We start from the raw sequence: 51,386 nt of genomic DNA on the forward strand, positions 1-51,386 counted from the left end.
GTCTCGATCGTCGATCAGGTCGGGCGCGAAGCGCTCCTGATTCGTCAGCGACCGGTCGAGGATCCAGCCGAGGTGCGCGTGCCAGAACCCGCGCGCCAGCGCGAGCGGCGACGTGCCGAACAACCAGGGCGAATGCGGATCTCCCGGCTGGTCGGAGAACGCGTGGTGGCGGCGGTGATCGGCGACCCAGTGCCGGATCGGCCCCTGGACGGCCATGCTCCCGGCGACCGCGAGTGCCACCCGCAGCGGACGTTTGGCCTTGAACGACCCGTGCGTGAAGTATCGGTGGTAGCCGACCGTCGTACCCAGGCACGTCACCACGTAGAAGATCACCGCCAAGGCGACGTCGACCCAGCTCAGGCCCCAGCCCCAGGCGAACGGCACCGCCGCGAGCAGGGCGACGAACGGCAGGACGACGAACGCGTAGACGGTCAGGTGGGCGGGCAGTGGTCGCCGCCCGGCGAGCAGGCTCTTCGGCACTTCCGGACCGTAACTCCGCCGCGGGGCTACCCGACGAATACGACACAGCTACGACGTGAAGTGCTACTTCCCGGCGCGGGCGCGATCCCCCGGCTCGCCGGGGCGGGCGCGGGCGCGATCAGGCTCCTCCCGTCGACGAGCAGGGGTCCTCGGTGCCGCATGATGTGGCTTCTCACCGGTCGTCACTAACGAGGTCGCCATGGAAATCGCGTACTGGATCGTCGCCGGCTTGCTGGCGGTGTTCTATCTCTATGCCGGTGGCCAGAAGGTGGTCCGGAGCCAGGACCAGCTCCGGCCGATGATGGGGTGGGTCGACCAGCTCGGGATGCCGCTGGTGCGGACGATCGGGGTGCTGGAGTTGCTCGGGGCGATCGGGCTGATTCTGCCGCCGCTGACCGGGATCGCGGCCTGGCTCGCGATCGCGGCGGCCGTGGGGTTGGCGCTGGTACAGGTGGGCGGCATCGTCACGCACGTGCGGCGGGGCGAGGCGAAACTGCTGCCGCTGAACGTGGTGCTGCTGGTGCTGGCCGCGGTGGCGGCGTGGCTGGGCACCGCGGTCGTGTGAGGCGACGCCGGGCGGCTGTGCCGGCGCCCGCCGATACAGCCGTCCGGCCGCTATAAAGAACCGTGGATTTAGCGGCTCGGGTTTCGCTGCGGGGCTTGGTCGACCTCTACGCGTTCGCGTGCGATCGGCGTGACGGCGACGGGTTCGCGGCGTTGTTCGCGCCGGACGCCTCGCTGGTGGTCCACTGGCCGGGCCGGACGCCCTCGGTGATCACCGAACTGGCACAGGTGCCGGTCCGGCTGGGCCGCTACGACCGGACGTTCCACTTCGTCGGGAACCACCTGGTGTCCGTCCTCAGGGGTGATGATGCCGCCGGGGACGCCTACTGCCTGGCCCACCACGTGACCGGCGCCGACGACAAGGTGATCGCGATCCACTACGAGGATCGGTATCGCCGGGTCGGCGACGACTGGCGCTTCGCGCGCCGGGACGTCCGGGTGCAGTGGATCGACGATCGGAAAATCGGGTCATGACCCGGCCGCAGCTGTCGATGGCGGTGCCGTCGTTCGCGGCGTCGGATCCGGGGTCGTGGCAGCACCTGTTCGACGCCGCGGTGGCGGCGGACGAGTCCGGGGTGGACCGGATCGTGCTCTCGGACCACGTGGTGTTCGGCGAATCGCTCTCGTCCTACGGCGATCCGTCCCTCGGCGGCATAACCGGCGGACGGCAGCCGACCGGACCCGACGGGCACTGGCTCGAACCGATGACGACGCTCTCGGTGCTGGCCGGCAAGACGTCCCGGGTGCGGCTGGGGACGAACATCCTGCTGGCGGCGCTGCGCCGGCCGGTCGTGCTGGCCAAGGCGGCCGCCACCCTGGACGTGCTGTCGGGCGGGCGCCTCGATCTGGGCGTCGGGGTCGGGTGGCAGCGGGAGGAGTACGACGCCGCCGGCCTGGACTTCTCGGCGCGCGGTGCGCTGCTCGACGAGACGATCGCCACCTGTCAGGAGCTGTGGCGTTCGCGAGTCGCGACCGTGCCGGGTTCCGGCGGCATCCACATGATGCCGAAACCCGTGGCGGCCGAAGGCGTGCCGATCTGGGTGAGCGGCCGGTTGTCGCCGCGGTTGATCCGGCGGCTGGCGCGGTACGGGAGCGGCTGGATCCCGTGGGACACGCCCGATCTTCCCCGGGCGATCGGCGCGATGCGGGAGGGCGTGGCCGCGGCGGGCGTCGATCCGCTGCGGATCGGGGTGGTGGGCGGTCTGCGCGGGGTCCGGGACGGGGCCGGCCGGCTCGACGTGGCCGCGACCGTGCAGCCGGTACCCGCGCTGATCGCGGCCGGGGTGACGGATTTCCGGCTCGCCGTGTCCCGGCTGCCGGTCGAGCGCGAGCCCAGGACCGAGGCGCTCGGCCCGCTGGTGTCCGCGTTCCGGGAGGCTTCGAGATCAAGTTGACGCTTGATCAAGTAAATGCTTGAGTAACCGGCATGGAACTCGACGCCGTCTTCACCGCGCTCAGCGACCGCACCCGGCGCGACATCGTCGTCCGCCTCAGCGCGGGCGACGCCACCGTGAAAGAGCTGGCCGAGCACTACGCGATGACGATGCAGGCGGTGTCGCAGCACGTCCAGGTGCTCGAGCGGTCCGGCCTGATCACCCGCGGGAGGCACCGGCAGACCCGGCCGTGCCGCCTCGAGCCGGCGGCGCTCGACGCCGTCGGCTCGTGGATCGACGACAGCCGCCGTACCTGGTCCGACCGCATGGACCGCCTGGAGACGCGCCTCGCCCACCTGCAGGACGAGCAGTGAGCGGGGACGAACTCGTCTACCGGAGAGTGTTCAAGGCGCACCGCGACCTGGTCTGGCGCTGCCTCACCGAACCCGCCGAACTCGCCCAGTTCTGGGGGCCGCGCGGCATGATCACCCCGCTCGACGGCATCGTCGTCGAACTCCGGCCCGGCGGCCGCTTCGAGACGCTGATGATCGGGCCGGGCGGTAGCCACCGGATGGTCGCGACGTTCACCGAGGTCGACCCGCCGTCGTTGCTCGCCTGGGTGGAGACGGCCGGCGGCATGCACACGACCAGCACGCTCACCGACCTCGGGGACGGCACCACCGAGGTCGTCATCCACCAACGGCACGTCCCCGACGCCCCGCGCGAACCGGAAGCCCGCGCCGGCTTCGCCACCTCCCTCGACGAGCTCGAGGAGCACCTCGAACGGATGGAGCGTTCATGAACTGGGTCGCGACGACCTACGACCGGCTCGCGTCGGTGTCTCCGGACGACTGGGACGCTCCGTCGCTGTGCGAGAAATGGCTGGTCCGCCACGTGATCGCGCACGTCACGATGCCGGTACGGCTGACCCCCGACCTGTTCGGAGCCGAGCTGGCCGCGGCCGACGGCGACTTCGGCGTGCTCTCCGACACGGTGGCCCTACGGGACGGAGCGCTACCGGTGGCCGAGCTCGTCGGTCAGCTCCGGTCCCCGGAGCTGCACGCCTGGCAGCCCCCCGGCGGTGGTGCGGCCGGCGCGCTGAGCCACGCCGTCATTCATTCTCTGGACGTCACGATCGCGCGGGATCTGCCCCCGGCGGCGCCGGTGCTGGCCCTTCGCGCGGTTCGCGACGGGCTGGCCGACGCCAACTGGTTCGGGCTGGACCTGGACGGCGTCCGGCTGGAGGACACCGACGACGAGTGGAGCCGGGGGACCGGCCGGGTCGTGCGCGCCGACACCGGCGCGTTGGTCGCGCTGCTGGGCGGCCGCACCCTGCCCGACGGCCGCACCCTGCGTCGCAGCTGACCTCCGCGCCAGAGAAACCGCAGCTCAAGTGGGGTAGAGCGGGCCCGGACCGGGTCGCTACACTGCGGGCCAGGTCATGGGCTTCGGGGTGGGGGGCCGATCGTTGCTCAGGCGCAAGCAATCCTCGCGAAGACCAGCCGGGCGCGACCCCTTGCCCCGGGAGCCGTCGGTCTACACGGTCCTGCAGCGCGTGAGCGTCGTGATCGGACTCCTGGCGTTACCGTCGCTGACGCGGTTCTGGGCCTGGCCCTGGGAGGTGCGGCTCCCGTTCGTGCTCGCGGTCGTGGCGCTGCTCGCGGCGACGACGTTCGATCTGCTGCCGCGCTGGTTCCGCCGCCGGACGGTCGTCGTGGCCGGCGTGCTGGCGGTCTCCGTCCTGGTGGCCGTCTTACCCGCGGCGCTGCGCCGCGAGGCCCCGCCGACGGCCGGCCGGGCCACGATCACCTCGCCGCGGCCCGGCTGGTCGGGAGAGCTCACGATCCGTTCGAGCGGTGATACCGCCGGGTTCGTGGCCACCGGCACGTGCACGGTTCCGAAAGGCTACGACGCGCTGATCGGCTTCCTCGCCGACGACGGATCGGGCTACTGGCTGGCCAGCGACCGGGTCCTGCGCGAGTGCGCGGGCGACAACGCCCGGCACCGGTGGACGGCCCCGCGCGTCGACCCCAGCGCGGGCCACGAGACGGGCGCGAAGCACCCGGCCACCCTGGTCGTCGCGATCCTGCGCCATGACCTGACCGTGGGGGCGCTGTCCGCCAGCGACCACGTCCAGGTGTCGACGTTTCCGGCGCTGGCCGCGTCGGTGGACGTCTTCGTGACTCGGGTCGAACGCCGATGACCGCGGCTCGCCGCCGAGAACGCGGCCACGAAGGCCGGTCTCGGCGGCGGCTGATCACCACGGCACCGGACCGGCGTCCTCGAAGAAGCCGCCGGTGGGGCCGTCGTCGGGCAGCGTGGCCAGGTGGATCGCGATCGCCGCTCCCTGCTCGGGCGTCCGGACGCCGCGGAAGCCGTTGAGATCGGTCGCGACGAAGCCCGGGCACCCGGCGTTGATCAGGATGTTCGTGTCCTTCAGCGCCTTCGCGTACTGCACCGTGATCCCGTTGAGAAACGTCTTCGACGGCGCGTAGGCCATGCTCAGCGGTCCGGTCTGTCCGTTGTCGAGCGACTGCCGGGTCAGCGACCCGACGCTGCTCGACAGGTTGACGATCCGGGGCGACGCCGAGCGGCGCAGCAGCGGCAGCAGCGCGTCGATGACCCGCATGACGCCGATGACGTTGGTCTCGACGACGGTCCGGATGACCGCGGGATCGGCTTTTGTGGGCTCCTGGTCGAATCCGCCGGTGATCCCGGCGTTGTTGACCAGTACGTCGAGGTGGCCTCGCTCCTCCAGCAGCGCGGCCGCGGCGGCCACGCTCGCGTCGTCGGTCACGTCGAGCGGCACGCCGAACGCGTCGACGCCGGCCGCGCGCAGTTTCTCGACGGCGGCCTCGCGGCGCTCGTCGTCCCGGGCGCCGACGCCGACGCTCCAGCCGAGTGCGCCCAGGCCCGCGGCGATCTCGTACCCGATGCCCTTGTTCGCGCCGGTGACCAGCGCGGTCGTCTTGTCGCTCATGCCTTCGATCGTGGCCTCGGCCCGGGGCGGGAGGCCAACACCGTCTGGGTGGTGATCGATACCCCAGCGGTATCGATCGGCGGGTAGCGTGGGGCGCATGGAGACGCGGGAGCTGCGGTACTTCGTCGCGGTGGCCGAGGAACTGCACTTCGGCCGGGCCGCGGAACGGCTGGGGATCGCGCAGCCGCCGCTGTCGCGGACGATCCAGCAGCTCGAGCGGCGCCTCGGCGTGCCGCTGTTCGAACGCACCAGCCGGGCCGTCGCGCTGACCGAGGCCGGGGCCGTCCTGCTCCGCGAGGGCCTGGCCGCCCTCGACGCGGTGGACGCCGCCGAGCGCCGGACCCGCCGGGCCGCTCCCGAGGCCCCGGCGCTGGTGCTCGCGTCGAAGGCCGGTGCCTCCAGCGAACTGCTCGGGAAGCTTCTCGACGCGTATGCCGCCGAACCCGGCGCGGTCACCGTCGACGTGCAGCTGTGCGGCATCGGCGAGCAGGAGAAGTACCTGCGCGACGGCCGGGCCGACGTCGCGCTGCTGCACCGGCCGTTCGACGACACGGTGGGGTTCGACTTCGAGGAACTGTCGACCGAGGGGCAGGTCGTGCTGGTGCCGTCGGGTCATCCGGCGGCGACGCGGTCGTCGATGCTGCTGGCCGAGGCCACGACGCTGCCCGGGTTGCCGTCCGCACGCTGGCCGCTGCGCGACGGGACGTATCCCGACGGTCCGGGACCCGAGGTGCACGAGCATCAGCAGCTGGTGCAGCTGATCGAGCTCGGCCGGGCGTCGGCGGTGATCCCGGAGTCGGCCCGGACGCGCGTCCGCGACGGCGTCACGGCGGTGCCGGTAGCCGACGCCCCGCGGGTGACGACCGTGATCGCCTGGCCCCCGCACAGCCGCTCGCGGGCGGTGGCCGACCTCGTGCGTGCCGCCACCCGGGGGTGAGCAAGCGGGTGATGCCGGCGAGGAACGCGTCCGCGGACGACTGGGCGGGCCGGACGGTCTCCGGCCCGTGCAGGCGCGATCGTCGCTGCCGACGGTGCGGCGGGGCGGCGCCGATTCGGCGGAACGATCCAGTATTCACCCGGTACCAACCGGAGGGCTCCGGATCGTGCACCGGGTACAGCGTTCGTCCGTAGTCGTTGACGCCCGGGAGGCGACGCCCGACAGTCGATTTCGCCCCCCGGAGACCGAATCGCGCGATCGCGTCGACGTGGCGGCCTTCTCGAATCGGAGGTCCCGCCATGCTTCGTCGTCTTTCCTTACCGATCGTCGCCGCGCTCGCGCTGGTCGCGCTCCACGCCGCGCCCGCCCAGGCCGCGCCCGACCAGTACGTCGCCCTCGGTGACTCCTACTCGGCCGGCAACGGCGCCGCCAGCAGCAACCTCAGCCTCGGCTGCGGCCGGAACACGTACGCCTACCCCTCGCTGGTGGCGGCTCAGCGTCCGAACACCGCTCTGACGTTCGTCGCCTGCCAGGGCGCGGTGACGACGGACGTCACCAACTCGCAGGCCGGGAGCCTGAGCGCCTCGACGAAGTACGTCACGATCACGATCGGCGGGAACGACATCGGGTTCGTCAGCCTGGTCGTCTCCTGCACGCTGGCCAACTGCGCGTCGACGATCGCCTCGGCCAACACCCAGATCACCGGCTCGCTGCCGGCGAAGCTCGACGCGACCTACGCCGCGATCCGCGGCCGTGCGCCGAACGCGACCGTCGTCGTGCTCGGCTACCCGAAACCGTTCGCCGGACGCACCTGCTCCGCCGCCCCCGGCGTCACTCTGGCCGAGGCGAACGGGCTCAACGCCCTCGTCGACAACCTCGACGACGTCATCCGGACGCGGGCCCGAGCCGCCGGCTTCACCTACGCCGATCCGAATTCGTCCTGGTCGGGACATGACGTCTGCGCGGCGACGCCGTACACGAACGGCTGGGTCGTGATCCCGGCGACCGACACCTACCACCCGACCAGGGCCGGTTACTCCGGTGGCTACGCGCCGCTGGTCAGGTCCATCATCGGCTGAACCGCCACCCGCACCGCGTACAGCGCCAGAGCGAGATCGACGAGGTCGCTGGGTTTGCCCAGCGACCTCGCGGTCAGTTCCTGCAGCCGCCGCAGCCGGTAGAGGACCGTGTTGCGGTGGCAGTACAGGGCGCGGGCGGTCGCGACCGCCGAGCCCTCGCAGCGCAGCCAGGCTTCGAGCGTGTCGAGCAGCGGCTCGCGGTGCCGGGCCGGAAGCGCGAGCACGGCTCCGAGCACCTCCCGGACCAGGTCGTCGGCCAGTTCGGGCTCGGCCAGCACCAGCGCGTGCGGCAGCCGCCGATCGAAGCGGGCGATCTCCGGGGCGTTTCCGCAGGTGCGGACCGCGAGTTCGGCGGTGCGCAGGCTCTTGCCGGCCTCGGTGAGCCGATCGACCCGCAGACCGATCCCCACCGCGTGCTGGGCCAGCGGCCGCAGCACGGTCTCCAGTACGTCGAGGGTCGCGTCGCCGAGCAGGACGAGCACCCGGTCGGTGTCGCGGCCCCGGCGCCAGGCGAAGCGCAGGCCTCCGTGGGTGGTGCGGCCGTAGGCGGTGACCAGCGAGCGCGGGGCCCCTGGCCGCTGTACCGCGACGACGTACCGTCCCCGGCCGGGCAGGTCGAGGACGTCGGCGGCGGCCTCGACGGCGGTGGCGTCGGCCGGGCGTCCGCTGAGGAGTACGTCGATGGCCGACGCGACGTGGGCGCGGCCGACCGGGAGCAGGCGTCCCTCGGCCTGGCGGTAGGCGGACGCGGCGGCGGTCGACTCCTGGTCGATGCCGCGCAGGACGCCGCCGACCTGATAGGCGAGCGTGCCGGCGGCGGCCGGACCGGCAGCCTGCAGCAGGCTCTCCCAGAGGACGCGGCCGGCGAGCCGGTAGAGGCGGAGCAGCGAGTCGAGCGGGAGGCCGCGCGCGGCCCAGAGCGTGCCGATCTCGTGGGCGACGCGCAGGTCGGGACGGTCGCCGTCGGGTCGTTCCAGGGTGGCGATGGCCGCCTCGAGGCCGGAGCGGCAGAGCCCGGAGAGCATCGTGCGGACCTCGGCGGCGAGGATCACGCCTTCGCGGCGGGCGAACTCCGCGACGAGCCGGTCGGTCAGCTCGGGAACCGTGGCCAGTAGCGACCGGGCGGCGGCGGCGATCACGGTGCGATCGGGGGAGTCCACATGTTCAGCGGCGACCACATCGATCACCTCCTGCCGGCCCTGGCACAGCCGGCTCCGGAGACACCACCGGCCGCCCGGCGACTCACTGTAACGCCATCGATACCCTCTGGCAATGTGGACGGTCAGGAGCCTCTGGGGTAACCGGCCGGGCGAGGCGAGTGGCCTGCGGATAGGCTCCGGCGCGTGACCGCCGGGATGCCACCTTCCTCGCCTGCCACTCGGCCGAGCGCCGGGTCCGAGTTCGTCTGGGGGCTGCGGCTGCTCGGGCGCGGGTTCGGGATGTACGGGAAGTACCCCGGGCTGCTGCTGCTCGGGCTGATCCCGGCGGTGATCGCGTTCGTCGTGATGCTGGCCGCGTTCATCCTGCTGCTGGTGTTCCTCGACGACATCGGCGACGGGATCACCGGGTGGTTCGCGTCGGGCTGGTCGAGCGACGCGCGGACCGCGGTGCGGATCTTGATCGAGGCCGCGATCGTGATCGGGGCGCTCTGGCTCGCGGTCGTGACCTACACCGCGCTGACGCTGATCATCGGAGACCCGTTCTACGAGAAGATCTCCGAGGAGATCGAGCGGCGGCTCGGCGCGGTGGACCACCCCGAACTGCCCTGGTACCGCACGTTGCCGCGCAACGCGGGCGACTCGATCCGGGTGATCGGGACGCAACTCGTGCTGGCGATCCCGGTGCTGCTCATCGGGCTGATCCCGTTCGTCGGGCAGGTGCTGGCGCCGATCCTGGGGCTGATCATCGGCGGGTGGTTGCTGACCACCGACCTGACCGGTATCCCGTTCAACCGGCGGGGGATCTTCCTGACCGAGCGGCGCACGATGCTGCGGAAGAACCGGGCACTGGCGCTCGGGTTCGGCATCCCGGTGGCGGCGCTGTCGCTGATCCCGTTCGCGAACATCATCGTGATCCCGGCCGCGATCGCGGGCGGGACACTGCTGACCCGGCGCGTCCACGGCCAGCCGATCGAGTAGCGACGTTCGCCAGGCGCTCCGACCGTGCCGACCCCGCCGACCCCGCCGAAGAGCTGATGGACGGCGTTCTCCGCGCGCGGCTGGACTCGTTGTACGCCGAGGGCGGGCGTCACGACGCGGGGGAGGCCGATCGCCTCCGGCGGCGGCGCAACCTGGAGCCGGAGACCGCGGAACTGCTGGCGATGCTCGTCCGGGTCGCGGCGGCCGAGCACGACGAGGTGGCCGAGTTCCTGGCCCTGGTCGGCGCCGACCCCGGGACGGAGCTGACCACGGTCGCGATCGGCAAGGGCCTGGCCCTGGCCTGGCTGCGGGACCGGGACCCGATCGCGGATCGCGGCTAGCCCGCACCGCCGGGACGGACGGCGAGGGCGTCCGTGAACTCGATCGCCCTCGCCGGCCGTTCTAGACGGTGGTCACCAGGCCGCCGTCGATCGTGAAATCGGCACCGGTGATGTTCGTGGCGCGGTCGCCGGCCAGGAACGCGACCAGGTCCGCGACCTCCTCCGGCCGGGTGAACCGGCCGGTGACCGAGTCTCCGGCCGCGGCCTTCGCGACCGCGGCCGGGTCGCCCCCGGTCTTGCCGGCGACGGTCGCGGCCACCCCGTGCTCCCCGAGCCAGAGGTCGGTGCCGACCGGACCAGGGCTGACCGTGTTGACCCGGATCCCGTGCGGCCCGAACTCCTTCGACACCGACTTCGAGAAGTTCGTCAGCGCGCCCTTGGCCGCGCTGTAGTCGATGACGAGCGGATCCGGCAGCGTCGCGTTCACCGAGCTCACCGTGACGATGCTGCCGCCGCCTCGGCTGAGCAGGTGCGGCACCGCTGCTCGCGTCATCCGGACGGCGGCCAGCAGGTCGAGGTTGAGCGTCGAGATCCAGTCGTCGTCGGTGACCGACAGGAACCCGCCCGTGCGCGGGCGCGCGCCACCGACGTTGTTGACGACGACGTCCAGCCCGCCGAACATCTCGACTGCGGCCTCGACGAGTGTGCCGGGCCCGTCCGGAGTGGACAGGTCGACGGCGACGTAGCGCACCCCGGGCCGGTCGGGGCCGGCCGCGCGGGAGCCGGCGACGACCTGGGCGCCCTCGGCGGCGAGTGCGGTCGCGATGGCCAGCCCGATGCCCTTGCTCGCGCCGGTCACCACCGCGGTCTTTCCGGACAGATTCAGGTCCATGGTTCAGAGACCGTACTGGTTCAGCCAGGTCAGCGCCGCGTCGGCCACCTCGCGCCAGCCGTGGTCGATCGTCAGCGAGTGGCCGCGGTCGGGGAACTCCAGGAGATCGGTGACCGCCTCGGAGTGCCGGTACTGCTTGGCCGTCGACCGGGTGACCGCCCCCGGGACGGTGTGGTCGCGGCCGCCGGTGATCAGCAGCAGCGGGCCGCGCGACTGGTTGCCGGTGTCCACCTCATCGCCTCGGCGTCGACGCGTACCCACCGGTCGTCGTCGTGGTACTCGGTGATCCAGTGGTCGAGGCCTTGGCCCGGCCGGAAGTACGTGGCGAACCCGCACCGGGCCCGCGCCGGAATGCCTCGGGAGCGCAGCAGCGCGCACGCGAGCACCGCGTAGTGGCGGCAGGTTCCCACCACCCGGGTGAGGGGCTCGCGGGTGGCCGAGAGCGGGGCCGGGTCGAGTTCGAGCAGGAGCGCGGCGATCGAGGCCGCGGGCCGGAGGTTCTTCTCCCCGAGCCGGTCGGCCGGCAGCCCGGAGGCCTCGGCGTCACCGGGCTGGACCACCAGCCCGTGCACCGGACGGCAGATGTCGACCGGAGAGGACGCGATCGGCTCCAGCGCCGCGGCCGGAACACCGTCGAGCGTCGTGAACGGACCGGGCGTGGCGTAGTCGATCGGCACCCGCCCGAGCTTAGGCCCGGCGGAGGACTGCCGCCCGAAACGGCGGCACGACTGACTGCCCGGACGACCCCGCTCGGACGTGCCGGCATACGGCGGATCTCGTTGTCGGCGCCCGGAAGCGGGGCAGCTGAGCCGGTGCCAGATCGCTACGATCGATGAGTCCATCACGCCGGATGTCCTGTCGGCTAGGACGCCGAGGGGAGCCGTCCGCGTGCACCCGTCGTCATGGGGGTGGGCTCAATGTCTCGGAGCGACTCGTTCGACCTCGGTGATCACATTTGCGTGCTCACTTCAACCGCTGAGCAGCGTTTGGCAACGATGCTCGCAGTGGCGGCAGACGGCCTCGCCGGCGGGCAGATGGTGATGGTCCTGAGCGTATCCCCGCCGCCGGCCGCTGTGGAGGAGGTACTGACCGAGCGGATCGACGGTGCGGCGGCAGGGTTGGACTCCGGGCAACTTCAGGTGCTGCCGGCCCGCGAGTTGTACCTGGCGGACCACCGCTTCAATCCGAGGGTCTTCGAAGCGATGGCCGGTGCCATCGACGGGGCTCTCGCCGCCGGATACTCGGGGCTACGGGTGGCCGCCGACATGACGTGGGCGGTGTCGCCGTCGGTCGACACCGCGGGCCTTGCGGACTACGAGGCCGCGGTCAACGCCTTGGCGTTGGACGGGCGCGCCTTCGGCGCGTGTCTCTACGAGCGGCGGGGCATGGATCCCGGGCTGATGCGATCAATTATCCAGTCGCACCCCGCGACCACCCGGCATCCGCCGGTAGCCCCTCAGCTACGGATGCGGCGTACGTACCGGCCCTATGGGATCGCGTTCCACGGGGAGGCCGACATCAGCAACCGGAACGCCGTGCAGTCGGCGCTGAACGCAACCCTCGACGCACGACCCGACAACTGCAGTGAGCTGGTCTTAGACGTGAGCGAGCTACATTTTGCCGACGTGTCCGTCGCAGCGGCGGTGAGCTCCTTGGCCACCCGCACGTCCGGACTGGTCCGGATCGTCGGATGTCACGGTGTCGTCGCCCTCCTGTTCCAGCACCTGGGGCTGAACGACACCTCCGGGGTGAAGGTCTCTCCGAGCGAGCCGTGCACCTGACCCCGAGCCGAGGGTCGGGCCTGGCCGCCGCCGGTGGAAGCGGCTCGACCTCGGGTCGAGGCTAAGCCTCGGCCGGCTCGTCCAGGGCCTGGCCCGCGGGACCGCTGTCTTCCGCGGAGCCCAGGTCGTCGGGCAGCTCGACGGCTTTTCCTTCCCAGCTCGTCGCGTTCCACCCGCCGGCGGGGGAGCCCTCGACGATCACGATTCCGGTGTTGCTCAGCGCGTGCTCGGCCGCGTACTCCACCGCGATGTTGGACGCCCGGGCCGCGACCCACATCCGGATCGCCGCGCCGTGACTGACCAGCGCGACGGTCTGTGCGCCGGTGCCCGCCGCCTCCTCGACGACCGCGTCGAAGCGGCCGAGCGCTTCGGTACCGCTCTCGCCGCCGGGCATACGCAGGGCGAGGTCGCCGGCCGTCCACGCGAACGTGGTCGTCAGATACGTCCGCACCGACGCCTGGTCGCCGAGCATCTCGAGGTCGCCCGCCTCGACTTCCCGAATGCCCGCGCGGATGCGCGGTTCGAGGCCGAACGCCTCGGCCAGCGGCGCCGCCGTGAGTTGCGTCCGAACGAGGGTGGAGACGTAGATGATCTCGATGGGTTCGCCCGACAGCTCGGCCGGTAGCGCGGCCGCCTGTTCGGAGCCGAGCTCCGTGAGACCTGGTCCGGGCGTTCCCGTATCGAGCAGCTGGGCGACGTTCGACGGGGTCTGGCCGTGGCGGATCAGGATCAGGCGCATGCGGTCCATTCTCCCAAACGGCTCTCCGGAGCCGATCGGTTGCGCCCGCGGTGCAAAAACCTCAGCGATGTCCCTTCCCCGCCGATCGGAACGGAGAACTGTCGGACGATCGGCGTAAGCCGATTGCGCGAGGTCGGAGCACGTATGACCAGCTCGTCGGAGTCGAACACAGGTGCGGGAGGCCGTCTCGGCGGTCTCGGAGTCGGGCAGAAGATTCTGCTCTCGGTCGCCATCGTCGCGGTCGTCGCGCTGGTCACCGGTGGACTGGCCTGGGCGCGCCTCGGCACGCTCGACAATCGGATCCAAGAGGTCAAGGACAACAACATCGCTCGGCTGAACGCGATGGTGGACATCGAGACCGGCCTCGCGAAGATGTACCGCGGGATCCTCAACATCTACGTGGCACCGACCGACACCACCACCGAACAGCAGGTCAAGAAGGGGCAGGAGACGGTCAGCACGGCGTTCGCCGAGTTCAAGGCGCACCCGAGCGGCGCGGCGGAGTGGAAGAAGCAGGTCTCCGACTTCGACGAGGCCTTCACGACCTACGTGGCCCTGGCGAACAACATCCTGTTCAAGGATCCGTTGCCGGCCGGGATCAACGCGCCCGCGAACACCGCCGCGCAGAGCGCCGAGTTCGCGCGGGTGGAGAAGGCGTTCACCACGACGATGGCGGCGCTGAACAACTTCGAGTCCGATCAGGCCACGACCGCGGCGAGCGGCGCGCACTCGTCGGCGAGTAGCGCCCGGACGCTCATCGCGATCGTGCTGGTCGTCGGATTGATCATCGCGGTGGCGATCGCCGTCGTCATCGGACGGGGCATCAGCCGGCGCCTGGGCCGGGTCGAGGACTCGCTCAACCGGGTCGCCGACGGTGACCTGACCCAGCACGCGCCGGTCGACTCCGGCGACGAGGTCGGCCGGATGGCGTCCGCGGTGAACCGGGCGATCGAGTCGATCCGCCAGACCGTGACGGCACTGTCGGACTCGGCGCGGACGCTGTCGGACTCCTCTCGTCAGCTCACCGCGTCGGCCGAGTCGATCTCCGGTACCGCGATGGACACGTCCGCGCAGACCAGCGTGCTGGCGTCGGCGTCGGAAGACGTCTCCCGCAGCGTGCAGACGGTCGCGGCGGGCACCGAGGAGATGGGTTCCGCGATCCGCGAGATCTCGCAGTCGGCGAACGACGCGGCGGGCGTCGCGTCGCAGGCCGTGGACGCCGCCGCGGCGACGAACGCGACGGTCGCCAAGCTCGGCGAGTCGTCGGTGGAGATCGGGAACGTGGTCAAGGTGATCACGAGCATCGCCGAGCAGACGAACCTGCTGGCGCTGAACGCCACGATCGAGGCCGCGCGGGCGGGCGAGGCGGGTAAGGGCTTCGCGGTCGTCGCGAACGAGGTCAAGGACCTCGCCCAGGAGACGGCGAAGGCGACCGAGGACATCTCGAAGCGGGTCGAGGCGATCCAGGCCGACACCGAGTCGGCCGTGGCGGCGATCTCGGAGATCTCCGGGATCATCGCCCAGATCAACGACTACCAGATGACGATCGCGTCCGCGGTGGAGGAGCAGACCGCGACCACGAACGAGATGAGCCGCTCGATCACGGAAGCGTCGACCGGGTCGACCAGCATCGCGGACAACATCGCGAGCGTGGCGGCGGCGGCGCAGACGACGACCTCGTCGGTCGCCGACACGCAGCGCTCGGCGGAGGAACTGTCTCGGATGTCGTCGGATCTGCAGACTCTGGTGTCGCGCTTCCGAATTTGATTACAGTGTTACACGTGACTCCGACGCTATACGACTGGGCCGGCGGCGCCGAGGCTTTCGAGCGCCTGATCAACGCGTTCTACGACCGGGTGGAGAAGGATCCGCTGCTCTCGCCGTTATTTCCCGGCGGGGTGTCGGAAGAGCACCGGGTGCACGTGATCGCCTGGTGGCGCGAGGTGTTCGGCGGGCCGCCGGAGTACTCCGGGCAGTACGGCGGCTACCACCACATGGTGAACAAACACGTGAACCTGGGGATCTCGCCCGATCAGCGGTTCCGGTTCGCGTCACTGATGAGCCTGGCGGCCGACGACGCCGGCCTCCCGGCCGATCCGGAGTTCCGGGCCGCGTTCGTCGGCTACGTCGAGTGGGGGACGCGGCTCGCGCTGGCGAACTCCGCGCCCGGTGCCGACGTCATGCAGGAGGCACCAGTTCCGAAGTGGGGCTGGGGAGTGGCGCCTCCCTACCAGCCGTGAATCGACGCAGCTCGGCGTAGGTACGTCGACGCGGGGTAGAGCGTCGCCATGGTGAAGCCGGTGGAGGACCAGGTCGTCGTCACGGGCGCCTCGTCGGTGGGGAGCATCCGTGCGGTGCCGCTGCAGGCGCCGTACAGCGCGAGCAAGTTCGCGCTGCTGGCGTTCTACGACGCGCTCCGGATCGAGCGGGCCAAATCGGTGTGCCGGTCTCGGTGACGACCGTGCTCCCGGCCGCGATCGACACCCCGCTCTACGACCACGGACGCAGCAAACTCGGCGTCCACCCGAAGCCGCCGCCGCCGGTCTACGCGCCCGACGTCGTCGCGGACGCGATCGTCACGGCGTGCGCACGGCCGCGGCGGGAGGTGCCGGTCGGCGACTCGGCGCTCGGGTTCTACGTCGCCCAGCGGGTGTCGCCCGCGCTGGCCGACGGGCTGGCCGACGGGCTGATGGCGGTACGGCGGCTCGCCCCGCACGTCGCAGGAGTACGCCCGGCCCGACAACGGGGTGGACAACCTCGACGGTCCGCCGGACGAGCCGGGCCTGGTGCGGGGCACCTACCCCGGGCCGGTGCTGCACCGCAGCGTGCTGACCGGCCTGGCCGCGCGGGTGCCGCGACCGGGAGAGCTGGTGACGTCGCCGTGCGCTACCTGCACGCCCGCCGGGTCCGGCCGGCCGGCGGACGTCCGGCGTGGGGTTCCTGGGACGCTGACCCGGCGGTCGCGGGGCCCGGCTGGCCGCTGGGCCCCGGCTGGCCGCTGGGCCCCGGCCGGCCGCTGGGCCCCGGCCGGCCGCTGGGCCCCGGCTGGCCGCTAGGCCCCGACCGCGCCGTCGACGCCCTCGCGGAGGAGGTCCGCGTGTCCGTTGTGGCGGCCGTACTCCAGCAGGACGTGGATCATCACCATCCGCAGCGACACGTCCTCGTCCCAGCGCGGCTGGTGCCCGACGTGATCCAGCGACGGGGCCGCCCGCTCGATCCGGCGGGAGTGCTCGATCTCGCTGATCCAGGCCGAGAACGCCTCGGAACGGTTCGAGCCGCTCGCGTCGTAGGCGGCCTGGAAGTCCATCTCGTCCGACCACACCAGCGGGATGCCCGGCTCCTCGAAGACCCGGCGGAACCACGTCCGCTCGACTTCGGCCAGGTGCCGCACGAGCCCCAGCAGCGAGAGCGTCGACGGCGGCATCGACTGCTCGCGCAGCTGCTCGTCGGTCAGGCCGGCGCATTTCATCGCGAGCGTCGCCCGGTGGTACTCGAGATACCCGCGCAGCGTCTCGCGCTCGCTCCCGGTCACCGGCGGTCCTACCCGTAGGTCGTCTTCCACGCCACTCCTCCCGCTCGCCCGCAGCACTCTAACCTCACACGGTGCGTGACACCGTCCGTAACGATCTTCGGCCGGACTGTCCGGCGGACGACTGGGTATGACCCCGCCGGGTGGCGCCGGTATCGGACCGGCGCCCGGCTGGGGGAGGACCCACGATGAAGCTGGGGCACCGCAAAGACGACGACCACGACGAGCGCGACCAGCTCGACGTCGATGCGGCCGCGACTACCCGCACCGGCGACGACACGCCCAACGATCTGAGCACGGTCCCGCCGGACGCCGGTCCCGACAGCCCCACCGCGCTGAAGGGCAAGGGCCTGTTCGCGGCGCTCAGACGCACGTTCAAGGAGTACTCCAGCGACAACCTGTCGGACTGGGCCGCCGCACTGACCTACTACGGGGTGCTCTCGATCTTCCCCGGCCTGCTGGTCATCGTGTCGCTGCTCGGCATGCTCAGCGACAACGGCCAGAAGACCGTCCAGGACGCGGTCAACGACCTCGCGCCGAACGCGGAGCTGCAGAAGCTCGTCGGTACGGTCCTCGACCAGGTCCAGGACCCGGGGGCCGCCGGACTCGCCGCGGTCGTCGGTATCCTCGCCGCGTTCTGGTCGGCCTCCGGCTACGTCGCCGCGTTCATGCGCGCGTCGAACGCCGTGTACGACGTCCCGGAGGGCCGGCCGATCTGGAAGACGCTGCCGATCCGGGTCGGCGTGACCGCGGTCGTCGGCGTGATGCTGATCGCCTCGGCCGCGATCGTCATCTTCACCGGTGACCTCGCCCGGGTCGTCGGCGACGCGCTCCACATCGGCTCGGCCGCGGTCACCACCTGGAACATCGCGAAGTGGCCGGTGCTGCTGATCCTGATCAGCCTGATGTTCGCGATCCTCTACTGGGCCTCCCCGAACGCCAAGACCGGCGGCTTCCGGTGGGTCAGCCCCGGCGGGCTGTTCGCCGTCGTCCTGTGGATCGTGGTGTCGGTCGTGTTCGCGCTGTACCTCGCGAACTTCGCCAACTACAACAAGACCTACGGGACGCTCGGCGGCGTCATCGCGTTCCTGGTCTGGATGTGGATCTCGAACCTCGCGATCCTGCTCGGCGCGGAACTGGACGCCGAACTCGAACGGGGCCGGGCCGCGGCCGCGGGCCACGACCCGACCGACGAGCCGTTCCTGGAGCTCCGGGACGACCGGAAGCTCAAGAAGGGGAGCGAACGAGGTCTCGGCGAGCACTGACGCGCGCCTGCAGCACCACTAGCCCGACGAGGACGAAGACGGCGGCGCCGACTACCGGTAACCCGGTGTCGGCGCCGCTGACGAACGCGGACGCCCGCCGGCGGGGCTCCGGCGGGCTCGGCCTGGGGTGGTTCCCGGTCGAGGCCGGGCTGCCCGACGTGGAGGTCGGGCAACTCCGGCACGCCCGCCTGGACGCCGATCCGGCGCACCGCTGGCTCCGCGGAACCGTCGCCGACGCCCTGCACTAGGCGGGGGCGGGGCCGTCGGCGGGGCGGGAGCCGCGGCTCCCGAGCCGAAACTTTTCCGCACCGTCCCGCGCACTCGGCCCTCCCGACATAGAGGGCATGCGTAACCTGCTGAACTTCCGGACCGCCTCCGCCCCGACCGCCCCGGTCGCCGCGCTCGCTGCCCTCGCCGCCGCCGTCGCGGTCACCGCAGGCATCGCTGCTCCTGTTGCCGCCGAGACGCACGCCGCTGACGTCGTCCGCACCGGCCAGAGCATCTCCTACAAGGGCATCTCGGTCCGCATCCCCGCCGCCGGCGAGGGCGTCCAGGCCGCCGCCCAGAGCACCTCCGGCGAGATCTCGCTGACCGTGAGCCGCTCCGCCGACGGCTCGGTCGTCGTCAAGACCGACGCCGAGCGCCACACCGCTCAGGCCGCGGCCCCCAGCACCGCCCGGGCCAACGCCGCGAAGACCTGCACCGACTCGGCCTACTCGCTGGCCGGCTGGAAGCTCAACGACTTCAAGTGGTTCTACAACCCGGCCGGTGCCCCGGCCGCGGTCGCCGCCACCGCCGGCTCAGCGATCAGCGCCGCCACCACCTCGCTCACCTCGGCCTGTGGCCAGAAGTCGATCGGCCTGGCCCCGGCCTACGTCGGCCAGACCGCGGCTGCTCCGCAGGTCGGTGCCGCCGGCAACTGCACCGGCAACGACGGTCGCAACGTCACCGGCTGGGTCGCCGGTTCGGGCCGCTGGCTCGGCATGACCTGCACCTACTTCAAGACGGTCAACGGCGTGAAGACCGCCACCGGCACCGACACCGCGCTCAACACCCAGTACAAGTTCTTCACCACGACGGCCAACTGCGACGGCGCGTACGACCTGCAGTCGGTTGTCCTGCACGAGCGTGGCCACTCGCTGGGTCTCGACCACGTCGACCAGACCGCCCACGCCAGCGCCGTCATGACCCCGGCCCTCTCGGCCTGCACCGCGGGCAAGCGCACCCTCGGCCTCGGCGACTACGCCGGCCTGAAGGCGATGTACGGCACGCGCTGAACCACCCCACGAACCACGGCGGTCCGCCGGCGCCCCTCGCGCCGACGGGCCGCCGTTTCTGTCTTCCCTCCGGGCTACTGTGCCTCTCACGGCGGTCGACCACCGCGTTCACCGGAAGGGCACGTACCTCGATGGCCAACCCGAAGACGGTCCGGTCCGCCCGCAGGCAGATGAGCCTCGACGACCGCAGGCGGGAGATCATCACCGCGGCGGCCGGGCTGTTCGACCGCGACGGCTACAGCCGGACGTCGATGGACGACATCGCGAAGACGGTCGGCATCGCCAAGCCGACGCTCTACCACTACTTCCGCAGCAAGGAAGAGATCCTCAGCTCGATCCACGAGGAGTTCATCGACCTCCTGCTGGCGAAGGAGGAGCGGCGGCGGCGGGCCGGGCTGCCGCCCGAGCAGATGCTGCTGGAAGTGATGGTCGACATCCTCGAACTCATGGAGACCCACCACGGTCACCTGCGCGTCTTCTTCGAGCACCACCGCGAACTTCCGGACGCCGCCCGGCCGGGCATGCGCGCGAAGCGTGACCGCTACGAGGAGGCCGTCACCCGCACGATCGAGGCCGGCGTCACCAGCGGCGTGTTCCGCGATCTCGAACCGCGGCTGACCGCGCTCGGGTTGTTCGGCATGTGCAACTGGGCGTACCAGTGGTACCGCACCGGTGGGCCGCTACGGCCGCGGGAGATCGCCTACCAATTCTGGGACATCTTCGTCCGCGGCGTAGCGAAGCCTTCCTCCTAGAACTGCTTCTTGATCTCGTTCTTCAGAATCTTCCCGACCTTGGAACGTGGCAGGTCGGGCCAGATCTCGACCTGCTTCGGCGTCTTCACGCTGCCGATGCGCTGCTTGACGAACGCGGTGAGCTCCTTCGGGTCGAGCTCGTACCCACGCCGCAACTGCACGACGGCGGTGACCCGCTCACCCCACTTCTCGTCCGGCAGCCCGATCACCGCACAATCCTGGACGGCCGGGTGCGCCAGGACCGCCTGCTCGACCTCGGTCGAGTAGACGTTGAAGCCACCGGTGATCACCATGTCCTTGGCCCGGTCGACGATGAACAGGACGTTGTCGTCGTCGAGATAGCCGATGTCACCGGTGTGGTGCCAGCCGTACGCGCTCGCGGCGTGCGTGGCCTCTACGTTTCGGTAGTAGCCACGCATCACCAGCGAGCCGCGCACCACGATCTCGCCCCGCTCACCCCTCCGGAGCAGGGCGCCGTCCTCGGCCATCACCGCGACCGTCACCAGCGGTGTCGGTCGTCCGGCCGAGGAGAGCCTTTCAGTGGCGACCGATCCGTCGTCCCGGAAGTGGTCGCGGGGAGCCAGCGTCGAGATCATCATCGGCGCTTCGGTCTGCCCGAAGAGCTGGCCCATCGGGCCGATCCGGTCCAGTGCCTCGGCGAGCCGGACCGCCGACATCGGCGCCGCGCCGTACCAGAAGCACTGCAGGCTGGTCAGGTCCGTGGCGGAGAGCGCCGGATGATCGAGAACCATGTAGATCAGCGTCGGCGGCAGGAACGTGTGCGTGACGCGGTGGCGTTCGACGTGACCGAGGAACTCTCCGACGTCAGGCGTGCGCATCACGACGATCTCGCCGCCCAGCGAGAGCACCGGGAAGCACAGCACCCCGGCCGCGTGGGTCAGCGGGGCCAGCGCGAGGTAGGTCGGGCGTCCCTCGAACGGGTAGCTCATCAGCGTGAGCGCGGTCATCGCCTCGAGGTTGGCCCCGGTGAGCATGACACCTTTGGGACGCCCGGTGGTGCCGCCGGTGCCGACGATCATCGCCAGGTCGTCGTCCGAGGGCCGGTCGTTGTCGCCGTCGGTGACGAACTCGTCCCAGGACAGGGCGCCCTCGACCGTGGCGTCCAGGCAGACCAGCGTCGTCAGTCCGGGCAGGTCGCCCCGGATCTGCCGGACGAGCGGTGCGAAGTGCTCCTGGAAGATCAGCACCGTGCACTCGAACAGCTCGAGCAGTTCGCGGTTCTCGGCGGCCTCGTTGCGCGGGTTGATCGGGCACCAGACCGCACCGGCCCGGCTGATGCCGAACACGCAGGTGAACGCGATCGGATCGTTCGCCGAGAGGATCGCGACCTTGTCGCCGGGCCGCACGCCGCGCCGGACCAGGCCCGCGGAGATGCGGACGCTGAGCTCCTGCACCTCCGCATACGTGCTGGACCGCCCGTCGGCCGTCAGGCAGGGGGCGTCCGGGCCGAGCGATGCCCCTTTGTCGAGGTACTCGACCAGGCGCACGTCACATGCCCATTCCGCCGTCGACCGGCAGGCCCGCGCCGTTGACGAAACGGGAGCCGTCGGACGCGAGGAACACGACCGCGTCGGCCATGTCGGCGACCTCGCCGAGCCGGCCCGACGGGGTGAGCGCGATGACCGCGCCGACGGCCTCCTCGGGCGAACCGAACAGCCCGAGCCGGGCGCAGTCGTTGGCCAGACCGGCGCCCATCGCGGTGGGGACGAGCCCCGGGTAGATCGCGTTGACCCGGACGCCGTACCCGAGCCGTCCCGACTCCGCGGCCGCGACCCGGGTCAGCCGGTCGACTCCGGACTTCGTGGCCGAGTAGACGGCGATGCCGGGGAACGCGATCGTCGCGGCGACCGAGGCGACGTTGATGACCGCGCCGCCGTTGCCGGCGATACCGCCGGGCCGCATCGTGCGGAACGCGTGCTTGATGCCCAGCGTGGTGCCCATCAGGTTGATCTCGAGCTGCTTGCGGATCTGGTCGGGCTCGACGTCGACGATCAGGCTGGTGATCTCGACCCCGGCGTTGTTGACGACGATGTCCAGCCCACCGAGCTTCGACGCGGCGGTGCTCACCGCGGACTCCCAGTTCGCGTCGTCGGTGACGTCGAGGTGCACGAAGCCGTGGCCCTCACCGAGCGACTCGGCGACCTTGGTGCCGAGCTCGTCCTGCAGGTCGGCGACGACGACCTTCGCGCCGGCGGCGGCCAGCGCCTGCGCCATGCCTTCACCGAGCCCCTGGGCCGCTCCGGTGACGAGAGCCTTGCGTCCGGTCAGGTCGAAAACAGTCATGGGGCGCTCCATTGCGTCATGAGGAGGGGCCGCTGTGGCAGCGGTCACCACGTAAATCCACAGGCTTGACGCTTGTCAAGACGCGTCCTGGCATCTGACCGGATTTCTCTGGTCAACTGTCAAGACGGCGGGGGTGGCACCTCGTACGATCGGCTTCGGGAGACTCGAGGAGGCAGCATGGCGGCGACCCGCACGGCCCGCGGAGCCCCCACGGATAAACACGACAAACACGACGAGCGGCGCAATCAGCTGGCCGAGTCCGCGCTGCGCACGCTGGGTGAGCTCGGGTACGCCCGCAGCAGCCTGCGCGAGATCGCCAACAACTCCGAGTTCAGCCACGGCGTCGTCCACTATTACTTCGCCGACAAACTCGAGCTGATCATCTACTGCGTGCGGTACTACAAGGCCCGCTGCGTGACGCGCTACGACGAGGTGATCGCGGGGTCGTCGGCCCCCGACGTGCTGCTGGACGCTTTCGCGGCGAAGCTCGTCGAGACGATCGTCGACGAGGCGCCGATGCACCGGCTCTGGTACGACCTGCGTACCCAGAGCATGTTCGAGGAGGGCTTGCGCGAGGCGGTCCTGATGATCGACAAGACGCTGGAGGAGATGATCTGGCGGGTCGTCGAACGCTACGCCGAGCTGAGCGGCCGTCCGCCGGTGTGTACACCGCAGGCCGCGTACGGCCTGCTCGACGGCGCTTTCCAGCAGGCGCTGCTCGGGCATCTCACCGGCCGCGAGGGCGCGCTCGACAACCTCGTCGCCCAGGTCCGGACGTTCCTGCCGTTCCTCCTCGCCCAGCCGTAGACGGCAGCCGGCTCGGGCGGCGGCCGGCTCGGGCGGCGGCCGGCTCGGGCGGCAGCCGGCTCGGAGGGGCGGCGGCTGTGTGGGCCGCCGGTTCAGGCGGCGGCGCGGCGGGAGAGCGCGTAGCGCGGGCGGTCGGTGGTGTAGGCCCAGAGCCGCGGCTCGTCCTGTGCCCACTGGATGAGCCGGGGCGTGTTCACCGTCCAGGCCAGCACCCGCAGGCCGCGTTCGTGGGCCCAGCGCAGCAGGCCCGCGCGGGCCAGGTGGTGGTTGACGGCCAGCATCGTCGGCGAGCACCGGGCGATGCGGCCGCCCGGGAACAGCTCGGCCAGCACGGCTCGCACGGGCGGCACCTTGCCCAGCGACAGCGCGACCGACAGATGCGGCAGCTCCGCGCGGAGGAGCCGGACGCTGTCGTCCTCGGGCGTGGTCAGGAAGAACCCGTCGCTGCCGAGGTAGCGCTCGCACTGCCGCGCGATTTCGGCCTCCCCGCCGGTTTCTTTCAGGTCGACGTGGGCGATCGTCCGGCTGCCCCGGATGACGTCGAGGACCGCACGCAGGCTCGCCGGACGTTCGCCCCTGCGCGGCTGGGCGTCGTGCACGACGACGAACGATCCGTCGGCCGCGTGGCGGACGTCGAACTCCACCAGGTCGACGCCGAGGTCGACCGCGGCCCGGATCGCTTCCAGGCTGTTGGGGCGGTGGATGCCTTCCGGCCCGCCGCGGTGCGCGGAGATCAACGGTGCCACCTCGGCCTCCTTACCGTCGAGGCTTCCGACGGTATCCGGGCGGGATGGACGGCTGCGTTGCGGGCCGCGGTTCGCGGTGTGACGTCCGGGCGAACTCCGGGGGCCCGCGACCCGGATCAGCGTTGGGCCCGGAGGGCGTTCCAGCGGGCCAGACGCTCGCTGATCGCGGCCTCGTTGCCGTTGGTGGTCGGCTCGTAGAACGTCTCGCGCTCCATCCCGTCCGGGAAGTAGTCGGCGCCGGAGAACCCGTCGGCGGTATCGGGGTCGTACTGGTAGCCCTCGCCGTACCCGATGTCGCGCATCAGCCGGGTCGGTGCGTTCAGGATGTGCGCCGGTGGCATCAGCGACCCGGTCTGCCGCGCCCGCTGCCGGGCCTGCCCGAACCCGCGGTACACCGAGATCGACTTCGGCGCCGTCGCCAGGTACACCGCTGCCTGCGCGATCGCCAGCTCACCCTCCGGCGACCCCAGCCGCTCGTACACGTCCCAGGCGGCGAGCGTCTGCGCGACGGCCTGCGGGTCGGCCATGCCGACGTCTTCGGTGGCGAACCCGACGAGCCGGCGCGCGACGTAGAGCGGGTCTTCGCCGCCTTCGAGCATGCGGGCCAGCCAGTACAGCGTCGCGTCCGGGTCGGAGCCGCGCATCGACTTGTGCAGCGCCGAGATCAGGTTGTAGTGCCCCTCCTGCTTCTTGTCGTAGAGCGGCGCCCGCTTCTGCACCTGCGCGGCGAGCTGGGCCACGTCGAGCGCGGGGCCTTCGGGCAGCTGTTCCACCATGTTCAGCAGGTACCGTCCGTCGCCGTCGGCCAGCGCGATCAGGGCCTGGCGGGCGTCGCCGGTGAGTGGCACCGGGCGCCCGATGAGCTGCTCGGCCCGCGCGAGGAGCGTCAGGAGCGCTTCGTCCCCCAAGCGTTTGAGGACGAACACTTGGCAGCGCGACAGCAGCGCGCCGTTCAGTTCGAAGCTCGGGTTCTCCGTCGTCGCGCCGACCAGCACGACGGTGCCGTCTTCGACGTAGGGCAGGAAGCTGTCTTGCTGGGCGCGGTTGAAACGGTGGATCTCGTCCACGAACAGCAGCGTGCCCTGGCCGATCTCGCGCCGCTTCGTCGCGGCCGAGAAGACCTTCCGCAGGTCGGCGACGCCGGAGAACGTGGCCGAGAGCGGCTCGAACACCAGATCGCTGCTCTCGGCGAGCAGCCGGGCGATCGTCGTCTTCCCGCAGCCGGGCGGCCCCCACAGGATCATCGAGACCAGCCGGTGCTGCGCGACCATCCGGCCGATCGGCGCGTCCGAGCCCAGCAGGTGCTCCTGGCCCACGACCTCGCCGAGAGCGGCCGGCCGCGCGCGGTCGGCGAGCGGACGCGTCGAGCCGTCGTCCTCGAAGAGCGGCAGGGCATCGTTCATGCGCCGACCGTACGTCCACCCTCCGACGAATCGCGCCTGCCGTCGGGCCGGGCCCGGGCCGTGTGATCCCCTGGGTGCAGCAGCCGGGCCCGGAAGGGAGCGCCGTGGGGTTCGAAGACGACGTGCGGTCGGCGTTCCGCCGGGGCGACACCGACGAGGTCGCCAGGATGGCCCGGGCCGAGGCCACCCGAGCCCGCGCCGCCGCCGACGCCCCGGCCGAGGTGGAGGCGCTGTACGCCCTGTCGCGGGTCGCCCTGCGCGGCAACGACCTGCCCCGCGCCGAGGAACTGGCCCGCGCCGCCCTGGAGGTGGCCCTGACCACGCAGAGCCGCGCGATCGAGGAACGACCCCGGCACGTGCTGGCCGCGGTCGCCCGGCTGTCGGGGGACTACGCGCTGGCCCGCGAGCGGTATCTGGCCGGCATCGCGCTCAACGAGGAACTCGGGCGGCCCGAGGCCGTGAACTCCGAGTCGTACAACCTCGGGTTCACCGAGCTCCACCTCGGTCACCTCGACCGGGCCCGCGAACTGTTCGACGGCGTCCGCGACCGCGTCTTCCGGAACGGTGACCGCGAGTTCGTCCCGTACCTCGCCGTCGGCGCGCGCCTCGAACCCGCGGACGCCCTCGGTGGTTCTGTCGTACCCCCGGGGCACGATGCTAGCCATGACTGAGCCGGCGCACCGCCACCACGCGATCGATTACCTCGAGTTCACGGTCACCGACCTCGAGGCCGCCAAACGCTTCTACGGCGAGGCGTTCGGCTGGCAGTTCAACGACTACGGGCCCGGGTACGCCGGCATCCGAGGTCCGTCCGGTGAGGTCGGCGGCCTCGCGGCCGGCGACGCCGTACGCCCGGGCGGCCCGCTCGTGCTGCTGTTCTCCACCGATCTCGACCGGTCGGCCGAAGCGGTCGAGAAAGCCGGTGGCCAGGTCGTGAACGGCCCGTACGAGTTCCCGGGCGGCCGCCGCTTCCACTTCGCCGACCCCAGCGGCAACGAACTCGGGGTCTGGGCCGAGGCGTAGGCCGCCTGATGCCGCTGATCTGGTCGATCGTCCCGATCGCCGCCCGTCGGCGTACCGTGCAGCCATGGCTCAGACGCTCCACCTGACGGCGCCCCTCGAACCGCGCGGCCCGGCGGGGGCCTTCGTGCTCACCGATGAGCAGGCCGCCGCGCTGGGCGACGGCAAGAAGGCGTTCCCGGTCCGGGTCACGGTCAACGGCGTCACGCTTTCGCTGCGGCTGGCCCGGATGGGCGGCGAGAACATGATCGGCCTGGCCAAGGCCGCTCGCGCCGAAGCCGGGGTCGAGCTCGGCGCCACCTACGACGTCGAGATCGCGGCCGACGCGGGGGAGCGGACCGTCGAGGTCCCGGCCGACCTGGCCGCGGCGCTGGCCGCCGAGCCGGTCGTCGAGAAGGCGTTCGCCACGATGGCGTACTCGCACCGCAAGGAGTACGTCCGCTGGGTCACCGAGGCCAAGCGCGAGGCGACCCGCGCCGACCGGGTCGCCAAGACCGTCGAGATGGTCCGCGAGGGCCGCACCCGCTGACCGCCCCTGCGCGCCCGAGCGCGGGCGGTTCCGCGGCGGGCCGTTCGGCGGGGGCGGGGCCCGGTGCGGGTCGGTTCAGTGCACGAAGACGATTTTTCCCCGGGCGTGGCGGCTCTCGCTCAGTTCGTGGGCGGCGGCGGCCTGGCCGAGCGGGAACGTGGCCGCGACCGGTATCCGGAGCCGTCCGTCGGCGGCGAGCGAGACCGCGAGGTCCAGGCCGTGCACGGCCTGCGGGTCGGCACCGGCCCCGACGGCCGCGCCGGTGTCGTCGGACGGTGCCCCGTGCGACAGGTGGACGCCGTGCGACGCCGCCGTGAAGTCGGAGATCGTCACCACACGCCCGGGGTCGCCGGTGAGCGCGATCAGGTCCGGCAGCGCACCGGTCGCGCAGTCGAACGCCGCATCGACCCCGTGCGGTGCCAGCGCGCCGGCTCGGTGTGCCAGCCCCGGGCCGTAGGTCGTCGGCTCCGCCCCCAGCGACCGCAGGAACTCGTGGTTCTCCGCTCGCGCGGTGCCGATCACCCGGGCCCCGCGCGCCACCGCCATCTGCACCGCGACCGCACCGGTGCCACCGGCGGCCCCGTTGATCAGCACGGTCCGGCCCGCACCCACCTCCAGCCGGTCGAGTACCCGGGTCGCGGTCTCGACGGCACCGGCCGCGCCGCCCGCTTCCTCCCAGGTCCACGCGTCCGGCTTCGGCGCCCACGCGACCAGCACCGCGTAGTCGGCGTTGGCGCCCCGCGCGGCCGTCGCCGTCCACCCGAACACCGCGTCCCCGAGGGAGACGCCCGACACCCCCGCGCCGATCTCGTCGACCACACCCGCCGCGTCGAACCCGGTGCGCCAGGGAAACTCGACCGGCACCATCTCGCGCAGCGCACCCGACCGGATCATCGTCTCGCCGGCCGAGACCGCGGACGTGCGCACGGCGATGCGGATCGAACCCGGCTCCGCGTGCGGCTCCTCGACCTCGGTCACCTGCATCACACCGGGCGGACCGTACTCGGAAAACTGCGCAGCTCTCATGCCCGTCGACGCTAACGGAACGCCCCGTCCGGTTAGCTAATCTGAGAGCCGTGGCGGCACAACTGAGAGCAGACGCCCGCGACAACCGCGAGCGGATCGTCGAAGTGGCCCGGGTGATGTTCGCCCGCGACGGCCTGGACGTGCCGATCCGGGAGATCGCCCGGCGCGCGAGCGTCGGCCCGGCGACCGTCTACCGGCACTTCCCGACCAAGGAAGCGCTGCTCACCGCGGCTTTCGCGGACGAGATGGCGCTGTGCTCGGACATCGTCGAAGAGGGTCTGGCGGTCTGTGATCCGTGGGACGGTTTCGCGTTCGTGATCGCGCGCCTGCTCGAGGTCCACGCCCTCAACCGGGGGTTCTCCCGGGCGTTCACGTCCGAACCGGCGGGGCTCGGCGCCGAGCGCGACCGTTCGCTGCGCGGCATGCTCGAACTGATCCGCCGGGCCAAGGACGCGGGCGCACTCCGCGCCGACTTCGTCCTCGAGGACGCGATCCTCGTACTGATGGCCAACGAGGGCATCCGCGCCGATTCGCCCCAGCAGCAGGCCGCCGCCTCGCGCCGTTTCGCCGCGCTGATGCTCCAGTCCTTCCGGCCCGACCCCGGCGGCGCGCCCCTGCCGCCCCCGGTGCGCCTCCCGCTCGCCGCCCGTTAGATGCCTCGGCGGATGGGTATTGCGGTACTCCCGGCCCCGCGCACGGCGAGGCGGGCGGACGGAAGGACGACCATGGGCGCCGACGACAAGCTCAGCAACAAGGCCGAAGAGCTCGGCGGCAAGGTGAAGGAAGGCGCAGGCAAGGCGACCGACGACAAGGACCTGGAAGCCGAAGGCAAGGGCGACCAGGCCGGCGCCAACCTCAAGCAGGCCGGTGAGAAGATCAAGGACGTCTTCAAGTCCTGACGCCGTGCGACCGAGGGCCGGGCCGATCGGTCCGGCCCCCGGCACGTCGGTGTACGACTCGGCCGCGTACGGGCCGGGATACTCGCCGGTCGCTATTGGGCAGTCCAGCCTCCGTCGACGTCGAGGACGGTTCCGGTGAGATAGCGAGCGGCGTCCGAGAGCAGGAAGTGCACCGCGCCGACGACGTCCTGCGGGGTGGCGAACCGGGCCATCGGGATCTTGCCGAGCAACATCGCCGACCAGCGGTCGTGTGCGCGCAGCGCCTCGGTCATGTCGGTCTCGACGTAGCCGGGCGCGACCGCGTTGACCCGGACTCCCCGCTCGGCCCACTCGACGCCGAGGCTGCGGGTCAGCATGTCGACGCCGCCCTTGCTCGCGGCGTAGGCGACCATGCGCGGGCCGGCGGTCCGGCCGTGGACGCTGCTGACGTTGACGATGCTCCCGCGGTTCTGCTCGAGCATGCGGCGGCCGGCGGCCATCGTCGAGATGAACGTGCCGGTGAGGTTGGTGTGGTTCACCTCGTGCCACTCGTCGAGTCGCATCGTCTCGCTGCGCTTGAGGACCGGACTGATCCCGGCGTTGTTGACGAGCCCGTCCAGGTGCCCCCAGCGGTCGACGGCAGCCCGCACGGCGTCCGCGGCGACGGTCTCGTCGGTGATCGACCCGACGATCGGGAGGACCTCGGCGCCGTCGGCGGCCGCCTTCGCGCAGACGTCGTGCAGCGCGGCCTCCGTTCGCGCCTGTAAGACGAGACGGGCACCGGAGAGCGCGAGCTGGCGGGCGATCGCGGCGCCGATTCCGCGGCTGGCGCCGGTGATCCAGATGACGCGGCCGTCGAGGCTGAACGCCTCCGGCCCGAGCGCCGACGGGGAGTCCGGGTCTGAGGGCACGGCGTTCGCTCCTGGGCGTGCGCGATCACCGACCGATCGGTCGGTTCACTGTTCCTACACTGCCGATCCCGTGCTGTCAACCGTCGCTAATCTGCTGATGAAGCGGGGTGAACACGCCTGACGACCGACCAGTCGGTCGTCAGGACCGGACATGGCCGGGCCGCTCCGCGCCGGAGAGCGCGGAGCGGCCCGGACAGGCGGCCCGACGGTCAGCCGATGAGCTGTACCGCGGGACTGTGGGCGTCGTCCGACTTGATCGAGCCCTCCGCCTTCGAGTCGTTGCTCGGTTCCTGGTCGGGCGTCTTCACGTTCTTGTCGATCTCGGGACGGTAATACGTGATTTCGAGCCGGTAGTAATGGATACCCGGCAGCAGATCAGCCGAGAGCGGAGCCGGCCGGAAGTTCCCGGTCTGGGGCAACGGGCCGACGATGTCCCCGTCGAGCATCCGGTACGGCCCGTCCGCGGTATCCGCCACCGTGAGCCGGACGACCGCACTGAACAATCCGCAGAAGAAGTCGCGGGTGTTGATCCGCGCGTTCGCGGTCACCTTGCCGTCCAGGTACAACGGACCGGCCCACTCGGTCCCGAGCCCGGCGGGCAGGATTCCGAGGCCGCTGAGGACGCAACTCAGGTCTCGCTGGGAGCCTTCCGAGCCCGGGGTGTAGAGGTCGCCGGGTTCGTCGCTGCGGTCGCCCGCCGTCTGCACCAGATGGAGGTTGTCGATGTAGAGGCCGGTGCTGCCTCCCGCGCCACCACCACACGCGTCGATGATCCGGAACCGCACGGTGTTGCGTCCGTCGGCGTCGAGCAGCGCGCCCAGGTTGAACGGCTCGTTCAGCCTGCTCGGGGTGATCCGGCCCGAGCAGCCGTTACTGAAGTCGATCCTCGTCGGTGGCGGCGACGAGGCGGGCTCGCGCAGATGGACCACGGTGATCTCGAGGATGTCGTCGACCGCGTACCGCGCGTCGGCGTCTCCCCGTCCGGACAGGACGATCGGCACCTGCGGGACGTACGGAACGGAAAATGTCTTGTCGAGCAGGACCGAACCGGCGCCTTCGGTGGCGACCGTGAACGGCGCCGTGATGCGCGTGACCGGGATCTGGCCGTCCGCCACGGACGGCGGATCCGCCGAGGCCCCCGACGGCACGGCGACAATTCCCCCCACGAGTAAGGCACCGACCAGCGCGGCGCGCGACAGAACGCGAATTCGTATCGGCATTACCGAAATCCCCCCAGCCGACTGATTTACTACCGGCAACGCTAACTGCGAGCGCAAATTGCCGATTACGTCACGCTGTCGAATTCGTGGCCGTGTAACGGGGGAGCGGACGATTTCGGTGAATAGTCAGAATCGGGCGGCCGGGAAATCGGCCCCGATTCGGGGGTCATTTCCACAGATCGTCAGTGCGTCGACTCGCCGCGGATCACCTCGTGGCGCGAGGGCCGGCGTGCCGAAAGTCCGGCAGGCGGGCGCCGGCCGGACGATCGGATCGGGTGATGCTCAGCCGTGGGAGTCGCCGGCGCCGTTGACGACCGTGATGCCGGTGGCGAACTCGGCGATGCGGGCGCCGTCCCAGTGCAGCTGCGCCGGGACCTGGATCTGCACCCAGCGGCCGGACTTGTCCTGGTAGGTGAAGATCTGGATTCCGTCCGTGCTGCGGAGGTAGCCGGTGCGGCCGCCCGTCGGCACCGGAGTGCCCTCTTTCAGCTGGTCGGCCGGAGTGTCGGACGAGGCCGAGAGCACGGTCAGCTTGTCGAGGAACACGTCGGGGTTCTTGTCTTTGGCGTCCTTCGGCGCGATCGTCAGTGAGGCCTCGCTGCCGCCCTGGATGACCCAGCCGTCCGGCACCTGCTCGACGCGGTAGCCCTTGGGCTGTTTGCCGGTGTACGCGACGAGCGTGACCTGCTGCTCGACCGGCTTGTCGACCGTCTTCGTGATGGGCGCGGCGGCGACGGGGGCCTTGTGGGTGGTGGTGTCGGTCGTGCCGACCGAGGCCCAGGCGACCCCTCCGCCCACCAGCAGGGCGGCGGCGGCGACGCCGCTGGTGATCGCCGCGCGACGGCGCACCAGGTGGCGGCGGCCGCGGGCGAGGTCGTCCGTCGGATCGGTGTTCATAGGGAGGTTCTCCTCGTCGAGTGCTGCGTTGAGCAGGCGTTTGATGTCGTTCATCGGGACCTCCGCCCGGGTGATACGGGAATCGGGGGCGGGGCGCCGCCTGGCGCGAGGAGATGCCTCAGTTTCGCGACCGCCTTCGCGTTCTGGCTCTTGACGGTCCCTTCGCTGCAGCCGAGCCACTCGGCGGTCTGTTCGACGCTGAGGTCGAGCCAGTGCCGGAGGACGACGACCGCGCGCATTTTCGACGGGAGCGAGGCGAGCGCGGTGCGCACCTCGTCACCCAGGGAGTGGCTTTCCGGGAACTCGGCTCGTTCGGGCAACTGATCGGTCGAGCGTTCCCGGCGCCACCACGGTCGGCGGCTCTCGTCGATGTGCGCGTTGACGATGCTGCGGCGGACGTAGGCGACCGGGTGGTCACTGGTCCGGATCCGGGCCCACGAGACGTAGGCCCGTACCAGCGCGGTCTGCACGAGGTCTTCGGCCCGGTGTGGATCACCGGCGGCGAGTAGTCGTGCGGTGCGCAGCAGGTCTGCCCGGTTGTCCCGGACGAAGCCGGCGTACTCCGCGTCGAGCGTCCGTCGTTGCATCGGCACCTCCTTCGACCGGATGGACGGACGGGGGTACCGGCGGGGTTGCCTGCCGTCGAAAACAATTATTCGCCGCGGCGGTCGTGGTCGATGAGACGGCCCGGTCGCGGTGGGGGGCTCGCTCCGTTGCCGGGGCGCCGGTGGCGGACAATGGGGTGTGGCCGAACCTCTCACCCGGACGTACAAGCTGCGCAGCGGGCGGGTGACGCCGGGTCAGCAGCGGGCGCTGGACTCGCTGGCCGACCGGTTCGCGGTGCCGGGTGACGGACCGCTGGATCTCACCGCCCTGTTCGGGCGCGAGGCACCCGTCGTCCTCGAGATCGGGTTCGGCATGGGCGCGACGACGCTCGAGATGGCCCAGGCCGATCCCGGGACCGGCCTGATCGCCGCGGACGTGCACGCGCCCGGTGTCGGCGCACTGCTGCGCGGCCTGCACGAGCGCGGGCTGGACAACGTACGGGTCTTCCACGGTGACGGCGCCGAGCTGCTCGAGCGACGCGTCCCGTCGGCGAGCCTGGCCGGCGTGCGCCTGTACTTCCCCGACCCGTGGCCGAAGGCGCGCCATCTCAAGCGGCGCCTGGTCGACGCGAGGTTCGCCGCGGTGGTCGCTGATCGGCTGGTCCCGGGCGGTCGCCTGCACTGCGCGACGGACTGGGAGCCGTATGCGCGTCAGATGGTCGAGGTGCTGCGGGCGGAGCCGGGGCTGGAACTCGAGCACGGTGGCCCGGTCGAGCGGCCGGAGTGGCGTCCGGTCACCAAGTACGAGGCCCGGGGCCGGGCGAAGGGTCACGAGGTGGCGGACGTCTTCGCCCGCCGCCCGGCCGAAATCGCCTAGCGTCACTGGTCGGTTACGACACGGCGGAGCCGCGCGGCCCACGGCCGCCGCCGCGCCGCCGCCGTCGTCCGCGGCGACGGCGGCCTCTCGGGCGCTGCAGGCCGGCCATCGTAGGTGCTTTGACCGATGCGTGACCTGCGGGCTCGTCACCACTATGGCGTCACACGGCTGCTCACACGGCGTGATCCCACAGTGGATGCAAAGCCTGAGAGGTGGCACCACGATGAATCCCAACCTCGCCCGAGCCGGCGCCCTCTCGCTGGCCGCCGCGGCGCTCTCGCTGGCGGCACTCTCCTCCGGCGGCCACGGCTCGAGCGCCGTCGCGTCGGAGACCGATGGCCTGACGCATTTCCCGCCGGGCCCGCCGGTGATCATCGGCACCGAAGGAAACCCGATCCTCCCGCTGCCGAGCACCCCGGCCACCACCCGGGAAGCCACCCCGTGAGAATTCGGGACCGGGCTCGCTCTCTCCGCGGAGAATTCGAACAGCACCGCACCGTTGAACTCGCCGTGCGGCGCACATTAGGCGTCCTGGTACTCGCCTTGGCCGTACTCACACCAGGCACCCCGGCGAACGCCGCCGTGCCCGAGGGCACCAATGTCTACCTGATCAACGGCGGTCAATGCCTGTCGTTCAGCGCGGTGCGGCACACCCCGTTCCCGGCCCGGCTCCTGCCCTGCACCTTCACCCCGGATCAGCTCTGGCAGGTCCTCGACAGCAGCGTCACCGGCGGCACCCAAACCTCGCTGCTGAACTCCCCGCCGGGCGGCTGCCTGTTGCCGTCGAGTCCCGGAACCAGGTTCGACAAGGTTTGCGCCGAGCCGGGCTTCCCCGACAACCAGCAGTTCTGGCGGCAGCAGCCACTCGCTCCGGGCCTGGTCCAGCTGATCAACGCCGGAACCGGTGGCGCATTGGCCGCGCCCTCGACCTTCGTGACGATGGCCCCACCCGACGCCGCCGACCCGGCCCAGCGGTGGCAAGTGCTCCCGGAAGACGCCGTCTGAGCCGCGAAGTTCCGGTCAAGTGCCGGTTCCGGTCCTCGTCTGCCCCCAAAAAGACGTCGACCATCGTCCTATCGCCAAAAAACGGGGAGCACAACCGTGTCCGAAACCTTCAACGGACGAGTAGCCATCACCGACGTCTCCGGACGAGAGGCCTTCATCTTCGACTCGCAGTTCGCCGTCCTCGACCTCGGCGCTCTGAACAACGAAGGCGACCTGCGCCTGCGCGGTGACGACGGTCAGACCAAGATCCAGCTCGACGGCGGCCGCCAGCTCCTGCTCATGTTCAACGCCGCCGGCGCCCCCACGATCACGCTCGACGGCAACAGCGGCGACATCCAGCTCAACGGGGCCGACTGCGCGGAGGACTTCGACGTCATCGACCCGGCGTCGGTCGGGCCGGGGTCCGTGCTCACGATTGGCGCCGGTGGCCGCCTCGAGTCGTGCCAGAAGGCCTACGACCGCCGGGTGGCCGGCATCGTCTCCGGCGCGGGCGGGTACCGTCCCGGCGTCGTCCTCGACAGCCGCCCGGGACAGAAACGCACCCCGGTCGCGCTCAGCGGCAAGGCGTTCTGCAAGGTCGACGCCAGCGAGGAACCGGTCGAGGTCGGCGATCTGCTGACCACATCGGCGCGCACCGGCTACGCGATGAAGGCCACCGACCCGCAGAAGGCCTTCGGTGCGACGCTCGGCAAGGCGCTCCAGCCGCTCGCGCAGGGCACCGGCCTGATCCCCGTCCTGGTGGCGCTGCACTGACATGGCCACGCTGAGCGTCCGCAAGATCGCCCGGGAGTGCCTCGACCTCACCGGCAATTTCTCGATAAACACCCACGTCTACGGCTACGTCCACCGGCAGACCGACAACTCGCTGTTCGGCGTGCTCGGGGTGGGCGACACCCTTCCCGGCTCGGGCCAGCCCCGCCTGCGCTCGCTGCGCAGGCACCTGCAGACGATCTCCGGCGAGGCCGCCGACCTGGCGATCGTCCTGGTCGGGCACGTGCCGGACTTCTCCGGCCGGGTCACGCGCGACCAGGTGACGAAGATCCAGTACGCGATCCAGATCGCCCGCGACATCTACGCGCAGCAGAACGTCGGCATCCGGAAGATCATCTGGGGTTTCCTCACGCCGGCCCAGGCCGGTGGGTTCGTCGACATCGCCGACCGCAGCGAGGCCATCGACCTCACCGACGACTGGAACGGCCCCAACGGCGGGATCGACGTCTTCTGGGTCCAGTCGATCGGCGACGCCGGGGGCTGGTCACCCATCGGCGGACCGTGCGGCAAGGACTCCAAGTTCGACATGACCGGCTCCGTGCTCTCGCTGGTTTTCGGCCGGCACGACTCCGGCATCCTCCTCGCCCACGAGGTCGGCCACGTCCTCGGCCTGGTGCACGGCACCGACGTCAACAACGTCATGGGCACCGACCCGGACGGCGACGGGGTCGGCCAGACCGGACCGACCAGCACCGGCCTGACCGCCGCGCAGGGCGCGACCATGCGCGCCCACTGCCAGGTCTTCACCAAGCCCCTGCCGTACTACGGCGCCTCGGCCGAGTTCGCGATCGCTCTCGAACTCATCTGACCCGGAGAAACCCTCGTGCTCACCCCCAAGATCCGCGATCTCATCGAATCCGGCCGCCCGCAGCCCGGCCCGTTCGACCCCGACGACATCACCGCGCTGATCGACGTCATCGAAGGCGACCTGGCGCCGAACCACCGGCATCTGGCCCTCGCGACGCTGGCCGCGGCCGTCCCGCCGGACGCGGGCGTGCCGGTCCTCTCCGGAGTGCTGGCCGATCGGGCCGCCACCCAGACCGACCGCGCCGCCGCGGCCCGGGGACTCGCCCGGCTGGGCGGCGTCGCCGCGCAGCAGGCGCTGTTGCGGCAGGCCGGTGAGCCGAATCCCCGGCTGCAGCAGGAGGTGCTGGCCGCGCTGGGCGTGGTGGCCGACGCGGCGGCGGGCTCCGTGCTGGCCCGGCTCCCGCTGCCCGACGACCCGGCCGCGCGCAGGCAGCTCGCGTTCACCCGCGCACTGGTCACCCACCGGCACGCCCAGGTGGGCCCGTTCCTGCCCGCGGCACCGGCCCGCACCGGGCCGTTCACCATCCCGGGCGAACAGACCGCGGTGACGATCGCCCCCGCGGACACCTCCGCGATCGCCCGCGACGACCGGCTGCGCGGCACGACGTACGGCATCGCGCCGGCCGACCGCGGGTACGCGCTGCGCTGCGGTACGACGAACTGGACGATCCTCCCGAACGCCCAGCTCGACACGAACCTCGCCACCGCGCGGCTGTTCGACCGGCCCTGGATCGCTGCGGTCCTGGCCCAGCAGCTCCCCGCGAACAAGCGGTCGATGGTGCGCCTGGTCGTCCTGACCCGGCCGCTCGGCGACGGGCTGCACTTCGACGTCGTCCGCTCCGACGGACAGGTCGCCTACGTCGGCGAGGCCCACCGGCAGGGAGACGGGAACGCGTTCACGCTCACCGACTCGCCCCGGCCGGGCAGCGCGCCGACTCAGCTGAGCGGCCGCGTCACCCCGGCCGGAGTCGAGCTGACGACGATCGTCGCGTCGGCCGTCCGTGTCGACCAGCAGACCGCCCAGACCGTGTTCCTGGTCCGGGACCAGCTCTGATGCGCGCCTTCCACGCCTACTCCAGCAAGCCGCCGCAGAAGTGGTTCGGCACCGAGCGGACCGACGGGCGCTGCCACTTCGAGGACTTCGAGGTGCTGATGACCGCGCTGTCGGCGCTCGAGTGGCGCCGGCACAACGGGCCGATCACGCTCTACGCCGACGACCCGTGCGCCTCCTACTTCGAGGACCGCGGCCTGACCGGCCTCTGGGACCACGTCGACGTCGACGTGCTCGGCAAAGCGGACGTCGACACGAACTTCGGCGCGTTCTGGGCGTTCGCGAAGACGGTGGCGCTCGCCGAGGAACAGGCGCCCTGCGTCGCGCTCGACATGGACCTGGTCGTCTGGAAGAACCTCGAGAACCTGATCACGGCCGATTTCATGGCGATACACACCGAGCCGCTGGACTTCCAGGTGTACGTCCCCCGCGACGAGCTCCGGACTCCGCCCGGCTACGTCTGGGACGACCTGGACTGGACGGTCACCCCGTGCAACGCCGCCCTGCTGTACTTCGGGTCGGAAGCCGTCCGCGCCGACTGCGCCGAGATGGGCCGGGACTTCGTGGCCGACAACGACGCCGGTGGCCTCGATCTGCCCACGTATGCCGTCTTCGTCGAGCAGCGCCTCTACCCGATGATCGCCCAGCGTCTGGGCGCGACCGTCGGCCATTTCCTGGCCGACCACCACGGCACCCACCTCGCCGACGGCACGCCGAACACCGCGTTCACCCACCTCTGGCTGTACAAACGCCGGTTGATGGAGGACCGGACCGCGCGCGAGTCGCTCTGCCGCCGGATGAGCGCACGCCTGATCGCCGACCACCCGGACTCCGCGAGCGCGCTGTCCCGGGTCCCCGACCTGGCCGGATACTTCCGATGACCACCGCCAGGGTGGCCCTGTTCTCCGGCGGCCGAGGCAGCGCGTCGATCGGGCGCGAACTCGTCCGCCGCGCGGACCTGCACACGTCGGTCCTGGTGAACGCCTACGACGACGGCCTCTCCACCGGTGCGCTGCGCCGGTTGATCCCCGGCCTGCTGGGCCCGTCCGACTTCCGCAAGGTGTTCGCCGGGCTCCTCGACCTCGAGGACCCGGTCGGCGTCCTGCTCCGGCACCGGCTCACGACGCGCGACTTCGACCCCTCCGACCTTCCGGCGACAGCGGCGGACGCTCTGCGAGCACTGGACCGGGGACGGGCCACGGTGTTCCAGGAGTGCCTGCGGACGTACTTCGAGTTCGTCGATCGGCGGGCCGAACCGGTCGACCACCGCGATTTCGCGCTCGGGAACCTGCTGATCGCGGGCCTGTTCCTGGGCCCGTACGGCCTGGGCGACTTCAACGCGACGATCACGCTGTTCGGCCGCCTGTGCCGGGTACCGGCCGAGGTGTGGAACGTCAGTGCGGGCGAGCCCCGCTGGCTCGTCGCGCTGACCGCCGACGGGACGCTGCTGACGTCCGAGAGCCAGATCGTCGCGCCGCACTCGGCCGGGTCCATCGCCGACCTGTATCTGCTCGGCGACCGTCCCAGTGCGAGCGAGTGGCGGCAGGTCTCGGGCGGCACGAAGGACCAGAAGCGCGCCTGGCTCTCGGCCCAGGCCGCCCCCGCACACCCGAGCGTCGAGGCGACCGACGCGCTGCTCTGCGCGGACGTCGTCGTGTTCGGGCCGGGCACGCAGCACTCGTCGCTCTACCCGAGCTACCGGATCGCCGCCGAGGCGGTGCGGGCCAGCCACGCGCCGGTGAAGGCCCTGGTCGTGAACCTCGACCCGGACGAGGACATCCGCGGCCGCTCGGCCTGGGACGTCGTCGAGCGCGCGCTCCACTACCTGGGCGATCCCGGGAACACGAACCGGGTCGTCACGCACGTCCTGCACGACCCGACGTCGACCCTGGCCGGCATCGGCGACCAGCTGTTCCGCCGCTGCGCCGACGCCGGCATCAGCGTCCTGGCCGGTCCGTACCGCTCGGGCACCGTGCCGGCGACGCACGCCGGCGCGCCGGTCGTCGACGCGCTGCTCGCGGCCCTGGCGACGCCCAGTCTCTCGGCGCGTGCCTCGTGAGCGCGCTGTTCACGACCGCGATCGTCCCGGCCGCGGGCCGGGGGACCCGGCTCGGACTCGCCGAGGGCCCGAAGCTGCTCGCCCCGGTCACCCGGCACGAGACGATCTGGACGATCCTCCGGCGGACGCTGGCCGGGCTGGTGGATCAGGCTCACGTCGTGGTCGCACCGTCCCACCTCGACGCCGTCCGCGCGGCCACCGACGGCAACGCCCCGCCGACGACGTTCGCCGTGCAGCCGGCGCCGACCGGCATGGGCGACGCGGTGTTCGAGGGCTGGGCGGACTGGCAGCACGCGAACGTCGTCGTCGTGATCTGGGGTGACCAGGTGAACGTCTCGCGGGACACGATCGCCCACGCGCTGCGGGTGCACGGGGGCCGGCCTCGCCGCGTCGTCCTGCCGCTCGTCCGGCTCGCCGAGCCCTACGTCGAGTACCGGTTCAACCGGTCCGGCCGGCTGACCCACGTGCTCCAGGCCCGCGAGGGTGACCGGTGCCGGCCCGGCGGCTGGAGCGACGTCGGCACGTTCGTCCTGTCGACGCCGGAGCTGGTCGAGGAGTGGCAGCGCTACCGGGCCGACTCCGCACTCGGCTCCCGGACCGGCGAGGTCAACTTCCTCCCGTTCCTCGGCCGGCTCGCCGCCCGCGGCTGGGACGTCCGTCCGTCGTCGGTCTCCGACCCCCGCGAGGCGCGGGGCATCAACACCGCGGACGATCTGGAGTTCTTCCGGAGCCTCTACCGACCGACGCCTTCCGCGTAATTTTCCCTAGACGGGGGATCCACAAGAGAGGAGTGTTTCCCGGCCTTTCCGGACCGAACCGGTTATGAATTCCGCACATCATTCCTTCTGTCATTTACACGCTAGAACGGCAATACCGAGCGTGTGAACATCGATGCAGGAAATCAAATACTGCGTCGATTCGGGGGATACCGCGGATGTTGGGCGATCTCGTGCGTGAGCACCGGCGCCGATTAGGGCTCTCCCAGGAAGAACTGGCGTCGCGGACCGGCATCAGCGCGCGAGGCATCCGGAAGATCGAGTCCCGGCAGACCGACACCGCGCGGCCCGCGACGGTGCGCCTGCTCGCCGACGCGTTCGGCCTGCGCGGCGTCGAGCGCGACGACTTCTGCCGGGTCGCGCTCGGGGCCACCGCGCGTCCGCCGGCCGCCGACACGGCCCGGCTCGACTTCATCTGCGAGGTGGCCTCGGCCCAGAGCCGGTCCGGCAACGTTCCGGGCGCCCGTGCCACCCGTGACCAGGCCGTCCGGGCCGCCCGCGGCCTCGGCGACCCGGCGCTGCTGGCCCGCGCCTACACGGCCTACGACCCGGGCGCGCTCTGGACGCTGCGCGCCGGAGCGCCGGTCGACGCGACCGTCCTCGCGGAGATGACCGCCGTGCTCGACGCGCTGCCCAGCGGTGATTCGGTCCTGCGCGGGCGGCTGCTGGCCGGCCTGGCGCTCGAGGCCGGATCCGACGATCCCGCGCGGGTCGACTGGGCCAGCGCCGAGGCGCTCGCGATCGCCCGGCGCCTGAACGATCCCGAGCTGCTCTGCCGGGCCCTGAGCGCCCGCTGCCGTTACGTCGCCGGGCTCACCCCCGACCGCTGGGCGGAGCTGGATCCCCTCGCCCGCGAGCAGCTCGTGCTGGCCGGTGCCGCCGGGCTGCCGGCCTACCAGGCCTGCGCCCACCACGTGCTCGGCACCGTCCAGCTCACCCGTCACGACCTGCGCATGGCCGCCTGGCATCTCGACGAGGCCGGGGGCCACGCCACCCCGGGCCAGCTCGGCCCCCTCGACCGCACCCGGGGGCTGTTCGACGCGCTGCGCCTGCTGATCGCCGGTCGCGTCGACGAGGCCGAACGCGCCTACGGCGGCCTGCTGCCCGAGGCCGGCCGGGCCCGGCTGCGCGCGCTGCTCGCCGTCGAACACGCGCGGGAGGTGCCCGGTACCTCGGTCGACGCGTTCCACGCGCTGTTCGAGCGGCTCGGCGAGGACGCCGCCGAGGCGTTCACGTGGGTGCTGCTGCGCGCCGGCCAGACCTGCGCGGCCCGGGCGGTCTGGAAGCCGCACGTGCCGCTCTCGCTGAACGACCACTGGTCGTTCTGGACGGTCGTGCGAGCCGAGAACGCGCTGCGGATGGAGGACTCGGTCACCGCCGCCCGGTGCTACCGGCAGCTCCTCCCGTGGGCCGGTCACGTGCCGGGCCTGCTCGGCGGGGAGGTGGCGCTGGCGCCCGTCGACCACACGCTCGGCGACCTCGCGTCCGCTCTGCACCGCCCGGCCGCGGCCGTCCGCCACTATGCCGACGCGACGGTCGTCGCCGACCGGCTGGGTGCACCGCTCTGGGCGGCACGCAGCCGCCAGGCCGCCGGCCCGCGCGACGAGGAAATAGGTCGGGCCCGGGGCGCTTCCTAGGAACAACACCCGATGTCCGATCGGGGACCCCCACCGATTCTGAATGGGCTACGTCCCCGAACTAGGAGTGCATCCGTGATGCGCACATTCCTGCGCACCCTGGTCATCGTGGCGGCCGTATTGGCCGTCGCCCGACCGGCCGACGCCCGCGAACTGACCCCCAACAACGGCAATCCGAGCTTCGCGGTACTCACCGCCGCCGACATCACGTTCACGACCCGGGAGCCCACGTCGGAACGGGCGACGCTCCTGGTCGAAGTCCTCACCAGCCGGAACGAGGTCGCCGCCTATCTGTCCGGCGATTTCGACGAAGGTCCGGGCCCGTACGCCCTGCCGGTCCGGGCCGGCGTTCCCGCGACCGACCTGCTCACCGGCCACCTCGGCCTGATCGTGACGCCGATCCCCCGGGACTCGTGGCGGTTCGGCTACGAGGTCACGCTGCACTACTCCGACGGCACCTCGACCACGTTCGGGGCGAAGGACCAAGACCTCACGGCGGCCGGCGATTCGCTGCTCTCGTCGTTCACCTAGGGAGATCCGGCGGGCGGGGGCGCCCAGGCACCGCGGAGGCGAACCCGCGCGGTGTGCTCAGCGGTCTCCGGCGAAGCGGTGTGCTCAGCGGTCTCCGACGAAGCGGTCCAGCACGCCGGCGACGGTGCCGGAGATCCGCGCACCGGGGAGCTGGTACGGGAACCGCGTGGCGACGTCGTCGGCCAGGCTGACCCCGAGACCGGGCCCGGACGGCACCGGGAGCGAGCCGTTCTCGATCGCCTGGATCCCGAACTTCTCGCCGGCCCCGAGCGCGTCCCAGGCCGGTGCCAGGAAGAACGGGTACTCGATCAGGTTGATCGTGTGCACCGTGGCGGCCAGCGCCAGGTTGGCCGCGAGCGCGATCGGGCCGGCGCAGATGTGCGGCACGACCCGTGCGCCGTAGTAGGCCGCCAGGCCGGCGACGGCCCGCGCTTCGGCGATGCCGCCGGACGTCGAGGCGTCCGGCTGCACGACCGAGATGCCGTCGTGGGCGAGCGCGTCGAGAAAGTCCTCACGCCCGTAGAGGTGCTCGCCGTACGCGATCGGTACTGTCGACTTCGCCGCCAGCGCGGCGATGCCGGCCCGGTTGGCCTGGGGAATCGGCTCCTCGAACCAGCGCACCCCGAGGTCGCCCAGCCGCTCGGCGATCTGTACCGCGGTCGGCAGCGTGAACGTGTCGCTGCCGTCGATCATCAGCTCGAGGTCGTCCGGCAGGAGGCCACGCAACTCGGCCAGCGTACGGAGGTCCTGCTGCCACTCCGGACCGATCCGGACCTTCGCCAGCCGGACCCCGCGCTCCAGAAGCGGAGCGAGCAGATCGGCGTGGAACGGTGCCGGGCCCTCGTCCAGGAACGTGGAGGACGCGTAGACGTCGACCCGGTCGCGGACCTGACCGAGGTGTTCGCTCACCGAGCGCCCGGCAGCCTGGGCGACGAGGTCGGTGAGCGCGATCTCGACGGCGCTGCGGGCCTGGGCCGCGACGCCCTTGTCGCCGAGCCGGCGCCGGGTCGAGAGCTTCAGCAGCTCGACCACCGGCTCGACGGCGACCAGCTCACGACCGACGAGCAGCGGCGACAGCGCCTGGGTGACGATCTCGGCGATCACGCCGGCGTAGGTGGCGCCGAAGCTGTCGCAGGCCTCGCCGAATCCGACCAGCCCCTCGTCCGTTTCGACCCGCACGAAACAGAACGACATGGGGAGGCGTCCCAGCTGAACGGAGGCCGGGATCGGCGTGACGGCCGTGATCTTCATGCCGGTGATCCTTGACCCCGCTCATCCCGTACGTCAAGACGCCATCTCGAATAGCGATGCGTTGATCGAGACCCGGGGCCTGCCGCACGTGTTCGTCGTTCCGGGCGGTGCGGGGCACGGGGCGGTCGACGCGCTGCCGGCGGAGCAGCCGGCGGCGGCGGCCTGACGAGCGTCAGCCGTGCCGGTCCTCAGCGGTGCCGGTCGAGGCGGGGGAGCCGGCTCTTCGGACGTCTCCGGCGGACGAGCCGACGGGCTCGGGCCGGGACCCGCCGCTCAGCGGTCGTCCCCGGGGACGACGGAACTGCTCAGCCGACGGTGGAGGAGAGCGCGAGCGCGCTCGCGGTCGCCGCGCTGGAGCAGGTCGAGCACCTCGCGCATGTCGGCCGGCGTCAGCGAGGGACGCGACCCGGCCGGGTGCTCCGACTCCAGGGCGACGGCCAGCGCCACCCGGATCGGCGACCGGCTGGTCTCGGCCAGCGCCAGCAGGAACGCACCGTCGCCGCGATCGATGGCCTGACGCAGGCGCTCGAGGCCCTCGCCGTCCGGGTCGGCCCAGGTCACACTGTCGGCGTGGGCTGCCGCGCGGTACTGCAGCGCGTGGCCGGGGCGCGTCGCGAACTCGACGTCGAACGCGTGGCGAAACGTGTCGGCCGTGCGGCCGGAACCGCCCTCGGTCGCGAACGCACCGCCGTGGGCGCCGACCCGGATCTCGATCAGCCCCACCGCTTCCAGCGCGCGGAGCGCCTCCCGCAGCGTGGCCCGGCTGACCCCGAACTGCTCGGCGAGCTCACGTTCGCTGGGCAGACGCTCCCCGGCGAGGATCGTTCCGTCCAGGATCGCGCCGCGGACCTGATCCACGACGTCGTCGAAAGACCGCACACGACGGGCCTTGGCGAACCCCGCACGTGGTGGTTCCGTGCGCGCAGCGTCGCGACCCTTGACAGAGGGCATGCCGCATCCTAAAACATTCTCCCAATGGTCTGACCATTCGTGAGATGAGGACCGCATGGCATCCACCCGTCGGAAGACGACCGCGCGAGCGGAATACACCGAGGACGACCGGCACGAGGACTCCAAGGTCCTGCACGGGATGGGCTACGCCCAGGAGCTCGAACGGCGGATGAGCAAGTTCTCGAACTTCGCCATCTCGTTCTCGATCATCTGCATCGTCTCCGGCGGTATCAACTCACTGGGTCAGGCCACGTCCGGTGCCGGCGGGGCCGCGATCGGCATCGGCTGGCCGATCGGCGTCCTCATCTCCGGAGTCTTCGCCCTGGGCCTGGCGCAGATCTCCTCGGCCTATCCGACGGCGGGTGGCCTCTACCACTGGGGCTCGATCCTCGGGAACCGGTTCACCGGCTGGCTTTCGGCCTGGCTGAACCTGCTCGGGCTGGTGACCGTGCTGGGCGCGATCAACGTCGGCACCTACTACTTCGTGTTCGGGGCCTTCGGCGAGCGGCTCGGCCTCGAAGACAACCTGACCACCCGCGTGCTGTTCATGGCCGGGATCACCGGCATCCAGGCCCTGATCAACCACTTCGGCATCGGCCTGACCGCCAGGCTCACCGACCTGTCCGGCTACCTCATCTTCGCGACCGCGATCGCGCTGACGATCGCCTGCCTGATCGCCGCGCGCGACATCGACGTCTCCCGGCTGTGGACGTTCCACGACTACACCGGCGGCCAGGGCTCGGACGCGGTGTGGCCGAAGACCGTCGGGATCGGGATGGCGTTCCTGCTCGGCCTGCTGTTACCCGTGTACACGATCACCGGCTACGACGCGTCCGCGCACACGTCGGAGGAGACGGTGAAGGCCGCGCACCACGTGCCGTCGGGCATGGTGTCCTCGGTTTTGTGGTCGGGTCTGGCCGGGTGGGTCATGCTCTCCGCGTTCGTGCTGATGATCCCGAACATGGACCAGGCGGCCCAGCAGGGCTGGAACGTCTTCTTCTGGGCCATGGACGAGCGGATGAACCACGGCGTCCGCGACGTCCTCTACGTCTTGATTTTCGTCTGTCAGTTCCTGTGCGGGCTGGCCACGGTCACCAGCGTCTCCCGGATGCTGTTCGCGTTCTCCCGCGACGGCGGCATCCCCGGCGCGTCCAAGCTCCTGGCCAAGGTCAGCCCGCGGCGCCGGGTGCCGATCGGGTCCATCTGGGCGGCGTCCACGCTGGCCGTGCTGTTCGTCTGGTTCACCTCGTCGATCACGATCAAGGGCACACCGGCGTACTCGATCGTCGTGTCGTGCACGGTGATCTTCCTGTTCCTGTCGTTCACCGTGCCGATCGCGCTCGGCGCCGTCGCGATCGGTGGTCCGAAGTGGCCGCACATGGGCCCGTGGAACATGGGGGCCACGCGCTTCAAGGTGGTCGCGGTCCTGTCGATCGTCGCGATGGCGCTGCTGTTCTTCATCGGCGTGCAGCCGCCCAACGACTACGCCCTGCCGATCACGATCGGATTCGTCGTCCTGGCCCTGATCGTCTGGTTCGCCGTCGAGCGGCGCCGGTTCCAGGGCCCGCCGACCGGTGACATCATCGCGGCCCGCGAGGGTGCCATCCGCGCCGCCGAGGAAGCGGTGGGGGAGAAGGCGTGAGTCGTTTCTCCGGGCAGGTCGCGCTGGTCTCGGGGGGAGCCAGTGGCGCCGGCGCGGCCGCCGTCCGGCTCCTCGTCGCCCAGGGCGCTTCGGTGATCGTGGTCGACCGGCAGGAGGAACTCGGTCGCGCGTTGGCGGCGGAGGTCGGCGCGCACTTCGTCCGGGCCGACGTCAGCAAGCCGTCGGAGGTGAGGGCCGCCGTCGCCGACGGCACCGCCGCCGTCGGCACGCCGACCCTGCTGTTCAACCACGCCGGCACGATCGTCGTGAAGCCGTTCCTGGAGACCACGCAGGAGGACTACGACTTCCTGATGGACGTCAACGTCCGCTCGATGTTCGTGATGACCCAGGCGGTACTACCCGGGATGCTGGCCGCCGGCCGCGGTGCGATCGTCTGCACGTCGTCGATCTCGGCCGTCGCGGCGACGCCCGCCGAGGTGCTGTACGACGTCACCAAGGGCGCCGTCCACCAGTTCGCCCGCGCGATCGCCGTGGAGTACCGCGATCAGGGCATCCGTTGCAACGCCGTCTGTCCCGGTTTCATCGACACCCCGCACGGAAGGCGCGAGGTCGAGCTGCTGACGAAGTACGGGGTGGACGTGTCCGAGGCGGCCATAGCGGCCCAGCAGGGGCGGATGTGCACGCCCGAGGAAGTCGCCACCGCGACGCTGTTCCTGCTCAGCGAGGAGGCGTCGTTCGTGAACGGCGCGCAGCTGTTCGTCGACAACGGCTTCACTGCTCTGTGACGTCCGGGAGGACGGCGCTTCGTGACGTTCGGAGGGACGGCGTTCTGTGACGTCCGGGAGGACGGCGTTCTGTGACGTTCGAAGGGACGGCGCTTCGTGACGTCCGGGCGGACGGCGTTCTGTGACGTCCGGAGGGACGGCGCTTCGTGACGTCCGGGCGGACGGTGGTGTCGCGGTCCGGGAGTCGGACCGTGACACCGTCGCGGTCGTGGGGGGCTTCTCCCGCCGCGCTCGGGGCCGAACGGTCGGCGTGAGGGGGTGCGGCGCTGGCCAGTGGCGGGCGAGTCGCTGCCCGCACGCGAGGGTGACGCCGGATCGGTCGCGGAAGTGGTTGATGAGCGTGCGGCAGTCGACGGACCGGGGGTTTTGGCGTCGCAGGTCTGGACTGCGTGGCGGAAGCGACGGGTCACCACCGTCGTCCGCACTGCCCGCCCGTTCGCGCGGCGGCTCGCGTGAACCGTGGGTTCAACGTGCCGGGGTGCCCGGGGTGCCCGGGGTGCCCGGGGTGCCCGGGGTGCCGGGGCGCGCGGCGTCGGCCGAGGTGTGTTGCGGATCCCTGGCTTGGTGTGGTCGTGAGGTGGGCTTCGCGAGCGGCCGGGTGGGCCGCTGGCGAAGGAAGGAGTCACCTTGCTCTCGGCGACGTGGCTGAACTGAGGGCCGCCGAGGAGCCTGCGGCGGTGGCCGTGGTTTGTTGACGGGGGATGCTCGCGGCACCGAGGTACACGATCGAGAATCGAACGGGAGTTCGGTTGCCAGAGGGGCGTAGCCCGACTTGGGAGTTGGTCAGAGCATTGGGTAAGGTTCTCCCAGCGGTCGCCGGAAGGCGTCCCGCGTCCGGGTGGCGGAATGGCAGACGCGCTAGCTTGAGGTGCTAGTGCCCGAAAGGGCGTGGGGGTTCAAGTCCCCCCTCGGACACTGGTTCTGGTGGATTTTCACCATCGAGCCAGAAGTGCATTCCAGTCGAACTGAATTCATAGCGCAAGCGATCGGCGATTTGGCCGGTCGCTCTGCTTGCGTTACGGGGTTGACCGTCGCGGTGCGGTGTGGTCACCATGACCGCCGTGAACCGGTCAAAACCACCCAAGATGGTCGACGAGCAGCTCATCGGTGCACTGATCCCTGCGGTCCAGCCTGCCCCGGTGACGCAGTCACCGCCGCTGCCGGGCTTGGCTCCGCTGGTGCTTCCGGTTGCTTCGTGGAGTGACTTGTTGCTGGATCTCGCACGCGTCGATCGTTCCGGCCGGCTGTCGTCGCGCGGGTTGATGGGGGCGTTGGGATGGCCAGCCGGCCACCGGCTGGCGATCGACGCCGTCGGGGGTGCGGTGGTCGCGGGTTCGTCGTTGACGGGTCCGTGCGTGGTGGGCAGCCGTGGTGATCTCGCGATCCCGGCGGCGGTGCGGGGCATGTGCGGGATCGAGGTCGGTGCGCAGGTGGTGTTGGTGGCCGCGGTGACGGAGGAGAGGCTGGTGGCGCATTCCGCGTCGACGGTGTTGCGGCTCATCGCCGGGCATCACGCCCGGTCTGCGACGGAGGACGATGACGATGACTGATCCAGAAAAGCTGGCCGCGGCACGCGCGGCGCTTGAGGAACTCGGCGTGACGGTGGCCGACCTGGCGGCGGAACCTGCCGCCACGGTGGTGCCGACGGTGGCGGAGTATCTGCCGCGAGTGCTGGGTGCGGCAGGCCCCGGTGCGCGACGTACGTACGGCTCGTACTGGGCACGGATGGCCGAGGCGTGGGGTACGCGACGGTTGACCGAGATCCTGGCGTCGGATGTGGAGGCTTTGCAGCGCGAAGTGCGCGCCAACGCGCTGGTCCGCCGCAATGGCCGCGACGGCCGGCACGCCGGGGAGCATCTGATCGCCGCGGCGCGTGCGTTCTTCCTCCGAGCGATCGCCGATGGCTACATCGACCGGGACAAGAGCCCAGCGCATCTCGTGGCCAAACCACGCCGGCTGCCCTCATGCCGACGCGCGCTGAAGGCCCTGGAACTGGAGCAGATCCACCTCGTTGCTCGAACCACCGGAAATGACGTCGTCCTAGATGCGTTGATGCTGCGGCTGCATACGGAGACGGCCTGCCGCCGCGGTGGCGCGCTCAAACTGCGGCTGATGGATCTGGACACCCATCGTGGTCTGGTGCGGTTGCGGGAGAAAGGCGAAACGGTGCGGTGGCAGCCGATCAGTCTGGACCTGGCGACCCGGCTGGCCGAGCACGCCCAGGTGCGCGGCGGGGCGATTCCGACCGACAGCGTGTTGCGATATCGGAACGGAAGCGCCTTGACCAGCCGCCGCTACGACAACCTCTGGCACCGCATCGGAGTGCAACTACCGTGGGTCGCGGCGCAGGGCATTTCGACGCACTGGCTAAGGCACACCACGCTGACCTGGATCGAGCGGCACTTCGGGTACGGCATCGCCCGCGCCTACGCCGGCCACACCGACTCCCAAGGTGCGGCCACCACGACCTACATCAAGGCCGATCTCCAAGCCGTCGCCGGCGCACTCGCCGCGATGACGGGGCAACCACATCCGCTAGCAGGGTGACGGTGATGACCGGACCTAGGCGAAAGGCGCGCAACAGGCATGCCCCTCGCCAGTGCGAGTGACGCCCCTAACGCCCGCCTGGCTTCATAATTTGGCGGACACGGTAGAAGGGATACCGGCTGATGGAGCACCTCTATTGGGATCTCGGTTCGTGCGCGGGCGGCGCACTCTACGAAGTCGAATTACGGGGCTCGACGGCGAGGGTCTGCCTCATGGACTCCGAGGAGTACCAGGCCTATCTCGATGGCGACGAGTACGAGTTCCACGGCGGCTTCTTCGACATCAGCCCCGTCGTCCTTGAGGTGCCCCACGACGACTACTGGTACCTCGTCATCGACAGCAACCCCGCGCGGATCAAGGTCCAGGTGGCCCAAATCTTCGATTGAGGCACCTTGCTGCTCCTCGGTGATCCGGACAATAGGCGCGCCCGGCAGGGCGCGGATCCGAGAGGCAGTCGGCGCCAGCGCACTGCCCCCGCCGCGGCCGGACAACAGACTATGGTCTGGCCACATGATCGGGCCGTACGGACACAACGACCTCTGGTTGGCGATGTTCGATTCATTCGCTGGGTCTGACGAGGATCTCGCCGTCGCCCAAGCTGCCTTCGAGTCCACGGTCGGGGACTTCCCGGCCCGCTGGCGCGCCGCGCTGCGGGCGATCGTCGCCGCGAAGCTGCAACCAGAACTGTTCATCGAGATTCCGGATGTCCCAGAGCGGCTGTCCAAGGCGCAACTGGATGAGCTGGTGCGCCCGGCGGCCGGCGGATTCCTCTCCTCGTACACCACCAAACAGCGGCTGCTCGAAGAGCTTGCGCGGGTCACGCGACGGCAGGAGCGCCGTCCGTCCTGGGTTCCTCGGGTCGGTGCTGACGGACAGCCGATCACCTCGGATGGTGCGGCGGAGGCCGATGACGTGTTCCCGCGTCGCCCGGTGCGAATCACCGCGTTCGGCGAGTTGGGCACCATTGACGCCGAACTGCCCGCCAGCGACCCCGAGCGGCCCGAACTACCTATAGATCCGGGCGGTGTCGGTGAGCTCGAACTGGCCCTCCACACCGTCCTACGCATGGACCCGGGGCCCTTCCGCGCCGTATCGATTGACGCCGACGCGGTCGAAGCGCTCGTGCCTGAAGAGGTCCGGTGGTGGAGCGATCAACCGGTCCGGTCGCTGCAGCCGATCGAGGATCCGGCCGTGGCTAGTGAGACGCTCGCCACCGCGGCGACGCTCGGCGGAGTCCCGGTCGCAGACGCGCTGACGACAGACGAATGCCTTGCTGCCGCAGATGTTCTGGACAACGCGGGCGACTGGCGCCACGGTGCCCGGTGGGTGCTCGACGCGTGGGATCCCGGTCAGGACGTCAGGATCTTGGTGGCCGCACGCGCCTCGATCGCTGGCTGGGCAGACGACGCGAGCAGCGGCCTGCTCGTCCACGTCGATGGCAGTGCCCTGCATGAGACTGAGGGCGTCCTGCCCGCACCCGGCCTGCTGCATAGTTACCTGCTCTGGATTGCCCGCAGCCCCGACAGCCGTGATCCGATCGCCGCGATTCACCGCGTGATTTTCGCCTGCCCTGGCGAGGGGTGGTGCCACCGCGGTGGCTGCCCGGAAGCCGACACAGACGTCGTACGGCACCTGTCCGCAAACCTGGCACTCGCGGCCGACATCGGTGCCGTCGCTCAGGCCGGGCCGGGGTGGGCAGCGGCCACTTACGACGGCATGTACGGTTCCGGTCTTGTCGAGTACGCCGACGACGTCCTCCGTCAGGCAACCTTCCTGCTGCACCGGGCAGGATGGGTCGAGATTGGCCGGTCGGAGTGGGAGGGCGGTCTCGATGAACTCCTCGTTCGACGCGGCCCACATGCACTCACGGTCGCCTACGACCCGGTCACTCGTCAGGTTCAGCTCCGAGACGGCAAGCAGGACCTTGACTCACTGGTCGACGTGATGGGCGACGACGGCATCGTCACCGACGAAGCCCCGGAAAGGACCGACCGCGCCGCCGGCCTTGCCGCCGGGTGGACCGAGGACACCCTAACTGCCACCGACGACCTGCTGACTGGGCGGCTCCGCAGTATCGAACACCTCGTCGAACCGATCACCGCCGCCCTGCTCGGACTTCACCCGCACGCCGACGGTGAGCTCCACTCGCCGCGGACGCAGAGCATCGTTGCCGCGCAGCTGGCGAACATGTTGCGTAGCGCGCAGGTCGTCGCCGGACCTGCGGCGGAAGCCTAGTTAGCCTTCAACTCGTATCGGCAGGGTTGGCCTGAACGACTCAGGCTAGAGCCAATACCGGTAACTTAGGTCTAATTCGGTCGTTGGTCAGGTCGTGCCACGTGCGGGTCAGGTAAAGGTCGTCGGTGAGCGGTTGTCGGATCGGGT

Annotated in this window: 62 protein-coding genes, 1 tRNA gene and 1 pseudogene (1 of these 64 running past the window's edge); 45 read left to right on the plus strand and 19 right to left on the minus strand. The window is 71.0% G+C overall.

Annotated features, from left to right (window positions below):
• Window positions 1–480, minus strand: the 5' portion of a protein-coding gene (locus ACIBZJ_RS21545) for an acyl-CoA desaturase (RefSeq protein ID WP_395932156.1). It extends 432 nt beyond the left edge of the window; only the first 480 of its 912 coding nucleotides appear in the window; it begins with the start codon at window positions 478–480; its stop codon lies beyond the left edge, outside the window.
• Window positions 481–679: 199 nt separating this feature from the next.
• On the opposite strand from ACIBZJ_RS21545, the gene ACIBZJ_RS21550 reads away from it, so the two are divergent.
• From ACIBZJ_RS21550 to ACIBZJ_RS21580, 7 genes are all read left to right on the plus strand, one after another.
• Window positions 680–1,045, plus strand: a complete 366-nt coding sequence (locus tag ACIBZJ_RS21550; protein WP_395932158.1) for a DoxX family protein — start codon at window positions 680–682, stop codon at window positions 1,043–1,045.
• A 62-nt stretch (window positions 1,046–1,107) separates the two neighbouring features.
• Window positions 1,108–1,518 carry a nuclear transport factor 2 family protein gene (locus tag ACIBZJ_RS21555; protein ID WP_395932160.1) on the plus strand — a complete coding sequence of 137 codons (411 nt, stop codon included), beginning with the start codon at window positions 1,108–1,110 and terminating at the stop codon, window positions 1,516–1,518.
• Window positions 1,515–2,438 carry a TIGR03619 family F420-dependent LLM class oxidoreductase gene (locus tag ACIBZJ_RS21560; RefSeq protein WP_395932162.1) on the plus strand — a complete coding sequence of 308 codons (924 nt, stop codon included), beginning with the start codon at window positions 1,515–1,517 and terminating at the stop codon, window positions 2,436–2,438. The genes ACIBZJ_RS21555 and ACIBZJ_RS21560 overlap by 4 nt, the downstream gene beginning before the upstream one ends.
• 32 nt (window positions 2,439–2,470) lie before the next feature.
• On the plus strand, window positions 2,471–2,791 hold the full coding sequence (locus ACIBZJ_RS21565; RefSeq protein ID WP_395932164.1) for an ArsR/SmtB family transcription factor: 321 nt from the start codon (window positions 2,471–2,473) through the stop codon (window positions 2,789–2,791).
• The gene (locus ACIBZJ_RS21570; RefSeq protein ID WP_395932166.1) at window positions 2,788–3,219 is read left to right on the plus strand and encodes an SRPBCC domain-containing protein; all 432 of its coding nucleotides are present in this window, start codon (window positions 2,788–2,790) and stop codon (window positions 3,217–3,219) included. Before ACIBZJ_RS21565 ends, ACIBZJ_RS21570 begins: the two co-directional genes overlap by 4 nt.
• A complete protein-coding gene (locus ACIBZJ_RS21575) occupies window positions 3,216–3,782 on the plus strand; it encodes a maleylpyruvate isomerase family mycothiol-dependent enzyme (protein WP_395932168.1) in 567 nt (188 codons plus the stop codon). Before ACIBZJ_RS21570 ends, ACIBZJ_RS21575 begins: the two co-directional genes overlap by 4 nt.
• 190 nt (window positions 3,783–3,972) lie before the next feature.
• Entirely contained in the window at window positions 3,973–4,620 is a 648-nt protein-coding gene (locus tag ACIBZJ_RS21580) for a hypothetical protein (protein ID WP_395932170.1), read from the plus strand.
• Window positions 4,621–4,674: 54 nt separating this feature from the next.
• On the opposite strand, the gene ACIBZJ_RS21585 is transcribed toward ACIBZJ_RS21580, so the two are convergent.
• Window positions 4,675–5,397, minus strand: coding sequence for an SDR family oxidoreductase (locus ACIBZJ_RS21585; protein ID WP_395932172.1), 723 nt, complete (start codon window positions 5,395–5,397; stop codon window positions 4,675–4,677).
• 97 nt (window positions 5,398–5,494) lie between these two features.
• Between ACIBZJ_RS21585 and ACIBZJ_RS21590 the strand changes: the two genes are divergently transcribed.
• Both ACIBZJ_RS21590 and ACIBZJ_RS21595 read left to right on the plus strand, forming a co-directional pair.
• A complete protein-coding gene (locus ACIBZJ_RS21590) occupies window positions 5,495–6,334 on the plus strand; it encodes a LysR family transcriptional regulator (RefSeq protein WP_395932174.1) in 840 nt (279 codons plus the stop codon).
• A gap of 299 nt (window positions 6,335–6,633) precedes the next feature.
• Window positions 6,634–7,413, plus strand: a complete 780-nt coding sequence (locus ACIBZJ_RS21595) for an SGNH/GDSL hydrolase family protein (protein WP_395932175.1) — start codon at window positions 6,634–6,636, stop codon at window positions 7,411–7,413.
• On the opposite strand, the gene ACIBZJ_RS21600 is transcribed toward ACIBZJ_RS21595, so the two are convergent.
• Window positions 7,380–8,591, minus strand: a complete 1,212-nt coding sequence (locus ACIBZJ_RS21600; protein WP_395932177.1) for a PucR family transcriptional regulator — start codon at window positions 8,589–8,591, stop codon at window positions 7,380–7,382. The two genes, ACIBZJ_RS21595 and ACIBZJ_RS21600, sit on opposite strands and share 34 nt — an antisense overlap.
• 165 nt (window positions 8,592–8,756) lie before the next feature.
• Between ACIBZJ_RS21600 and ACIBZJ_RS21605 the strand changes: the two genes are divergently transcribed.
• The gene (locus ACIBZJ_RS21605; RefSeq protein ID WP_395932179.1) at window positions 8,757–9,551 is read left to right on the plus strand and encodes an EI24 domain-containing protein; all 795 of its coding nucleotides are present in this window, start codon (window positions 8,757–8,759) and stop codon (window positions 9,549–9,551) included.
• 56 nt (window positions 9,552–9,607) lie between these two features.
• Window positions 9,608–9,892 (plus strand): hypothetical protein, encoded by a 285-nt coding sequence (locus ACIBZJ_RS21610; protein ID WP_395932181.1) that lies wholly within the window; start codon window positions 9,608–9,610, stop codon window positions 9,890–9,892.
• 61 nt (window positions 9,893–9,953) lie between these two features.
• On the opposite strand, the gene ACIBZJ_RS21615 is transcribed toward ACIBZJ_RS21610, so the two are convergent.
• The 3 genes and pseudogenes from ACIBZJ_RS21615 to ACIBZJ_RS21625 form a co-directional block, all read right to left on the minus strand.
• The gene (locus tag ACIBZJ_RS21615) at window positions 9,954–10,724 is read right to left on the minus strand and encodes an oxidoreductase (protein ID WP_395932183.1); all 771 of its coding nucleotides are present in this window, start codon (window positions 10,722–10,724) and stop codon (window positions 9,954–9,956) included.
• A gap of 3 nt (window positions 10,725–10,727) precedes the next feature.
• A pseudogene (locus ACIBZJ_RS21620) lies at window positions 10,728–10,958 on the minus strand (alpha/beta hydrolase); the annotation flags it as partial.
• Window positions 10,916–11,566: a transglutaminase-like domain-containing protein gene (locus tag ACIBZJ_RS21625; RefSeq protein WP_395932185.1), complete on the minus strand. Its 651-nt coding sequence runs from the start codon at window positions 11,564–11,566 to the stop codon at window positions 10,916–10,918. The pseudogene ACIBZJ_RS21620 and the gene ACIBZJ_RS21625, both read right to left, overlap by 43 nt.
• 75 nt (window positions 11,567–11,641) lie before the next feature.
• Between ACIBZJ_RS21625 and ACIBZJ_RS21630 the strand changes: the two genes are divergently transcribed.
• On the plus strand, window positions 11,642–12,505 hold the full coding sequence (locus ACIBZJ_RS21630) for an MEDS domain-containing protein (protein WP_395932187.1): 864 nt from the start codon (window positions 11,642–11,644) through the stop codon (window positions 12,503–12,505).
• Window positions 12,506–12,566: 61 nt separating this feature from the next.
• Here ACIBZJ_RS21630 and ACIBZJ_RS21635 read toward each other — a convergent pair whose 3' ends face one another.
• The gene (locus ACIBZJ_RS21635; RefSeq protein WP_395932189.1) at window positions 12,567–13,244 is read right to left on the minus strand and encodes a histidine phosphatase family protein; all 678 of its coding nucleotides are present in this window, start codon (window positions 13,242–13,244) and stop codon (window positions 12,567–12,569) included.
• Between the two features lie 144 nt (window positions 13,245–13,388).
• Between ACIBZJ_RS21635 and ACIBZJ_RS21640 the strand changes: the two genes are divergently transcribed.
• The 4 genes from ACIBZJ_RS21640 (at window position 13,389) to ACIBZJ_RS21655 (ending at window position 16,300) form a co-directional block, all read left to right on the plus strand.
• Window positions 13,389–15,011: a methyl-accepting chemotaxis protein gene (locus ACIBZJ_RS21640; protein ID WP_395932191.1), complete on the plus strand. Its 1,623-nt coding sequence runs from the start codon at window positions 13,389–13,391 to the stop codon at window positions 15,009–15,011.
• 14 nt (window positions 15,012–15,025) lie between these two features.
• Complete coding sequence (locus tag ACIBZJ_RS21645; RefSeq protein ID WP_395932193.1) at window positions 15,026–15,484, plus strand: group II truncated hemoglobin; 459 nt, start codon at window positions 15,026–15,028, stop codon at window positions 15,482–15,484.
• Window positions 15,485–15,532: 48 nt separating this feature from the next.
• Complete coding sequence (locus tag ACIBZJ_RS21650) at window positions 15,533–15,700, plus strand: hypothetical protein (RefSeq protein WP_395932195.1); 168 nt, start codon at window positions 15,533–15,535, stop codon at window positions 15,698–15,700.
• A gap of 291 nt (window positions 15,701–15,991) precedes the next feature.
• Window positions 15,992–16,300 carry a hypothetical protein gene (locus ACIBZJ_RS21655; RefSeq protein ID WP_395932197.1) on the plus strand — a complete coding sequence of 103 codons (309 nt, stop codon included), beginning with the start codon at window positions 15,992–15,994 and terminating at the stop codon, window positions 16,298–16,300.
• Here ACIBZJ_RS21655 and ACIBZJ_RS21660 read toward each other — a convergent pair.
• The gene (locus ACIBZJ_RS21660) at window positions 16,297–16,806 is read right to left on the minus strand and encodes a DinB family protein (protein WP_395932199.1); all 510 of its coding nucleotides are present in this window, start codon (window positions 16,804–16,806) and stop codon (window positions 16,297–16,299) included. The two genes, ACIBZJ_RS21655 and ACIBZJ_RS21660, sit on opposite strands and share 4 nt — an antisense overlap.
• A gap of 155 nt (window positions 16,807–16,961) precedes the next feature.
• Here ACIBZJ_RS21660 and ACIBZJ_RS21665 point away from each other — a divergent pair, with 155 nt between their 5' ends.
• The 4 genes from ACIBZJ_RS21665 (at window position 16,962) to ACIBZJ_RS21680 (ending at window position 20,067) form a co-directional block, all read left to right on the plus strand.
• Window positions 16,962–18,038, plus strand: coding sequence for a YihY/virulence factor BrkB family protein (locus ACIBZJ_RS21665; RefSeq protein ID WP_395932201.1), 1,077 nt, complete (start codon window positions 16,962–16,964; stop codon window positions 18,036–18,038).
• A gap of 65 nt (window positions 18,039–18,103) precedes the next feature.
• The gene (locus ACIBZJ_RS21670) at window positions 18,104–18,286 is read left to right on the plus strand and encodes a hypothetical protein (protein WP_395932203.1); all 183 of its coding nucleotides are present in this window, start codon (window positions 18,104–18,106) and stop codon (window positions 18,284–18,286) included.
• Window positions 18,287–18,382: 96 nt separating this feature from the next.
• Window positions 18,383–19,315: a matrixin family metalloprotease gene (locus tag ACIBZJ_RS21675; RefSeq protein WP_395932205.1), complete on the plus strand. Its 933-nt coding sequence runs from the start codon at window positions 18,383–18,385 to the stop codon at window positions 19,313–19,315.
• A 131-nt stretch (window positions 19,316–19,446) separates the two neighbouring features.
• A complete protein-coding gene (locus tag ACIBZJ_RS21680; RefSeq protein ID WP_395932207.1) occupies window positions 19,447–20,067 on the plus strand; it encodes a TetR/AcrR family transcriptional regulator in 621 nt (206 codons plus the stop codon).
• Here ACIBZJ_RS21680 and ACIBZJ_RS21685 read toward each other — a convergent pair.
• Window positions 20,064–21,575 carry a long-chain fatty acid--CoA ligase gene (locus ACIBZJ_RS21685; RefSeq protein WP_395932209.1) on the minus strand — a complete coding sequence of 504 codons (1,512 nt, stop codon included), beginning with the start codon at window positions 21,573–21,575 and terminating at the stop codon, window positions 20,064–20,066. The genes ACIBZJ_RS21680 and ACIBZJ_RS21685 overlap by 4 nt on opposite strands.
• 1 nt (window position 21,576) lies before the next feature.
• Window positions 21,577–22,371 (minus strand): SDR family NAD(P)-dependent oxidoreductase, encoded by a 795-nt coding sequence (locus ACIBZJ_RS21690; RefSeq protein WP_395932211.1) that lies wholly within the window; start codon window positions 22,369–22,371, stop codon window positions 21,577–21,579.
• Window positions 22,372–22,548: 177 nt separating this feature from the next.
• Here ACIBZJ_RS21690 and ACIBZJ_RS21695 point away from each other — a divergent pair, with 177 nt between their 5' ends.
• Window positions 22,549–23,178: a TetR/AcrR family transcriptional regulator gene (locus ACIBZJ_RS21695; protein WP_395932213.1), complete on the plus strand. Its 630-nt coding sequence runs from the start codon at window positions 22,549–22,551 to the stop codon at window positions 23,176–23,178.
• A 92-nt stretch (window positions 23,179–23,270) separates the two neighbouring features.
• On the opposite strand, the gene ACIBZJ_RS21700 is transcribed toward ACIBZJ_RS21695, so the two are convergent.
• The gene (locus ACIBZJ_RS21700; protein ID WP_395932215.1) at window positions 23,271–23,924 is read right to left on the minus strand and encodes a glycerophosphodiester phosphodiesterase; all 654 of its coding nucleotides are present in this window, start codon (window positions 23,922–23,924) and stop codon (window positions 23,271–23,273) included.
• 116 nt (window positions 23,925–24,040) lie between these two features.
• Window positions 24,041–25,327, minus strand: coding sequence for a replication-associated recombination protein A (locus ACIBZJ_RS21705; protein ID WP_395932217.1), 1,287 nt, complete (start codon window positions 25,325–25,327; stop codon window positions 24,041–24,043).
• A 104-nt stretch (window positions 25,328–25,431) separates the two neighbouring features.
• On the opposite strand from ACIBZJ_RS21705, the gene ACIBZJ_RS21710 reads away from it, so the two are divergent.
• The 3 genes from ACIBZJ_RS21710 (at window position 25,432) to ACIBZJ_RS21720 (ending at window position 26,876) form a co-directional block, all read left to right on the plus strand.
• Complete coding sequence (locus tag ACIBZJ_RS21710; RefSeq protein ID WP_395932219.1) at window positions 25,432–25,998, plus strand: hypothetical protein; 567 nt, start codon at window positions 25,432–25,434, stop codon at window positions 25,996–25,998.
• Window positions 25,991–26,350 carry a VOC family protein gene (locus ACIBZJ_RS21715; protein ID WP_395932221.1) on the plus strand — a complete coding sequence of 120 codons (360 nt, stop codon included), beginning with the start codon at window positions 25,991–25,993 and terminating at the stop codon, window positions 26,348–26,350. The genes ACIBZJ_RS21710 and ACIBZJ_RS21715 overlap by 8 nt, the downstream gene beginning before the upstream one ends.
• 64 nt (window positions 26,351–26,414) lie before the next feature.
• Entirely contained in the window at window positions 26,415–26,876 is a 462-nt protein-coding gene (locus tag ACIBZJ_RS21720; protein WP_395932223.1) for a YdeI/OmpD-associated family protein, read from the plus strand.
• A gap of 75 nt (window positions 26,877–26,951) precedes the next feature.
• Here the strand turns inward: ACIBZJ_RS21720 and ACIBZJ_RS21725 are convergent, their stop codons facing one another.
• The gene (locus ACIBZJ_RS21725; RefSeq protein ID WP_395932225.1) at window positions 26,952–27,902 is read right to left on the minus strand and encodes an NADP-dependent oxidoreductase; all 951 of its coding nucleotides are present in this window, start codon (window positions 27,900–27,902) and stop codon (window positions 26,952–26,954) included.
• A 50-nt stretch (window positions 27,903–27,952) separates the two neighbouring features.
• Here ACIBZJ_RS21725 and ACIBZJ_RS21730 point away from each other — a divergent pair, with 50 nt between their 5' ends.
• Complete coding sequence (locus ACIBZJ_RS21730; RefSeq protein WP_395932227.1) at window positions 27,953–28,555, plus strand: TetR/AcrR family transcriptional regulator; 603 nt, start codon at window positions 27,953–27,955, stop codon at window positions 28,553–28,555.
• Window positions 28,556–28,627: 72 nt separating this feature from the next.
• On the plus strand, window positions 28,628–28,801 hold the full coding sequence (locus ACIBZJ_RS21735) for a CsbD family protein (RefSeq protein ID WP_395932229.1): 174 nt from the start codon (window positions 28,628–28,630) through the stop codon (window positions 28,799–28,801).
• Window positions 28,802–28,893: 92 nt separating this feature from the next.
• On the opposite strand, the gene ACIBZJ_RS21740 is transcribed toward ACIBZJ_RS21735, so the two are convergent.
• The 4 genes from ACIBZJ_RS21740 to ACIBZJ_RS21755 all read right to left on the minus strand — a co-directional run bounded on the left by ACIBZJ_RS21740 (window position 28,894) and on the right by ACIBZJ_RS21755 (window position 32,395).
• A complete protein-coding gene (locus ACIBZJ_RS21740) occupies window positions 28,894–29,691 on the minus strand; it encodes an SDR family NAD(P)-dependent oxidoreductase (RefSeq protein ID WP_395932231.1) in 798 nt (265 codons plus the stop codon).
• A gap of 209 nt (window positions 29,692–29,900) precedes the next feature.
• Window positions 29,901–30,911: a hypothetical protein gene (locus tag ACIBZJ_RS21745; RefSeq protein ID WP_395932233.1), complete on the minus strand. Its 1,011-nt coding sequence runs from the start codon at window positions 30,909–30,911 to the stop codon at window positions 29,901–29,903.
• Window positions 30,912–31,193: 282 nt separating this feature from the next.
• Window positions 31,194–31,862 (minus strand): hypothetical protein, encoded by a 669-nt coding sequence (locus ACIBZJ_RS21750; protein WP_395932235.1) that lies wholly within the window; start codon window positions 31,860–31,862, stop codon window positions 31,194–31,196.
• Window positions 31,859–32,395 (minus strand): SigE family RNA polymerase sigma factor, encoded by a 537-nt coding sequence (locus ACIBZJ_RS21755; protein ID WP_395932237.1) that lies wholly within the window; start codon window positions 32,393–32,395, stop codon window positions 31,859–31,861. Before ACIBZJ_RS21755 ends, ACIBZJ_RS21750 begins: the two co-directional genes overlap by 4 nt.
• 157 nt (window positions 32,396–32,552) lie before the next feature.
• On the opposite strand from ACIBZJ_RS21755, the gene trmB reads away from it, so the two are divergent.
• The 11 genes from trmB (at window position 32,553) to ACIBZJ_RS21810 (ending at window position 41,867) form a co-directional block, all read left to right on the plus strand.
• Window positions 32,553–33,230 (plus strand): tRNA (guanosine(46)-N7)-methyltransferase TrmB, encoded by a 678-nt coding sequence (gene trmB / locus ACIBZJ_RS21760; protein WP_395932239.1) that lies wholly within the window; start codon window positions 32,553–32,555, stop codon window positions 33,228–33,230.
• 223 nt (window positions 33,231–33,453) lie between these two features.
• Window positions 33,454–33,675, plus strand: coding sequence for a hypothetical protein (locus ACIBZJ_RS21765; RefSeq protein ID WP_395932241.1), 222 nt, complete (start codon window positions 33,454–33,456; stop codon window positions 33,673–33,675).
• Between the two features lie 65 nt (window positions 33,676–33,740).
• Window positions 33,741–34,235, plus strand: coding sequence for a hypothetical protein (locus ACIBZJ_RS21770; RefSeq protein WP_395932243.1), 495 nt, complete (start codon window positions 33,741–33,743; stop codon window positions 34,233–34,235).
• Window positions 34,236–34,331: 96 nt separating this feature from the next.
• A complete protein-coding gene (locus ACIBZJ_RS21775; protein WP_395932245.1) occupies window positions 34,332–34,988 on the plus strand; it encodes a hypothetical protein in 657 nt (218 codons plus the stop codon).
• A gap of 1 nt (window position 34,989) precedes the next feature.
• A complete protein-coding gene (locus ACIBZJ_RS21780) occupies window positions 34,990–35,814 on the plus strand; it encodes a hypothetical protein (protein WP_395932246.1) in 825 nt (274 codons plus the stop codon).
• 15 nt (window positions 35,815–35,829) lie between these two features.
• On the plus strand, window positions 35,830–36,867 hold the full coding sequence (locus ACIBZJ_RS21785; protein ID WP_395932248.1) for a hypothetical protein: 1,038 nt from the start codon (window positions 35,830–35,832) through the stop codon (window positions 36,865–36,867).
• Window positions 36,867–37,745 carry a DUF6734 family protein gene (locus tag ACIBZJ_RS21790; protein WP_395932250.1) on the plus strand — a complete coding sequence of 293 codons (879 nt, stop codon included), beginning with the start codon at window positions 36,867–36,869 and terminating at the stop codon, window positions 37,743–37,745. Before ACIBZJ_RS21785 ends, ACIBZJ_RS21790 begins: the two co-directional genes overlap by 1 nt.
• Window positions 37,742–38,923, plus strand: a complete 1,182-nt coding sequence (locus ACIBZJ_RS21795) for a 2-phospho-L-lactate transferase CofD family protein (protein WP_395932252.1) — start codon at window positions 37,742–37,744, stop codon at window positions 38,921–38,923. The genes ACIBZJ_RS21790 and ACIBZJ_RS21795 overlap by 4 nt, the downstream gene beginning before the upstream one ends.
• Window positions 38,920–39,681, plus strand: coding sequence for an NTP transferase domain-containing protein (locus tag ACIBZJ_RS21800; protein ID WP_395932253.1), 762 nt, complete (start codon window positions 38,920–38,922; stop codon window positions 39,679–39,681). The genes ACIBZJ_RS21795 and ACIBZJ_RS21800 overlap by 4 nt, the downstream gene beginning before the upstream one ends.
• Before the next feature lie 176 nt (window positions 39,682–39,857).
• Window positions 39,858–41,336, plus strand: a complete 1,479-nt coding sequence (locus tag ACIBZJ_RS21805; RefSeq protein ID WP_395932255.1) for a helix-turn-helix domain-containing protein — start codon at window positions 39,858–39,860, stop codon at window positions 41,334–41,336.
• Window positions 41,337–41,411: 75 nt separating this feature from the next.
• On the plus strand, window positions 41,412–41,867 hold the full coding sequence (locus ACIBZJ_RS21810) for a hypothetical protein (RefSeq protein ID WP_395932257.1): 456 nt from the start codon (window positions 41,412–41,414) through the stop codon (window positions 41,865–41,867).
• Between the two features lie 84 nt (window positions 41,868–41,951).
• Here ACIBZJ_RS21810 and ACIBZJ_RS21815 read toward each other — a convergent pair whose 3' ends face one another.
• Window positions 41,952–43,118: a mandelate racemase/muconate lactonizing enzyme family protein gene (locus ACIBZJ_RS21815; RefSeq protein WP_395932259.1), complete on the minus strand. Its 1,167-nt coding sequence runs from the start codon at window positions 43,116–43,118 to the stop codon at window positions 41,952–41,954.
• Between ACIBZJ_RS21815 and ACIBZJ_RS21820 the strand changes: the two genes are divergently transcribed.
• Entirely contained in the window at window positions 43,099–43,284 is a 186-nt protein-coding gene (locus tag ACIBZJ_RS21820) for a hypothetical protein (RefSeq protein ID WP_395932261.1), read from the plus strand. The two genes, ACIBZJ_RS21815 and ACIBZJ_RS21820, sit on opposite strands and share 20 nt — an antisense overlap.
• A gap of 107 nt (window positions 43,285–43,391) precedes the next feature.
• On the opposite strand, the gene ACIBZJ_RS21825 is transcribed toward ACIBZJ_RS21820, so the two are convergent.
• On the minus strand, window positions 43,392–43,997 hold the full coding sequence (locus ACIBZJ_RS21825; RefSeq protein WP_395932263.1) for a FadR/GntR family transcriptional regulator: 606 nt from the start codon (window positions 43,995–43,997) through the stop codon (window positions 43,392–43,394).
• A 127-nt stretch (window positions 43,998–44,124) separates the two neighbouring features.
• Here ACIBZJ_RS21825 and ACIBZJ_RS21830 point away from each other — a divergent pair, with 127 nt between their 5' ends.
• The 7 genes from ACIBZJ_RS21830 (at window position 44,125) to ACIBZJ_RS21860 (ending at window position 51,239) form a co-directional block, all read left to right on the plus strand.
• Window positions 44,125–45,711: an amino acid permease gene (locus tag ACIBZJ_RS21830; protein WP_395932265.1), complete on the plus strand. Its 1,587-nt coding sequence runs from the start codon at window positions 44,125–44,127 to the stop codon at window positions 45,709–45,711.
• Entirely contained in the window at window positions 45,708–46,457 is a 750-nt protein-coding gene (locus ACIBZJ_RS21835; protein WP_395932267.1) for an SDR family NAD(P)-dependent oxidoreductase, read from the plus strand. The genes ACIBZJ_RS21830 and ACIBZJ_RS21835 overlap by 4 nt, the downstream gene beginning before the upstream one ends.
• Before the next feature lie 832 nt (window positions 46,458–47,289).
• Window positions 47,290–47,372: transfer RNA gene (locus ACIBZJ_RS21840), tRNA-Leu, on the plus strand.
• A gap of 137 nt (window positions 47,373–47,509) precedes the next feature.
• On the plus strand, window positions 47,510–48,007 hold the full coding sequence (locus ACIBZJ_RS21845; RefSeq protein WP_395932269.1) for a hypothetical protein: 498 nt from the start codon (window positions 47,510–47,512) through the stop codon (window positions 48,005–48,007).
• A complete protein-coding gene (gene xerC, locus ACIBZJ_RS21850; protein WP_395932271.1) occupies window positions 48,000–49,004 on the plus strand; it encodes a tyrosine recombinase XerC in 1,005 nt (334 codons plus the stop codon). The genes ACIBZJ_RS21845 and xerC overlap by 8 nt, the downstream gene beginning before the upstream one ends.
• A gap of 122 nt (window positions 49,005–49,126) precedes the next feature.
• Window positions 49,127–49,390, plus strand: a complete 264-nt coding sequence (locus ACIBZJ_RS21855; RefSeq protein WP_395932273.1) for a DUF1883 domain-containing protein — start codon at window positions 49,127–49,129, stop codon at window positions 49,388–49,390.
• 124 nt (window positions 49,391–49,514) lie between these two features.
• Window positions 49,515–51,239 carry a hypothetical protein gene (locus ACIBZJ_RS21860; protein WP_395932275.1) on the plus strand — a complete coding sequence of 575 codons (1,725 nt, stop codon included), beginning with the start codon at window positions 49,515–49,517 and terminating at the stop codon, window positions 51,237–51,239.
• Window positions 51,240–51,386 lie beyond the last annotated feature (147 nt).

It is taken from the genome of Cryptosporangium sp. NPDC051539, assembly GCF_044454545.1.
Taxonomy (GTDB): Bacteria; Actinomycetota; Actinomycetes; order Mycobacteriales; family Cryptosporangiaceae; genus Cryptosporangium.

Coding starts and splice junctions, on each gene's coding strand:
- ACIBZJ_RS21550 (WP_395932158.1), top strand. CDS start 680: ATGGAAATCGCGTACTGGATCGTCGCCGGCTTGCTGGCGGTGTTCTAT.
- ACIBZJ_RS21560 (WP_395932162.1), top strand. CDS start 1,515: ATGACCCGGCCGCAGCTGTCGATGGCGGTGCCGTCGTTCGCGGCGTCG.
- ACIBZJ_RS21565 (WP_395932164.1), top strand. CDS start 2,471: ATGGAACTCGACGCCGTCTTCACCGCGCTCAGCGACCGCACCCGGCGC.
- ACIBZJ_RS21575 (WP_395932168.1), top strand. CDS start 3,216: ATGAACTGGGTCGCGACGACCTACGACCGGCTCGCGTCGGTGTCTCCG.
- ACIBZJ_RS21585 (WP_395932172.1), bottom strand. CDS start 5,397: ATGAGCGACAAGACGACCGCGCTGGTCACCGGCGCGAACAAGGGCATC.
- ACIBZJ_RS21590 (WP_395932174.1), top strand. CDS start 5,495: ATGGAGACGCGGGAGCTGCGGTACTTCGTCGCGGTGGCCGAGGAACTG.
- ACIBZJ_RS21595 (WP_395932175.1), top strand. CDS start 6,634: ATGCTTCGTCGTCTTTCCTTACCGATCGTCGCCGCGCTCGCGCTGGTC.
- ACIBZJ_RS21610 (WP_395932181.1), top strand. CDS start 9,608: ATGGACGGCGTTCTCCGCGCGCGGCTGGACTCGTTGTACGCCGAGGGC.
- ACIBZJ_RS21615 (WP_395932183.1), bottom strand. CDS start 10,724: ATGGACCTGAATCTGTCCGGAAAGACCGCGGTGGTGACCGGCGCGAGC.
- ACIBZJ_RS21625 (WP_395932185.1), bottom strand. CDS start 11,566: ATGGACTCATCGATCGTAGCGATCTGGCACCGGCTCAGCTGCCCCGCT.
- ACIBZJ_RS21630 (WP_395932187.1), top strand. CDS start 11,642: ATGTCTCGGAGCGACTCGTTCGACCTCGGTGATCACATTTGCGTGCTC.
- ACIBZJ_RS21635 (WP_395932189.1), bottom strand. CDS start 13,244: ATGCGCCTGATCCTGATCCGCCACGGCCAGACCCCGTCGAACGTCGCC.
- ACIBZJ_RS21640 (WP_395932191.1), top strand. CDS start 13,389: ATGACCAGCTCGTCGGAGTCGAACACAGGTGCGGGAGGCCGTCTCGGC.
- ACIBZJ_RS21650 (WP_395932195.1), top strand. CDS start 15,533: ATGGTGAAGCCGGTGGAGGACCAGGTCGTCGTCACGGGCGCCTCGTCG.
- ACIBZJ_RS21665 (WP_395932201.1), top strand. CDS start 16,962: ATGAAGCTGGGGCACCGCAAAGACGACGACCACGACGAGCGCGACCAG.
- ACIBZJ_RS21675 (WP_395932205.1), top strand. CDS start 18,383: ATGCGTAACCTGCTGAACTTCCGGACCGCCTCCGCCCCGACCGCCCCG.
- ACIBZJ_RS21680 (WP_395932207.1), top strand. CDS start 19,447: ATGGCCAACCCGAAGACGGTCCGGTCCGCCCGCAGGCAGATGAGCCTC.
- ACIBZJ_RS21690 (WP_395932211.1), bottom strand. CDS start 22,371: ATGACTGTTTTCGACCTGACCGGACGCAAGGCTCTCGTCACCGGAGCG.
- ACIBZJ_RS21695 (WP_395932213.1), top strand. CDS start 22,549: ATGGCGGCGACCCGCACGGCCCGCGGAGCCCCCACGGATAAACACGAC.
- ACIBZJ_RS21705 (WP_395932217.1), bottom strand. CDS start 25,327: ATGAACGATGCCCTGCCGCTCTTCGAGGACGACGGCTCGACGCGTCCG.
- ACIBZJ_RS21715 (WP_395932221.1), top strand. CDS start 25,991: ATGACTGAGCCGGCGCACCGCCACCACGCGATCGATTACCTCGAGTTC.
- ACIBZJ_RS21720 (WP_395932223.1), top strand. CDS start 26,415: ATGGCTCAGACGCTCCACCTGACGGCGCCCCTCGAACCGCGCGGCCCG.
- ACIBZJ_RS21725 (WP_395932225.1), bottom strand. CDS start 27,902: ATGAGAGCTGCGCAGTTTTCCGAGTACGGTCCGCCCGGTGTGATGCAG.
- ACIBZJ_RS21735 (WP_395932229.1), top strand. CDS start 28,628: ATGGGCGCCGACGACAAGCTCAGCAACAAGGCCGAAGAGCTCGGCGGC.
- ACIBZJ_RS21745 (WP_395932233.1), bottom strand. CDS start 30,911: ATGCCGATACGAATTCGCGTTCTGTCGCGCGCCGCGCTGGTCGGTGCC.
- ACIBZJ_RS21750 (WP_395932235.1), bottom strand. CDS start 31,862: ATGAACGACATCAAACGCCTGCTCAACGCAGCACTCGACGAGGAGAAC.
- ACIBZJ_RS21755 (WP_395932237.1), bottom strand. CDS start 32,395: ATGCAACGACGGACGCTCGACGCGGAGTACGCCGGCTTCGTCCGGGAC.
- ACIBZJ_RS21765 (WP_395932241.1), top strand. CDS start 33,454: ATGAATCCCAACCTCGCCCGAGCCGGCGCCCTCTCGCTGGCCGCCGCG.
- ACIBZJ_RS21780 (WP_395932246.1), top strand. CDS start 34,990: ATGGCCACGCTGAGCGTCCGCAAGATCGCCCGGGAGTGCCTCGACCTC.
- ACIBZJ_RS21790 (WP_395932250.1), top strand. CDS start 36,867: ATGCGCGCCTTCCACGCCTACTCCAGCAAGCCGCCGCAGAAGTGGTTC.
- ACIBZJ_RS21795 (WP_395932252.1), top strand. CDS start 37,742: ATGACCACCGCCAGGGTGGCCCTGTTCTCCGGCGGCCGAGGCAGCGCG.
- ACIBZJ_RS21805 (WP_395932255.1), top strand. CDS start 39,858: ATGTTGGGCGATCTCGTGCGTGAGCACCGGCGCCGATTAGGGCTCTCC.
- ACIBZJ_RS21815 (WP_395932259.1), bottom strand. CDS start 43,118: ATGAAGATCACGGCCGTCACGCCGATCCCGGCCTCCGTTCAGCTGGGA.
- ACIBZJ_RS21830 (WP_395932265.1), top strand. CDS start 44,125: ATGGCATCCACCCGTCGGAAGACGACCGCGCGAGCGGAATACACCGAG.
- ACIBZJ_RS21845 (WP_395932269.1), top strand. CDS start 47,510: ATGACCGCCGTGAACCGGTCAAAACCACCCAAGATGGTCGACGAGCAG.
- xerC (WP_395932271.1), top strand. CDS start 48,000: ATGACTGATCCAGAAAAGCTGGCCGCGGCACGCGCGGCGCTTGAGGAA.
- ACIBZJ_RS21855 (WP_395932273.1), top strand. CDS start 49,127: ATGGAGCACCTCTATTGGGATCTCGGTTCGTGCGCGGGCGGCGCACTC.
- ACIBZJ_RS21860 (WP_395932275.1), top strand. CDS start 49,515: ATGATCGGGCCGTACGGACACAACGACCTCTGGTTGGCGATGTTCGAT.